55 protein-coding genes, 1 tRNA gene and 1 pseudogene (1 of these 57 running past the window's edge) are annotated in these 57,671 nt (G+C 30.1%); 40 read left to right on the forward strand and 17 right to left on the reverse strand.

Translation table 11 applies throughout. The annotated features are described in order from the left end of the window. Nucleotides 1-126: 126 nt before the first annotated feature. The 7 genes from OWK30_RS08450 (at nucleotide 127) to OWK30_RS08480 (ending at nucleotide 5,805) form a co-directional block, all read left to right on the forward strand. On the forward strand, nucleotides 127-567 hold the full coding sequence (locus OWK30_RS08450) for a metal-dependent transcriptional regulator (protein ID WP_423325505.1): 441 nt from the start codon (nucleotides 127-129) through the stop codon (nucleotides 565-567). 85 nt (nucleotides 568-652) lie between these two features. Next, complete coding sequence (locus tag OWK30_RS08455; RefSeq protein ID WP_423325507.1) at nucleotides 653-1,489, forward strand: alpha/beta hydrolase; 837 nt, start codon at nucleotides 653-655, stop codon at nucleotides 1,487-1,489. Continuing rightward, nucleotides 1,490-2,317 (forward strand): pyrroline-5-carboxylate reductase, encoded by an 828-nt coding sequence (proC, locus tag OWK30_RS08460; RefSeq protein WP_423325509.1) that lies wholly within the window; start codon nucleotides 1,490-1,492, stop codon nucleotides 2,315-2,317. It begins immediately after the preceding gene. Continuing rightward, the gene (locus OWK30_RS08465) at nucleotides 2,307-2,888 is read left to right on the forward strand and encodes a TetR/AcrR family transcriptional regulator (RefSeq protein ID WP_423325511.1); all 582 of its coding nucleotides are present in this window, start codon (nucleotides 2,307-2,309) and stop codon (nucleotides 2,886-2,888) included. The genes proC and OWK30_RS08465 overlap by 11 nt, the downstream gene beginning before the upstream one ends. Before the next feature lies 1 nt (nucleotide 2,889). Beyond that, a complete protein-coding gene (locus OWK30_RS08470) occupies nucleotides 2,890-4,476 on the forward strand; it encodes an aspartate:alanine exchanger family transporter (RefSeq protein ID WP_423325513.1) in 1,587 nt (528 codons plus the stop codon). Continuing rightward, on the forward strand, nucleotides 4,473-5,015 hold the full coding sequence (locus tag OWK30_RS08475) for a manganese efflux pump MntP (protein WP_423325515.1): 543 nt from the start codon (nucleotides 4,473-4,475) through the stop codon (nucleotides 5,013-5,015). The genes OWK30_RS08470 and OWK30_RS08475 overlap by 4 nt, the downstream gene beginning before the upstream one ends. A gap of 1 nt (nucleotide 5,016) precedes the next feature. Further along, nucleotides 5,017-5,805, forward strand: a complete 789-nt coding sequence (locus tag OWK30_RS08480) for a menaquinone biosynthetic enzyme MqnA/MqnD family protein (protein ID WP_423325517.1) — start codon at nucleotides 5,017-5,019, stop codon at nucleotides 5,803-5,805. On the opposite strand, the gene OWK30_RS08485 is transcribed toward OWK30_RS08480, so the two are convergent. Both OWK30_RS08485 and OWK30_RS08490 read right to left on the reverse strand, forming a co-directional pair. Next, the gene (locus OWK30_RS08485) at nucleotides 5,780-6,904 is read right to left on the reverse strand and encodes a mechanosensitive ion channel family protein (RefSeq protein WP_423325519.1); all 1,125 of its coding nucleotides are present in this window, start codon (nucleotides 6,902-6,904) and stop codon (nucleotides 5,780-5,782) included. The two genes, OWK30_RS08480 and OWK30_RS08485, sit on opposite strands and share 26 nt — an antisense overlap. A gap of 2 nt (nucleotides 6,905-6,906) precedes the next feature. Continuing rightward, complete coding sequence (locus tag OWK30_RS08490) at nucleotides 6,907-7,317, reverse strand: ClpXP protease specificity-enhancing factor SspB (protein WP_423325521.1); 411 nt, start codon at nucleotides 7,315-7,317, stop codon at nucleotides 6,907-6,909. A gap of 45 nt (nucleotides 7,318-7,362) precedes the next feature. Here OWK30_RS08490 and OWK30_RS08495 point away from each other — a divergent pair, with 45 nt between their 5' ends. Then, the gene (locus tag OWK30_RS08495; RefSeq protein ID WP_423325523.1) at nucleotides 7,363-8,193 is read left to right on the forward strand and encodes a mechanosensitive ion channel family protein; all 831 of its coding nucleotides are present in this window, start codon (nucleotides 7,363-7,365) and stop codon (nucleotides 8,191-8,193) included. Nucleotides 8,194-8,240: 47 nt separating this feature from the next. On the opposite strand, the gene OWK30_RS08500 is transcribed toward OWK30_RS08495, so the two are convergent. Genes OWK30_RS08500 through OWK30_RS08510 form a run of 3 tightly spaced genes read right to left on the reverse strand, consistent with a single transcriptional unit; the run spans nucleotide 8,241 to nucleotide 12,126 of the window. Next, nucleotides 8,241-9,476, reverse strand: a complete 1,236-nt coding sequence (locus tag OWK30_RS08500; protein ID WP_423325525.1) for a glycosyltransferase family 4 protein — start codon at nucleotides 9,474-9,476, stop codon at nucleotides 8,241-8,243. Further along, the gene (locus OWK30_RS08505) at nucleotides 9,473-10,741 is read right to left on the reverse strand and encodes a glycosyltransferase (protein ID WP_423325527.1); all 1,269 of its coding nucleotides are present in this window, start codon (nucleotides 10,739-10,741) and stop codon (nucleotides 9,473-9,475) included. Before OWK30_RS08505 ends, OWK30_RS08500 begins: the two co-directional genes overlap by 4 nt. Continuing rightward, nucleotides 10,738-12,126 carry a mannose-1-phosphate guanylyltransferase/mannose-6-phosphate isomerase gene (locus OWK30_RS08510; RefSeq protein ID WP_423325529.1) on the reverse strand — a complete coding sequence of 463 codons (1,389 nt, stop codon included), beginning with the start codon at nucleotides 12,124-12,126 and terminating at the stop codon, nucleotides 10,738-10,740. The genes OWK30_RS08505 and OWK30_RS08510 overlap by 4 nt, the downstream gene beginning before the upstream one ends. A gap of 216 nt (nucleotides 12,127-12,342) precedes the next feature. Between OWK30_RS08510 and OWK30_RS08515 the strand changes: the two genes are divergently transcribed. Both OWK30_RS08515 and OWK30_RS08520 read left to right on the forward strand, forming a co-directional pair. After that, a complete protein-coding gene (locus OWK30_RS08515) occupies nucleotides 12,343-13,440 on the forward strand; it encodes an aminopeptidase (protein WP_423325531.1) in 1,098 nt (365 codons plus the stop codon). Between the two features lie 237 nt (nucleotides 13,441-13,677). Then, entirely contained in the window at nucleotides 13,678-14,754 is a 1,077-nt protein-coding gene (locus OWK30_RS08520) for an iron-containing alcohol dehydrogenase family protein (RefSeq protein WP_423325533.1), read from the forward strand. Here the strand turns inward: OWK30_RS08520 and OWK30_RS08525 are convergent. Next, entirely contained in the window at nucleotides 14,731-15,336 is a 606-nt protein-coding gene (locus tag OWK30_RS08525) for a lytic transglycosylase domain-containing protein (protein WP_423325535.1), read from the reverse strand. The two genes, OWK30_RS08520 and OWK30_RS08525, sit on opposite strands and share 24 nt — an antisense overlap. Before the next feature lie 63 nt (nucleotides 15,337-15,399). Between OWK30_RS08525 and metF the strand changes: the two genes are divergently transcribed. From metF to OWK30_RS08565, 8 genes are all read left to right on the forward strand, one after another. Continuing rightward, nucleotides 15,400-16,266 carry a methylenetetrahydrofolate reductase [NAD(P)H] gene (gene metF, locus OWK30_RS08530; protein ID WP_423325537.1) on the forward strand — a complete coding sequence of 289 codons (867 nt, stop codon included), beginning with the start codon at nucleotides 15,400-15,402 and terminating at the stop codon, nucleotides 16,264-16,266. Continuing rightward, nucleotides 16,253-17,155 carry a radical SAM protein gene (locus OWK30_RS08535; protein ID WP_423325539.1) on the forward strand — a complete coding sequence of 301 codons (903 nt, stop codon included), beginning with the start codon at nucleotides 16,253-16,255 and terminating at the stop codon, nucleotides 17,153-17,155. Before metF ends, OWK30_RS08535 begins: the two co-directional genes overlap by 14 nt. Beyond that, nucleotides 17,155-18,645 (forward strand): ArnT family glycosyltransferase, encoded by a 1,491-nt coding sequence (locus OWK30_RS08540; RefSeq protein WP_423325542.1) that lies wholly within the window; start codon nucleotides 17,155-17,157, stop codon nucleotides 18,643-18,645. Before OWK30_RS08535 ends, OWK30_RS08540 begins: the two co-directional genes overlap by 1 nt. Next, nucleotides 18,633-19,274, forward strand: coding sequence for a phosphorylase family protein (locus OWK30_RS08545; protein WP_423325544.1), 642 nt, complete (start codon nucleotides 18,633-18,635; stop codon nucleotides 19,272-19,274). The genes OWK30_RS08540 and OWK30_RS08545 overlap by 13 nt, the downstream gene beginning before the upstream one ends. A gap of 166 nt (nucleotides 19,275-19,440) precedes the next feature. Beyond that, the gene (locus OWK30_RS08550) at nucleotides 19,441-20,985 is read left to right on the forward strand and encodes an acyl-CoA carboxylase subunit beta (protein WP_423325548.1); all 1,545 of its coding nucleotides are present in this window, start codon (nucleotides 19,441-19,443) and stop codon (nucleotides 20,983-20,985) included. 20 nt (nucleotides 20,986-21,005) lie between these two features. Then, nucleotides 21,006-22,526 carry an acetyl-CoA carboxylase biotin carboxylase subunit gene (gene accC, locus OWK30_RS08555; RefSeq protein ID WP_423325550.1) on the forward strand — a complete coding sequence of 507 codons (1,521 nt, stop codon included), beginning with the start codon at nucleotides 21,006-21,008 and terminating at the stop codon, nucleotides 22,524-22,526. Between the two features lie 12 nt (nucleotides 22,527-22,538). After that, on the forward strand, nucleotides 22,539-23,072 hold the full coding sequence (locus OWK30_RS08560) for a biotin/lipoyl-containing protein (protein ID WP_423325552.1): 534 nt from the start codon (nucleotides 22,539-22,541) through the stop codon (nucleotides 23,070-23,072). Nucleotides 23,073-23,116: 44 nt separating this feature from the next. Next, nucleotides 23,117-24,757 (forward strand): acyl-CoA mutase large subunit family protein, encoded by a 1,641-nt coding sequence (locus tag OWK30_RS08565; protein ID WP_423325554.1) that lies wholly within the window; start codon nucleotides 23,117-23,119, stop codon nucleotides 24,755-24,757. A gap of 25 nt (nucleotides 24,758-24,782) precedes the next feature. Here the strand turns inward: OWK30_RS08565 and OWK30_RS08570 are convergent, their stop codons facing one another. Both OWK30_RS08570 and OWK30_RS08575 read right to left on the reverse strand, forming a co-directional pair. Further along, a complete protein-coding gene (locus OWK30_RS08570; RefSeq protein WP_423325556.1) occupies nucleotides 24,783-25,769 on the reverse strand; it encodes a YhdH/YhfP family quinone oxidoreductase in 987 nt (328 codons plus the stop codon). 9 nt (nucleotides 25,770-25,778) lie between these two features. Continuing rightward, on the reverse strand, nucleotides 25,779-26,891 hold the full coding sequence (locus OWK30_RS08575; protein WP_423325558.1) for an ABC transporter substrate-binding protein: 1,113 nt from the start codon (nucleotides 26,889-26,891) through the stop codon (nucleotides 25,779-25,781). Between the two features lie 424 nt (nucleotides 26,892-27,315). Between OWK30_RS08575 and OWK30_RS08580 the strand changes: the two genes are divergently transcribed. Beyond that, on the forward strand, nucleotides 27,316-27,702 hold the full coding sequence (locus tag OWK30_RS08580) for a class II SORL domain-containing protein (RefSeq protein ID WP_423325560.1): 387 nt from the start codon (nucleotides 27,316-27,318) through the stop codon (nucleotides 27,700-27,702). A gap of 27 nt (nucleotides 27,703-27,729) precedes the next feature. Here OWK30_RS08580 and OWK30_RS08585 read toward each other — a convergent pair whose 3' ends face one another. The 8 genes from OWK30_RS08585 to OWK30_RS08620 all read right to left on the reverse strand — a co-directional run bounded on the left by OWK30_RS08585 (nucleotide 27,730) and on the right by OWK30_RS08620 (nucleotide 37,690). Further along, the gene (locus OWK30_RS08585) at nucleotides 27,730-29,076 is read right to left on the reverse strand and encodes a TrpB-like pyridoxal phosphate-dependent enzyme (RefSeq protein WP_423325562.1); all 1,347 of its coding nucleotides are present in this window, start codon (nucleotides 29,074-29,076) and stop codon (nucleotides 27,730-27,732) included. 322 nt (nucleotides 29,077-29,398) lie between these two features. Next, the gene (locus tag OWK30_RS08590) at nucleotides 29,399-29,785 is read right to left on the reverse strand and encodes a DUF3783 domain-containing protein (RefSeq protein WP_423325563.1); all 387 of its coding nucleotides are present in this window, start codon (nucleotides 29,783-29,785) and stop codon (nucleotides 29,399-29,401) included. A 3-nt stretch (nucleotides 29,786-29,788) separates the two neighbouring features. Further along, complete coding sequence (locus OWK30_RS08595) at nucleotides 29,789-30,511, reverse strand: nitrilase-related carbon-nitrogen hydrolase (protein WP_423325565.1); 723 nt, start codon at nucleotides 30,509-30,511, stop codon at nucleotides 29,789-29,791. 134 nt (nucleotides 30,512-30,645) lie between these two features. Next, on the reverse strand, nucleotides 30,646-32,547 hold the full coding sequence (locus tag OWK30_RS08600; protein WP_423325567.1) for a TRAP transporter permease: 1,902 nt from the start codon (nucleotides 32,545-32,547) through the stop codon (nucleotides 30,646-30,648). Nucleotides 32,548-32,615: 68 nt separating this feature from the next. Beyond that, complete coding sequence (locus OWK30_RS08605; protein WP_423325569.1) at nucleotides 32,616-33,626, reverse strand: TAXI family TRAP transporter solute-binding subunit; 1,011 nt, start codon at nucleotides 33,624-33,626, stop codon at nucleotides 32,616-32,618. A gap of 138 nt (nucleotides 33,627-33,764) precedes the next feature. Next, nucleotides 33,765-34,673, reverse strand: coding sequence for an ABC transporter substrate-binding protein (locus OWK30_RS08610; protein WP_423325571.1), 909 nt, complete (start codon nucleotides 34,671-34,673; stop codon nucleotides 33,765-33,767). After that, the gene (locus tag OWK30_RS08615; RefSeq protein WP_423325573.1) at nucleotides 34,654-36,027 is read right to left on the reverse strand and encodes a sigma-54-dependent transcriptional regulator; all 1,374 of its coding nucleotides are present in this window, start codon (nucleotides 36,025-36,027) and stop codon (nucleotides 34,654-34,656) included. Before OWK30_RS08615 ends, OWK30_RS08610 begins: the two co-directional genes overlap by 20 nt. Then, nucleotides 36,005-37,690 carry a sensor histidine kinase gene (locus OWK30_RS08620; protein WP_423325575.1) on the reverse strand — a complete coding sequence of 562 codons (1,686 nt, stop codon included), beginning with the start codon at nucleotides 37,688-37,690 and terminating at the stop codon, nucleotides 36,005-36,007. The genes OWK30_RS08615 and OWK30_RS08620 overlap by 23 nt, the downstream gene beginning before the upstream one ends. Before the next feature lie 214 nt (nucleotides 37,691-37,904). Here OWK30_RS08620 and OWK30_RS08625 point away from each other — a divergent pair, with 214 nt between their 5' ends. The 13 genes and pseudogenes from OWK30_RS08625 to OWK30_RS08685 all read left to right on the forward strand — a co-directional run. Beyond that, nucleotides 37,905-39,041, forward strand: a complete 1,137-nt coding sequence (locus OWK30_RS08625; protein WP_423325577.1) for a sensor histidine kinase — start codon at nucleotides 37,905-37,907, stop codon at nucleotides 39,039-39,041. Next, the gene (locus OWK30_RS08630) at nucleotides 39,022-40,356 is read left to right on the forward strand and encodes a sigma-54-dependent transcriptional regulator (RefSeq protein WP_423325579.1); all 1,335 of its coding nucleotides are present in this window, start codon (nucleotides 39,022-39,024) and stop codon (nucleotides 40,354-40,356) included. Before OWK30_RS08625 ends, OWK30_RS08630 begins: the two co-directional genes overlap by 20 nt. Nucleotides 40,357-40,636: 280 nt before the next feature. Then, nucleotides 40,637-41,533, forward strand: a complete 897-nt coding sequence (locus OWK30_RS08635; protein WP_423325581.1) for a hypothetical protein — start codon at nucleotides 40,637-40,639, stop codon at nucleotides 41,531-41,533. 16 nt (nucleotides 41,534-41,549) lie between these two features. Next, complete coding sequence (locus OWK30_RS08640; protein WP_423325583.1) at nucleotides 41,550-43,517, forward strand: heme lyase CcmF/NrfE family subunit; 1,968 nt, start codon at nucleotides 41,550-41,552, stop codon at nucleotides 43,515-43,517. Nucleotides 43,518-43,526: 9 nt separating this feature from the next. Then, the gene (locus tag OWK30_RS08645; RefSeq protein ID WP_423325585.1) at nucleotides 43,527-44,003 is read left to right on the forward strand and encodes a cytochrome c-type biogenesis protein; all 477 of its coding nucleotides are present in this window, start codon (nucleotides 43,527-43,529) and stop codon (nucleotides 44,001-44,003) included. 14 nt (nucleotides 44,004-44,017) lie between these two features. After that, a complete protein-coding gene (locus OWK30_RS08650; protein ID WP_423325587.1) occupies nucleotides 44,018-44,377 on the forward strand; it encodes a hypothetical protein in 360 nt (119 codons plus the stop codon). Then, entirely contained in the window at nucleotides 44,374-45,315 is a 942-nt protein-coding gene (locus OWK30_RS08655; protein WP_423325589.1) for a hypothetical protein, read from the forward strand. The genes OWK30_RS08650 and OWK30_RS08655 overlap by 4 nt, the downstream gene beginning before the upstream one ends. A 15-nt stretch (nucleotides 45,316-45,330) precedes the next feature. Then, nucleotides 45,331-45,852 (forward strand): hypothetical protein, encoded by a 522-nt coding sequence (locus OWK30_RS08660; protein ID WP_423325591.1) that lies wholly within the window; start codon nucleotides 45,331-45,333, stop codon nucleotides 45,850-45,852. A 13-nt stretch (nucleotides 45,853-45,865) separates the two neighbouring features. Beyond that, nucleotides 45,866-46,462: a Fe-S-containing protein gene (locus OWK30_RS08665; protein ID WP_423325593.1), complete on the forward strand. Its 597-nt coding sequence runs from the start codon at nucleotides 45,866-45,868 to the stop codon at nucleotides 46,460-46,462. A gap of 14 nt (nucleotides 46,463-46,476) precedes the next feature. Beyond that, nucleotides 46,477-47,598 (forward strand): ABC transporter permease, encoded by a 1,122-nt coding sequence (locus OWK30_RS08670; RefSeq protein WP_423325595.1) that lies wholly within the window; start codon nucleotides 46,477-46,479, stop codon nucleotides 47,596-47,598. 14 nt (nucleotides 47,599-47,612) lie between these two features. Then, entirely contained in the window at nucleotides 47,613-48,326 is a 714-nt protein-coding gene (locus tag OWK30_RS08675; protein ID WP_423325597.1) for an ABC transporter ATP-binding protein, read from the forward strand. Nucleotides 48,327-48,370: 44 nt separating this feature from the next. Further along, nucleotides 48,371-49,531: an ABC transporter permease gene (locus OWK30_RS08680; RefSeq protein ID WP_423325599.1), complete on the forward strand. Its 1,161-nt coding sequence runs from the start codon at nucleotides 48,371-48,373 to the stop codon at nucleotides 49,529-49,531. A gap of 34 nt (nucleotides 49,532-49,565) precedes the next feature. Further along, nucleotides 49,566-49,691 (forward strand): annotated as a pseudogene (locus OWK30_RS08685) (IS256 family transposase); the annotation flags it as partial. Nucleotides 49,692-49,753: 62 nt separating this feature from the next. On the opposite strand, the gene OWK30_RS08690 reads toward OWK30_RS08685, so the two are convergent. Continuing rightward, nucleotides 49,754-50,692 carry an ABC transporter ATP-binding protein gene (locus OWK30_RS08690; RefSeq protein ID WP_423325601.1) on the reverse strand — a complete coding sequence of 313 codons (939 nt, stop codon included), beginning with the start codon at nucleotides 50,690-50,692 and terminating at the stop codon, nucleotides 49,754-49,756. A gap of 135 nt (nucleotides 50,693-50,827) precedes the next feature. Between OWK30_RS08690 and OWK30_RS08695 the strand changes: the two genes are divergently transcribed. From OWK30_RS08695 to OWK30_RS08730, 8 genes are all read left to right on the forward strand, one after another. Continuing rightward, nucleotides 50,828-51,394: a hypothetical protein gene (locus OWK30_RS08695; RefSeq protein WP_423325603.1), complete on the forward strand. Its 567-nt coding sequence runs from the start codon at nucleotides 50,828-50,830 to the stop codon at nucleotides 51,392-51,394. Further along, entirely contained in the window at nucleotides 51,381-53,099 is a 1,719-nt protein-coding gene (dnaG, locus tag OWK30_RS08700) for a DNA primase (RefSeq protein WP_423325605.1), read from the forward strand. The genes OWK30_RS08695 and dnaG overlap by 14 nt, the downstream gene beginning before the upstream one ends. Continuing rightward, a complete protein-coding gene (gene rpoD, locus OWK30_RS08705; RefSeq protein ID WP_423325607.1) occupies nucleotides 53,096-54,898 on the forward strand; it encodes an RNA polymerase sigma factor RpoD in 1,803 nt (600 codons plus the stop codon). The genes dnaG and rpoD overlap by 4 nt, the downstream gene beginning before the upstream one ends. A 237-nt stretch (nucleotides 54,899-55,135) precedes the next feature. Further along, nucleotides 55,136-55,209, forward strand: a tRNA-Ile gene (locus OWK30_RS08710). A 20-nt stretch (nucleotides 55,210-55,229) separates the two neighbouring features. After that, entirely contained in the window at nucleotides 55,230-56,351 is a 1,122-nt protein-coding gene (locus tag OWK30_RS08715; protein ID WP_423325609.1) for a Nif3-like dinuclear metal center hexameric protein, read from the forward strand. Further along, on the forward strand, nucleotides 56,341-57,054 hold the full coding sequence (locus tag OWK30_RS08720; protein WP_423325611.1) for a zinc ribbon domain-containing protein: 714 nt from the start codon (nucleotides 56,341-56,343) through the stop codon (nucleotides 57,052-57,054). Before OWK30_RS08715 ends, OWK30_RS08720 begins: the two co-directional genes overlap by 11 nt. Continuing rightward, nucleotides 57,044-57,469: a ribonuclease HI family protein gene (locus OWK30_RS08725; protein ID WP_423325613.1), complete on the forward strand. Its 426-nt coding sequence runs from the start codon at nucleotides 57,044-57,046 to the stop codon at nucleotides 57,467-57,469. The genes OWK30_RS08720 and OWK30_RS08725 overlap by 11 nt, the downstream gene beginning before the upstream one ends. Beyond that, nucleotides 57,447-57,671: the beginning of a DNA-binding transcriptional response regulator gene (locus tag OWK30_RS08730; protein ID WP_423325615.1), read on the forward strand. The gene runs 975 nt beyond the window's last position; 225 of the gene's 1,200 nt are visible here — the first part of the coding sequence; its start codon is at nucleotides 57,447-57,449; its stop codon lies beyond the right edge, outside the window. Before OWK30_RS08725 ends, OWK30_RS08730 begins: the two co-directional genes overlap by 23 nt.

Genomic DNA, 57,671 nt, shown 5'->3' on the forward strand with positions numbered 1-57,671 from the left:
AGAGCATTTTTTGGCATAAAATAGTTATGTACTAAGTTTATATTGGATATTTAGAATTTAAAAAGTTTAATTTGAATATTTCTAAAAATTATATATAATTGCGGAAGCTTGCTTGTGGAGTATTTTATGTCTGAAAAACTATCTAGAAATATGGAAGACTATTTAGAAGCTATTTATATCCTTTTAAAAGAAAGTTCTGTTGCTAGAGTGAAAGATATTGCAGAAAAACTTGGTGTAAAAAAGTCTTCTGTTACTAACGCTTTAAAATTATTATCTGAAAAAGGGTTGATTAATTATGATAAGTACAGTTGCATTACTTTGACTGGCGAAGGAGTAAAATATGCAGAAGAGATTTTTCATAAACATACTATTATTACTCAATTTTTAGTGGAAGTATTATCTGTTGATAAAAAAAGAGCTGAAGAAAATGCTTGCAGGATTGAACATGTAATAGATAAAGATATTTTTGATAAATTTGAAAGATTCTTGTCTTTTTTTTTAAAGGGGGATAAAAACTGCTTAGATATAAACAAGTTTTTTATTCAAGAAAAGGAAAGGAGGATTTAGATAAGATTAAGTGCAAATTGTTAAATGGTTTGTAATTCCATGGATAATATTTTTTTTAATAATTTTTTTATATATGAAGTTTTATATGGTGAATTTAGCTGAATTAAGACCCTATAAAGATTTACAATCTGTAGATACTTATGAGCTATTGACTCTCGATATAAAAAGAGCTCAATCAGAGGGTGTTTCGGTTAAAGAGAATTTTCCAAATTTTTTACCAGGGAATAATAGAATAGGAGTTTTACTTGTACATGGATTTACTGCTTCACCATATGAAATGTCATTTTTGGCTAATTATCTACATAATAAAGGTTATAGTGTTTATTTAGCAAGAATAGCTGGACATGGAAGTAATCCTAAAAATTTAAATATATTAACATATCAAGACTGGTATGAATCTTTAAAATATGGTTATTTTGTATTAAAGAAGAATTGTCAAAAGTTAGTTGTAATTGGACAATCTATGGGTGCACTTTTGGCTATTAATGTGGCAATTTTAAATGGTGCTGATAAAGTTGTTGTGTTGTCACCAGCTTTAGGAATAAAAGATTTTGGTTTTAAATTAATTCCTATTATAAGGAAGTTTAAAGATTATATTTTGAAAGATGAGTTTGATAAAAGTTTGTCAAAATATTATTACCGTGTTAGGCCTGTTCAAGGGCTTTATCAGCTTTACTTACTTATACAACTTACTTGGAAAAATATAAATCAAGTGAATATTCCAACATATATAATTTTATCAGAGTATGATGATATTGTTGATGCCAAAAAAGTGAAGTTGTTTTATAGAAAAATAAAAACTAATGAAAAAAAGATTGATTTAATAAAGCAAAAAAGTATAAAACATGTTTTAACATTGGGTGATAATCCTTTTAGAGATGAATTATTTGGAAAAATTGAAACATGGATTAGGGAGGGTTGAGTGTTTTCTGGTAAAAAGATAGGTTTTATAGGTGCAGGTAATATGGCTACCGCATTAATTAAAGGTATATTAAAGTCGGGGCTTTTACCACCCGATGATATATTTACAAGTGATATAAATATTGAAAAACTGGAAGCCTTGAAAAAAGAATATGGAATAAATATTATTTATAAAGATAATGTAAGGCTTGTTTCAAATGTTGATATAGTTGTTTTGGCAGTAAAACCCCAAATAATTGATAGAATTTTAAAAGAAATTGACCATGCTATAGATGAATCAAAACTTATTATATCGATTGCCGCAGGAATAAGTACTGAATACATCGAGCGTATGATAGGTAAGGAACTTCGTGTTATCAGAAGTATGCCAAATACTCCTGCTTTAGTGCTTCAAGGGGCTACAGCAATATGTAGTGGGGTTCATGCTGAAGAAGAGGATATTAAATTAGCTTATGAGATTTTCCAAGCTGTAGGATTAGTGGTTATTGTGGATGAGACTCAATTAGATGCAGTTACTGGATTGTCAGGAAGTGGACCTGCCTATATTTTTATGATTATAGAAGCACTTAGTGATGCAGGTGTGAAAATGGGCTTATCTAGAGATGTTGCATTAAAGCTTTCTGCTCAAACCGTTCTTGGATCAGCCAAACTTTTATTAGAAACTGATATGCATCCAGGTAGACTTAAAGATATGGTAACATCGCCAGGGGGGACTGCAATAGCAGGATTACATACCCTTGAACAGGGCGGCTTAAGAACAACTCTTATTAATGCTGTTGAGGCTGCAACCAATAGATCTATTGAGTTAGGGAGGAAAAATGGAAAATAGTAAAGAAAATAAATTTGAAAGAATACTTAATGCTGCTATTAAAGTTATCGGTAATAAGGGGTTTCATAATGCTAAAGTAAAAGATATTGCAGAAATGGCCGATGTAGCAGATGGTACAATTTATAATTATTTTCAGAACAAAGAAGATATTTTGGTTACTATTTTTAAAATTAAGCTTGAAGAATATGTACTGAATGCAAAAAAGGAAATCATAAATATTGAAGATCCTGCTGAAAAACTAAAGGTATTGATAAAGTATCATATAAAAATAATGGCAGATAATCCAGATTTGGCTAAGGTGTTGCAAATTGAACTTAGACAACCACATATTGAGTTGCGCAGTAAAATAAGAAGAAATTTGAGGAGTTATTTCAAAGTTATAGAGGAAGTAATTGAAGAAGGAAAAGAAAAAGGTATTTTATCTAAAAATTTGAATGTTTATCTGGCAAGGGAAATGTTTTTTGGTACACTTGATGAGATTGTTTCAACTTGGGTTTTTACAGGAATGATGAGAGATTTGAATGATTTTATTGATGAATTATATACTATGCTCTTAAAAGCTTTTAGATAAAATGGACCATTTGCAAACAGTATTTTACATTTTTTTATTAATATCATTAGGATTAGTTTTAGGTAATTTACACTATAAAAATTTTAGTCTTGATATTGCTGGATTGTTAATAGTATCTCTAGTAGCTGGTCATTTTGGAATTGTTATTCCTGAAGATTTTAAATATTTTGGTCTTGCTATTTTTATTTATGCTATTGGGCTTCAGACTGGTCCTGGTTTCTTTGATTCCTTAAAAAATGAAGGTTTAAAATTGAACCTTTTATCTTTAACTTTGTTGTCTTTGTTTTTTTTCTCTATAGTATTAGTTTCATATTTATTGGGATACAATAGTTCTATTTCAGCAGGAATTTACACTGGTGTTATAACATCTGCTCCAGCGCTTGCATCTGCACTTGAAATAAAAAATGATCATACAATATCCGTTATTTTTGGTATAGTTTATCCGTTTGCTTTGGTAGCTACAGTGTTGGTATTTAGAATATTACCGATTGTTTTTAAGATTGATTTTAATAAAGAATATGAAAAATACAAGGAAGAAGTTTTTAAAGAGCATCCTCCCATTCTTACTAAAAATTTTAAAATAACTAATGAAATATTTAAAAAAGAAAAAGTTAAGAAAAGTGATTTAGAAAGGTTGACAGGTACTGTGGTGGAACGCATTGCATCACAACATGAAATAGGTGAGATTGTAGATGATTTTGTAATCCATTATGGAGATATTTTAAGGGTAACAGGAACTGTTGAACAGCTAAAAAGAATGAAAATAGTTGCAGGTGAAGAAACTGAAGCAGATGTGCAGTTTAAAGATGATATGAAGATTTATAGACTGCTTGTAAGTAACAAAGATGTGGTAGGAAAAAAAATTAATGAGTTAAAAGAACTTTATGCATTGGGTGGTAGAATTTCTAAAGTTAGAAGAGCTGGTATAGATATTTCTCCCATGCCTGAGGTAACATTAATGCTTGGTGATAAATTGTATATTGTCGGACCTGAAAAAAATAAAGATAAAATAATCAAGCTAATAGGTGACAATTTAATGGCATTTCCATCAGCAGATTTTATTCCTATTTCATTTGGAATAGTTTTAGGTATGCTTATTGGTTATATTCCTATTGGTGTTCCTTTTGTTGGGGTTTTTAGATTGAGTTTTGTTGGAGGAATTCTTCTTTGTGCTTTAATATTTGGTAGATTAGGAAGAACAGGTCCTATTGTTTGGCAATTATCACCTCATTCTAACAACCTTATGAAAGTGTTAGGACAGCTTCTTTTTGTAGCTACTGTTGGAACAAATGCAGGAAGATATTTGGTTGAATCGTTGGCAAGTTATGGTATTTACCCGGTTTTGTTTGCAACTGTTACTTTAATTATTATTATTTTTAGTTTTAGTTTTTATGTTTTAAAGATTTTGAAAATGAACGGATTGCAGTATTTAGGTTTTCTTGCAGGTACTTTAACATCCACTCCTTCTTTAGGTGTTATAAATAATATGGTAAAAAATGAATTACCATCGATCAGTTATGCAGCAGTTTATCCTTTTTCATTGATAGTTAGTTTGATTTTTGCTGAGGTTATTTTTAAATTAATATGAGCACAGTAGAAATATTTATTATTGCTGTAGCTTTAAGTATAGATGCTTTTAGTATTTCTTTTGGAATAGGATGTAAATATCATACTCCAAGGCATTATTTTAGACTTGGATGGCATTTTGGATTATTTCAGTTTATGATGCCATTAATAGGAGTTTTTGTTGGTTATAAGGTGAAAGAGTTTGTGGAAAATTTAAATCTTATTGCAGCTATTATACTGTTTGTTATTTCTTTCAAAATGGTTAAAGAAGCGATGGAAAATAAGGGAAAATTGTGCAATTACAGTGACCCAACTAAAGGAGTATCTCTTATTTCTTTATCCCTTGCCACAAGTATGGATGCTCTTGGGGTTGGTTTTACCTTTATTTTATATAAAGGTAATGTTTTTATAGCATCGCTATTAATTGGTGTTGTATGTGCTCTTTTTTCTATTCTTGGTGTATATTTGGGAAGTATATCTAAAAAGTTTTTTGGTGAAAAAATTGAGATTTTAGGTGCAGTAGTTTTATTTTTCATCGGTTTAAAATTTATTTTGGTGTGATATGCTGAATATTGGTGAAATAGAATATGCAAATGTGTATCCAATTTTTTATGAGCTTAAAAAAAATAGCTTATATAAGTTTATTAAATCCTATCCTTCTGTTCTTAATAAAGCGCTTAGGGATGGTGGAATAGATATATCATGTTGTAGTAGTATTGAGTATGCAAGGCATCCTGAAAATTATTTAATTTTAAAAAATCTATCTATTAGTAGTATTAAAGAGGTAAAAAGCGTTTGTCTTTTTAGTAACTATGAGATTAAGTATCTTGAGAATAAAAATATTTATCTTACGGATGAGTCAGGAACTAGTATAGTTCTTTTAAAAGTTTTACTAAAAAAATTTTTAAACATTAATGTAAGTTATAGCATTAATAAAAACGATTGTGATGCTTTTTTATATATAGGTGATAAAGCATTATATCGATTTTATAATTCAGAGTTTAAATATGTTTTTGACCTTGGTAAGCTTTGGTATGAGTTTACAGGATTCCCTTTTGTGTATGCGTTGTGGTTGGTTAATAGAGGAATTATAAAAGAAAAAAAAGATATTTTGAAAGATTTTTACAATAAACTAGTTTGTATTAAAGCTAATACCAAAAAAAATTTATCTACCTTAATTGATCATTATTATTTTAAGGGATTAACATCATATCAAATTATCGATTATTGGGAAACCATTAATTATGACTTAACCTTAAATCATCTAAATGGACTTAAAATTTTTTATAAATACGCTTATGAGATTGGTGAAATAAAAAAAGTTCCTAAGTTGGAGTTTTTAACTTTTTAATAGTTATTTCATTTTCAGGTGTTTTTTCAATATATACAGACATTGATGGGAATGCAAATTCTATGTTTAATTTTTCTATAATCTCCATAATCTTTAAGTTGACATTTTGTTTAATAGCAAGATAATCTGCCCATACACTTGTTTTTGTGAAACAGTAAATAAAAATATCCAATGAACTTTTGTTAAAATCAGTAAAATAAACCATTAATGGTTCATCATGTATCATAGGGTGGTTCTTAAGCATGTTTTCTATTTCACTAACAGCTTTTTCCATTTTATCTCTAGGTGTTAAGTAGGTTACACCTATAATCATTTTTATTCTTCTTCTATCTCTAAGTGACCAATTAGTTATGGGTGAAGTAGCAATAATGGAATTTGGTATAGAAACTAAGGCTTTTGCAAATGTTCTAATTCTGGTGCTTCTAAATCCAATATCTTCTACTATTCCTTCTATATCGTTACATATTATCCAGTCACCAACTTTGAAAGGTCTGTCAAGTAATATCATTAAACTACCAAAAAAGTTTGCTAATGTATCTCTGGCAGCAAGAGCTATGGCTACACCACCGATTCCCAGTCCAGTAAGTAAAGCTCCTACATTATAACCCCATTCTTGGATAATAAATATTATCCCAAAAATTACTATAGTGACTTTTGTAAATTTACTAATAAATGGTAAAAAACTATCAATTAGCTCAAGTTCTTTGTATTTAAAAAACTTTTGTATGTATTTGCTAATGATTGATTCTGATCTATAAATTGACCAAAAAATTGCAAATATTAGTAAAGAATTTATGATATGTTTTACAAGCAATTGTGAACTATCAGGAAGATTTAGATATAAAAAACCAAAGTGAAACCCAATCAATACAATAATAAGCTTGGCAGGTTCTTCTAAAGCGGCAAGTAGCAGATCATCAACTTCAGTTTTAGTTTTACCTGTTAACTTTTTCAGTCCTTTTAAAATAAATTTTGTAGCAACCTGTTTTAAAAAAAAGAAAACAAATATTATAACAAAAAATATTATAAGTTTTTTTATACTGATATTTAAAATTGTAAAACTAAAAAATTCTTTTAATGTGTCTATAAATTCATACATATTTAATCTTTAGACTTAAAATTTATTTTAATCACTTTATCGTTTTTTTCTACAAGAGGTTTTTTGATTTTATCTTGATTATCTTCAGATTTATCTTTTGCTGAAATTTTAAAACTAAATACGAATGATGGCGTGAGAGGATCATCAAAAATGGATGTTATTGCATCATAAGGTATAGTCAAGTTTTCCCACTTTCCTGAAAACCTCATAGATACATATATATTTTGATCATCCCATTGAAAATCTTTATATGAGTATGGACCGAAAACTAAAAGTAACCCTTTTTCTTTTTCCTGATCAATAAGCCCTCGCGCACCGATGATCAAATCCTTGTGTGGCATTATGTGGATGTAAAATTTGTCAACGTTATCTAAAACCTTCTCAAGTATTTCTTGCTTAAATTTATTATTCATATAAAATAGTTAGCATAATTAATTAAAAAAGAAAAGGGGAAATTTATGAATGATAAACTTCTTTTTTATAAGCAACTAATTATAAATTTTAGTATTAAAATATTGATAGGATTAATAATAATTTTCATTGGAAAGTTTTTATCAAAAAGAATTAGTATTGCAGTAAGTAAAGGGCTGAATAAAGCAAAAGCAGATGATATGGTTGTAAATTTTATTGGTGATTTAATTTACTATACACTTTTTATTGTTTCCATTGTTATTGCATTAAACACTATTGGTATCAAAACTACATCTTTGGCAGCTATTATTGGTGCTGCAACTCTTGCTGTGGGCTTATCTTTGCAAAGTAATCTTTCAAATTTTGGTTCAGGAGTTTTGATTCTATTTACAAGACCTTTTAAAGTTGGTGATTTTGTTGAAGTAGGTGGAATTCCAGGAATTGTTGAAAAAATATCTATTTTTAATACATTACTAAGAACTCCAGATAATAGAAGTATAATAATGCCAAATTCAAAGATTGTAAAAAATGAAATTATAAATTATTCTGCTAGGGATATAAGAAGGATAGATCTTACTATAAGAGTAGGATATAATGAAGATTTGAAAAAAGTGAAAGAAGTTTTGAAGAGAATACTGGATAAAGATGAGAGAATTTTAAAGGAGCCTAAGTATTTTATTGGGGTTTCAGAACTTGCAGATAGTTGTATATTTTTAGTTGTGCGCCCATGGGTTAAATCTTCTGATTATTGGCAAACAAGATGTGATTTGCTTGAAAATATAAAAAGCTATTTTGATGAAGAAAATATTAAGATACCTTATCCTCAATTAGATATTCATTATAAAAATATTGAAAAAAATAATAATCATAATGCTTAGTTTTCTCTGAAATAGTGAGAACTAGGTTAGTTTTTATTAAATAAGCACTAAAGTAAGGAGGTTAGAAGAGGATTAATTTTTTCTCTGAAAATATTGTCTAGGTTATATTCTTGTAAAGCTTTTTTTAAAAATAAACTTGTTCTATTACTTTTTGAAACCATAATTATTTTATCAGCTATTCTGTTAACATCGTCATCTAAATTGAAAAATGTAACATATTCTCCTGCAATTTCCTTAAAAGGTGGGATATTAGAGCAAACTATGGGTATTCTTAGTGTAGCTGCTTCGAGCAATGGTATTCCAAAACCTTCTTGTGTGCTTGGAAGAAAGAGAACATCAGCTAGATGGTATAAGTCTTTAATATTCAATTTATCGCTTTGTATAGATTCTCCTGATGGAAGGGTGTATTTAGCTAATAAAAGTATATTTTTTTCCATTCTTAAATCTGTTAATAGTTTGCTCAATTTTTCATAATATTCAACTGTTGATTTTTCATGTGGATCAAAAGCTCCTGTTATTAGTCCTTTAACATTTATACCTTTGTCAACGAGTGCTTTTATCACTTGAATTGTTAACTCTATATTTTTTCTTGGGTGGAGTCTTGAAGGTTGTACTAGTATCAGGTCATAGTTGAACAAATTTTCTTGATTTATAATTTTTACAGTATTTTCATCAAGCTTAAAAAAAGTTATAGGGTCAATTCCATTTTTAATTACATGTATTTTATCTTCTGAAACATTAAAAAGGGATGCAAATAACCTTTGTCTACTTTCAGATATTGTAACATAAGTTATATTTTTATTAAATTTTTTGAAAATGTTAAAAGGACTTTTATTAAAAATAGGATCATAGTTATCGTAAAAGTATAATGAATCATGACACCAACTAATAACTTTTATAATTTTTTCATTAGCTATTTCATGGATAGCTAGTGCTGCTGCCAGATTATATCTCATATTCAGTATATTGTGAACAATAAGAAAATCAAATTGCTTAATGGAATTTATGAGATAATTTTTGATATTTTCTTTTAGTTCAAATAGATATTCTTTATCACCTGATGCAGCTAAATCAAAAGATTTAGCGATTTCTTTTGAGTTAGAAGCCAGTAATGAATAGATTTCAACAGGTATGTTTCCCTCAAATGAATTACCTTTTCCAGCAATTATTTTTACGTTTATACCGTTTCTTTTAAAAAGAAGCGCCTGAAGTTTTATTACTTCTTCAACACCACCTACAATAGGTGGCCCAGAATAATGAAGAATTGCTACATTATATTTCATTTAATACACTGTTCCTCCATATCTTCTATTAAACGTATTAATTTTTTTTCCAATACTTCATAAGAGAAATATTTTTTTGCGAGTTCATAATTTTTTTCAACCATTTCTTGAAGTTTGTTTTTATTATTTAAGGTGTTTAGTACATTTTTAATAAAATCTTCTGTTACAAATCCGTCAAATTTAAAAACATCAAATCCGTAAGGCTCGATATCTGTAATAAAAATTGAATATCTGTTTACAATAATAGGTTTTTTAAAATAAATTGTTTCTAGAAAAGCATTGCCAAATCCTTCATACCCAGAGGGGTATGTTACTATATCGCAACATTGATAAACATCATTAATTGTAAAAATTGTTTTATTGTCTTTAACACATCTTTCTGTACCAATAAATTTTTCTAACTCAACAATTTCAACGCCTAAAATTTTCGCATAGTTTTTTATTCTAATGTAATAAAAATCTCCTTCATCACCTTTAGCATGAGAAATAACAAGTTTTGGATTTTTTAGATTCATAAGGTAAACAATTTCAATGGCTCTTTCAATCCACTTTCTTGGAACAATTCTTGTGGGTTGAAGTACAAATAAATCATTCTCTTCAAGTCCTGCAAGCTCCCTTATTTGAAGACATGTTTTATCATCTATTTTTTTTGCTGAATTTGAAAAATCAAAAACATTTGGTATTACTACGTTTGATATACCTTTTCTCAGACTTAATTGCTCTGATGCTAATGAATTAATTACTACATGCTTGATTGATTTTAAGTCAGGTGGAAAAGCCCTGTCAAGATAATCTTTGACTGAGTTTATTAAAAAGCGAGTTCGTTCCCAGTAAAAATCATGGTGATGAGCAATGGTGGGGAAACAGGTTTCAGCAATAAATTCAGTTAAAGCTAGTCCCAATGGGATGTTCATAGGTATAGTTAACGCATTTTCAGGTATTAAAAGATCAATGTCAAATTTTTTAACGAAATCATATAACTGTATTTTTAAATATTCTTTAATTTCTGAAACTTTTAAAGAGGTTTCATGATCTCTAACTTTTACACCAAAAAACTTTTTGTTTAGTTTTTCAATTTCTGGGTGATTAAAATGAGCTATAGGGCAAATGTATGATTTTTCAGGCTCTCTATCTAGCTCTCCTGCGAAATAAAAGCAGTTGTATCCATTTCGTTCAAGAATGTGTGCCCATTTTTCAATTTCAAGGGACACTCCATCTGTTCCTGCTATTCTTGTTGAAACAAAACCTATATTCTTTATTTTCATTTTACTCTTCCATAAATATCTTCAAATCTAATGATATCATCTTCTCCTACATATTCACCAATTTGAACTTCAATCATTTCAAATGGTATTTTCCCTGGATTTTCTATTCGGTGTTTTGTAGCTTTAGGTATGTATGTTTTTTCGTTTTCATGTAAATAAATAAATTCATTTCCAATTTGTACTTTAGCTGTTCCTTTGATACCTATCCAGTGCTCAGCTCTATGATAATGAAGTTGTAAACTGAGTTTTTGACCGGGATTTATTACGATTTTTTTGACTTTATAATTTATCCCTTCGTCGAGAACTGTATAACTCCCCCATGGTCTGTAAACAGTTTTATGAACTTCAACTTCTTCTTTTTCCTCTTTGCGAAGCAATTCTACTATATCTTTTACCTGTTGAGAATACCCTTTTTTAGCAATAAGAATAGCATCATCTGTATCAGCAATTATCAAGTCTTCTATACCAACTGTACATAGCAGCCTTTTTGATCCAATTATAAGGCTATTTTTACTATTTTTTGATACTACATTACCTTGAATAACATTCTTATTTTCATCCTTGGGCATAACTTCATATACACTGTCCCATGATCCTATATCAGACCACGTTATGTTAATTGGGATAACAACAACTTTGTTTGATTTTTCCATTATTGCATAATCTATAGATATATCAGGCATTTTATGAAAGTTTTCTATCATACTCTCAAAACTACTTGTGAAAATATCGTAAATTTTAGGTTCAAATTTTTCGATTTCTTCAATAAAGGTTTCTATCGAAAACATGAACATTCCAGAATTCCAAAAATAATTTCCTGATTCTAGATATTTTTGAGCAGTTTCTAAGTTTGGTTTTTCTACAAATTTGTTTACTTTATAACAATTACTGTCAATTTTTTCACCTTTGTTAATATATCCATATCCAGTTTCAGGTTTTGTAGGTACAATACCAAAAGTAACAATGTAACCATTTTTTGCTAATTTTTCAGCAGCTTTTACATAATCTGCGAATTCCGATGCAGGGCTAATTATATGGTCAGATGGAGATATAAAAACCGGATCATTAAGTTTACCATGGAGTTTTTCTTGAATAAATTTAATACCTAATGCAATTGCTGGTGCTGTGTTTTTACCAATGGGTTCATCTAACATATTTATTTTTTCGCCTAACTTCGATTGAACTTGGCTTTTTACAAAAAATGAATGATCTCGGTTTGTGACGATTACAATATCTTCTTTCTCAGTAAAGTATAAATTTCTTTTAATAGTTTTTTGTAGGAGTGTTTCATCATCTGTTAATTTAAGAAATTGCTTAGGAAACTTTTTTCTTGATAATGGCCACAACCTTGAACCACTTCCTCCTGCTAAAACAATAGAAAACATATTTCCCCTCCAATTAGGCTACTTTACTTAATAAGTATATTTTAAAAAAAATAATTGAAAATTTCAATAAATAAAATAAGTTAGAAAGAAGTTAATTAATTTTTTGCTTGGAAATGAAAGTTTTGCTAGATGGTGGTGTATACATAATAATGCATACATTAGAAAAGTATTACACAAAATGTAAATATAATATAAACATGTGGTTAGGAGGCAAGAATGAGCTATGAAGAGAAATTGGCAAAATTACTTTGCGATTATAGTTTAAAGGTGAAAAAGGGTGATTTAGTAGAAGTAAGAGGGGAGATAAGTGCTGAACCTTTAATTAAAGCTTGCTATGTGTATTTAATAAAATTAGGAGCTTATCCTATTGTGAAAATGAGTTTTCCAGAGCAGATGTATTATTTTTATAAATATGCTGAGAAAGAACAGTTAGAATTTATACCAGAAGTTAGTTTGACAACTGCAAAAACTATTGATGGGTTGATTGTCATTGATAGCGAAATAAACACAAAACAATTAACTAATGTTGATTCAACAAAAGTAGCTATTAACAGAAAAGCAACTAGGATTTTAAAGGATATCCTATTTGAAAGAGAAGCTAAAGGTGAATTTAAGTGGGTACTGGCTCCATATCCTACTTACTCAATGGCACAAGATGCTGAAATGTCTTTTGAAGAATATAAAAACTTTGTTTTTGGGGCTTGCAAATTAAATGAAAAAGATCCAGTACGAGTATGGGAAGAGGTAAGCAGTTTTCAAGAGAAAATTGTTGAACTGCTTACAGGAGGGAAAGAGTTAAAAATCCTTGGGAAACATACTGAGCTTATTTTAAAAGTGGATGGTAGAAAATGGATTAATTGCAATGGATCTCATAATATGCCCGATGGCGAAGTTTTTACAAGTCCTGTGGAAGATAGTGCTGAGGGAGTAATATTTTTCGATGTACCAACAACTTTTATGGGAGTAGAAGTACAAAATGTGACTCTTTATTTTGAGGGTGGAAGAGTTGTGAAGGCTACTGCAGAAAAAGGTGAAGGATTTTTAAACAAAATGTTAGATACCGATGAAGGTTCAAGATTTATAGGAGAAATAGCTTTTGGATTAAACGATAGTATTAATAAACCAACAAAGAATATACTATTTGACGAAAAAATTGGAAAAACGATTCATCTTGCAGTGGGGTCTTCTTATCCTGAAGCAGGTGGTAAAAATAAATCAGGGCTTCATTGGGATTTGATAAAAAAGATGGATAATGGTAGTGAAGTTTATCTTGATGGTGTTCTTGTATATAAGGATGGTAAATTTGTTTTTTAGGGTTGAGGATGTTTTTAATGTCTAATTTTAAAGGCAAATGTAACGTTAGAGTAGAGTCAATATAGCGATATCCTTTTAGGAAAAAAGATAGTAACTATAAGGGATTAATAGAGGTGAGTCAGAATATCGCTGATTTAAAAAAAATTGAAGGAGAAAAAAGGCTACTTGATTGGAGTTGATTATATTATTAGTTGTAATGTAAGATTTATAAATGTTTAATATTTTTTGGAGCAAATTATGAAGAATTTTAGTTTTTTTTCTCCTGTTAAGGTTATTATGAGTGAAGATCAAAAAAAAGAATTAGAAAAGATATTGAGTAGTTATAATAATATTGCTCTAATATGTGGCAGGAATGCTGCTTATAAAACTGGATTTGTTGATTTGTTAAAAAATACGGTTAGGGGATCCCTTTTTGTCTTTGATGAAGTGGAGGAGAATCCATCTATTAATACAGTTATAAAAGGTGGTAAATTTGTAAGACAAAATGGATGTGATATAATTGTAGCTTTTGGTGGTGGTAGTAGTCTTGATGCAGCAAAAGCTATTTCTTGTTTTGCTACAAATAATAGAGGATTTTATGAATTATTAAATGTAAAAAAACTTACTAATAAAACTATTCCTTTAGTTGCCATACCAACAACATGTGGGACTGGCTCGGAGGTAAACCATTATGCGATAATAACTGATTACGAAAAAAAGGATAAGATCAATTTTGCTAAAGAAGATTGTTTTCCTAAATTTGCTGTTTTAAACTACAATTATTTGAAATTTTTAAGTGATAATATGCTATTTGCGACTATTTTTGATGCTTTCACCCATGCTTTTGAAGGTTATTTATCAAAAAGAGCAAATCCTTTTAGTGATATGGTGGCTCTTCAGTGTATAAAAATTATTCTAAATAATTTAGCAAAAGAGAAAATAGATGATGATAGTTTAAAGAATTTTTTGTATGCTTCTACTCTTGCTGGAATTGTGATTTTGCATACAGGTACGACTTTGCTTCATTCTCTTGGATATTATTTAACAAATAATAAGAACATACATCATGGATTAGCAAATTATATACTTTTACCTTATTATATAAAAATGTTGGAGTATAAAAAAGTTGATAAATATTATGAACTAAAAAAAGAATTCCCAAACATTGTTGATGTACTAAGAAGTTATGATTGGTTGTATGATGCGAGTGTTGATTCAATCTTAAGTGAAGAAGAAATATCTGATATGTGTGAATATGCTTTGAATAAGAAAAATGCAGAGAATACACTTTTTAGTATGGAAAAAAGAGAGTTAATGAATTTCTTTGGATTTTAATTTTGTATATTCAATTAATATTTTTTTTACATATTGCTTTGTTTCAACAATTTCTGGTATTTTATTATTAATGATAGTACTTGGTCCTGCATTGTAGGCTGAAAGCGCTAATTCGAGTTTTTTAAAATTGGTTAGTTGTATTTTTAGGTATTTTGTTCCTGCTTCTATGTTTTCTTCAATATTAAACGGATCATTAAAATCCATTTCAAAAAAAGTAACTGGCATAATTTGCATTAATCCCATAGCACCAGTTCTTGATATTGCAAACGGGTTGTATTCCGATTCTACTTTTATTATTGCATGAATAAGCAATGAATCAACATTATATTTTTTAGAAATATGGGTTACTGTTTTTTCAATCAGTTCCATGTCTTTTATTTTTGTAGGTATGCCCGATTCAAAAATTATATGCTTAAGAAAAAGATAAACACTTATAGTACGATTTTTAATAAAAAAAGGGTTGATTAACGCCTTTGGGTTTAAAGTAGTTATAAAGCAAAAAAAGTTTAGAATAAGTATATAAAAGATAAAAATTTTAAAAATTGATTTGTAAATTCTTTCTAGCATAATTAAATATTTCATAAAAAATGGTTGAAGTCAAATGATATAATAAGTATAAAAGCTGTATTCGATTGCAGGAGGTTAATGTTGAAGATATCAGAAATACTTACAAGTAAAAATATGACATTATCTTTTGAATTTTTCCCGCCTAAAAAGGTAGAAAATGAAAAGATACTGTTTGATACTATAGATGTTTTAAAGAATTATAAACCTGATTTTGTTTCAGTAACTTATGGTGCCGGTGGTAGCACAAAAGACAAAACAGTTGATTGGACAATAAAAATATTGAAGGAATATGAATTGAATGTTATGATGCACTTGACATGTATATCATCAACTAGAAATGATATTGATTTGATTCTTGAAAAGTTGAAAACAGAGGGTGTTGAAAATATTTTAGCTTTAAGAGGTGATATCCCTAAAGATTTTCCTGTGGAAGAAGTTAGAAAGGATTTTAACTATGCATATGAGTTAGTTAGATATATACGTGGAAAGAATGGATTTTCCATAGGTGTTGCTGGTTATCCAGAAGGTCATTTAGAATCTGAAAACCTCGAAAAAGATATAGAATATCTTAAAATAAAAGTGGAAAGCGGTGCGGATTTTGTGATAACTCAATTGTTTTTTGATAACAGGTATTTTTTTGAGTTTTTAAATAGGGCGACACAAGTAGGGATAAATATTCCTATAATACCAGGAATTATGCCAGTGTTGAATCTTTCACAAGTACAGCGATTTGTTGAAATGTGTGGTGCAACAGTTCCAGAAAAATTGGTGAAAAAACTTGATGGTAAAACATTAGAGGATATGTATAAGGTTGGAATCGAATATGCAATTTTGCAGTGTAAAGAACTTATTGTAAATAATGTTAAAGGACTTCATTTTTATACTCTTAATAAATATAATGCTACAAAAGAAATTTTAGAAGGTTTAGGTTATGTTACTGAATAATTTAGATTTTTTACCAAAATATAGTTATCCACTTTATAGACCTCCTAGCGAAGCTAATTCATTAATATTTCAAGTTACAGAAGGTTGCTCATATAATCAATGTTCTTTTTGTGGGATGTATGTTACGAAAAAGTTTAAGCTGAAAAGTTTTGAAGATTTTAAAGCAGAAGTTGATATTATTCCAGATTATGTAAGAAATTCTGTTAAAAGAATATTTCTTGCTGATGGAGATGCTGTAATTTATCCCACTGAAGGGTTAATTAAAATACTTGATTATATTAATATAAATTTTCCAAATCTTGAGAGGATTAGCTCATATGCAGGACCGCAGGCAATATTATCTAAAGGAATGGATGAGTGGACTCATATATTAAAAAGAAAGTTGAATTTACTTTATTTTGGACTTGAAAGTGCTAATAATGATGTATTGGAAATAATGAATAAAGGGATGGATGCGGAAGAAGTAAAATCAAAAGTGATAAAGTTACAAGAAATAGGTTTTACTTTTTCTATTATGGTTATTCTTGGAGGAGGAGGGGTTAAATTTAGTGAAGCTCATGCATTAGATACTGCAAAATGGATAAGTGAAGTAAATCCAAAATATCTTGGTATGTTAACTCTCTTTATTCGCAGAAAGAAAAACTATTTTGAAAAAATTGAAAAGCCTATGATTAGGCACTTGATTAAAGAAGCTAGAATGATGATAGAGCATATTAACGGTAGAGGAATAATTTTTCGTTCTAATCATGTCTCAAATATGTTCATTTTAAAAGGTATTTTAAGTGAAGATAGAGAAAGTCTATTGAATTATCTTGATGATGTATATTTATATCTTGCTTCTAAGAAAATGCTTGATACTTATCCAGATTATTACAAGGAAGAATTCTAGTGAATAAATATTTTATCTTTTTTTTTACTACAATAGTAATTTTGTTTAATTTACTGATATACATTGAACAAAAACCTTTAATTCATGAAGAGCCTAGAAGAGCCATTATTGCACAAGAGATGCTTCTGAGTGGGAATTATGTTGTTCCTACTGTTTATTCAAGACCTTATGTGAAAAAACCTCCTTTACAAAATTGGCTAATAGCTATTTTAGGTTATAAAAAAAAATATGTATCGAATTTTGATGCTAGATTTCCATCTGTTTTAGCTCTTTTATTAATTGGATTTTCTCTATTAATTTTTATTATGGACAAAAAAATTGCTGTAATGGCATCGATTATAACAATGACTAATTATTTAATGCTTTATTCTTATGGTAATAAATCTGAGCCAGATTTACTATTGACCTTGTTTACTTTGCTAACGTTTTTTTTGTATATAAAGTCACCCAAAAATTTTAAATTTATTTTGATATCATCGTTTTTTAATGGTTTAGGTATTCTAGCAAAAGGGATTTCACCTTTATTTTTTTATCCTGGGATAGTAATATATTTATTGTTGTATAAAAGAAAAGAATTTTATGATTATTTTAAGTTTTTATTGATTCATTTATTGTTATCATTGTTACTACCAGCAATATGGCTTATCATGTATTATTTTAATGGAGACATTAATAATTTGATTTCTGGTTTTTCATCTCAAGCTACTGATCGTGTAAGAGGAGGGCTTGGAGAAATTATTACGCATTTTTCTTTGTTTGCTTTTAGAATTTTTTTAGCTTTTTTCCCTTGGGGTTTTTTGATAATGTTTTATAAAAAATTCTCATATAAAATTAGGGATGATATATTTAATTCATCTTTGGTTATTTTTTTTGTTTCCTTTATAATAATGGCTTTATTGCCTGGTGGAAGAGGTAGGTATTTTATGCCGGCTGTGCCATTTTTTGCAATTATTATATCATATTTATTAGTGGATGATGTAAAACTTAATCCAGAATATAAGAAAATTATAACATATATATTCAGTTTTATAATGGTAGTTTCGATTTGTTTTTTACTATATTTTGGTTTTTATCTTCAAATAGTTATTGTTTTGTCGGGATGGTTATTATTTTTATTTTATGCAAGGAATACGAAATCAGTTATTTATCTTTTATTATTTTTTAATTTGTTTTTGTTTACTATTTTCACACATACTTATGAATACTACAAAGTAAAGAACTATTATGACTATAAAGGTGCAGCAAAACAAATAGTAGAGAGATTAAATGAAGAATTGCCTTTAGTAGTAGATGTAAAAATAAATCCTATACAACTTATGTTTAATTATGAAAGGATGACTAAGGAGAAAGTCTATTCATCTGCTGTAAATAGGTTTCAAAAATATTATTTTGTAGCTGGTGAGAAGATAACAAATTGTGAATATATGTTTGATATTGACTATTCTAAAAAAAGATTTCCAAAACTTTATTTTTATAAATGTCAAAAGTAATTTTTATACCAACAAAAAATGAGTATGAATATTTATTTCCAAATTTGTCATTAAAAAATCATAAAATTTATTTTTATACAGAATATTCTGGTATTAAAATAATTGTAACAGGTATTGGGAAAGTTAATGTAACAGTTTCTGCTACACATTTCTTTTGTACTCATGATGATGTTGAAGAAGCCTATCTTGTAGGTATAGCTGGTGCTTATAAAGAATGTGAGTTAGATATAGGTGATGTTGTGAGCGTGGAGCAAGACTTCTTTGTTGACGAAGGTTTAATAGAGGACAATTGTTTAAAGATGTTAAATGAGATAGGGTTTGCAGTGTGTGAGGATAATAAAACAGTATTTAAAACAATTGATAATTTAAGACATGTAAATGCTAATACTGTATCATTACTTTCTTCTACTGATAAATTAGCAAACCTATATAAATCTAAAACTGATGCATCAATTGAGTCAATGGAAGGTGCCGCTTTTGGTCTTGTATGTAGGAAATTTAATGTAACGGCCTATCAGATAAGAAGTATATCGAATTACTGTGGTGATAGAAAAAAACAGAAGTGGAATGTTAAGCTAGCTATCAGGAATCTTAAGCATACATTATACAGTTTATTATTTGTAAAATAATTATTTCTAAAAATAACTTTAATAAAATAATTTCTTTTTATTATAAAACGATTACTGATTGCATATTGATTATATTTATTTAGTGCACAAATGTTTCTAATTTTATATTGACTAAAAATAAAAATTATGTTTTATTATTGTAACAAAAAAACTCAGGGGGAGTTTTATGGAAGATAAAATCAAACAGCTTCAAGAGTTAAATCGCCAGGCTGAGTTAGGTGGTGGTCTTGCGAGAATTGAGAAACAACATGCAAAAGGTAAATTAACAGCTCGTGAAAGAATTGATAAGTTACTTGATAAGGGGACATTTGTAGAACTTGATAAGTTTGTAGTTCACAGATGTAACTATTTTGGTATGGAAAAGAATAAAATACTTGGTGATGGTGTTGTAACAGGTTATGGTAAAATTAATGGTAGAACAGTATTTGTTTTTTCTCAGGATTTTACTGTTTTTGGTGGTTCTTTATCAGAAATGTTTGCTAAAAAAATATGTAAAGTAATGGATCTTGCAATGGAAGTGGGTGCACCTGTAATTGGGTTAAATGATTCTGGAGGTGCTAGAATTCAGGAAGGAGTCCTTTCTCTTGCAGGTTATGCTGACATATTTTTAAGAAATACTCTTGCATCAGGAGTTATCCCTCAAATTAGCGCTATTATGGGGCCTTGTGCAGGTGGTGCTGTTTATTCTCCTGCTTTAACTGACTTCATTTTTATGGTTAAAGAAACAAGTTACATGTTTATTACAGGTCCAGAGGTTGTAAAAACTGTGACTAACGAGGTTGTTACGAAGGAAGAACTTGGTGGTGCTATGACTCATAATACAAAAAGTGGTGTTGCTCACTTTGCTGTAGAGAATGATGATGAATGTTTGTTAAGGATTAGGGAGCTATTAAGCTATCTACCATCAAATAATATGGAAGATCCACCTGTTGTTCCATGCAAAGATGATCCCAATAGAATTGAGAAGTCTCTTAATGAAGTAGTACCTACTGATCCAAATAAACCATACGATATGCGTGATGTAATTTTGAAAGTTGTTGATGATGGCAATTTCTTTGAAATACATGAACATTATGCAAAAAACATAATTATTGGTTTTGCTAGATTAAACGGTAAAACTATTGGTATTTTGGCAAATCAACCAGCAGTACTTGCTGGAGCTTTAGATATAGATTCTTCTATTAAAGGTGCAAGGTTTGTTAGATTTTGTGATGCATTTAATATTCCACTCCTTACTTTTGTTGATGTTCCTGGATTTATGCCGGGAACAGCTCAGGAATATGGTGGTATTATTAAACATGGGGCAAAACTATTGTATGCTTATTGCGAAGCAACTGTACCTAAGGTGACAGTAATAACCAGAAAGGCATATGGTGGAGCATATGATGTTTTAAGTTCTAAACATGTGCGTGGTGATATGAATTTTGCATATCCTACTGCTGAAATTGCGGTTATGGGCCCTGATGGCGCAGTTCAGATTCTTTTTGCAAAGGAAGTTGCAAAAGCTGATGATCCAGATGCTATGAAAAAACGCCTTGTTGAAGAATATAGAGAGACTTTTGCCAATCCATATAGGGCTGCTGAACTAGGGTTTATTGATGAAGTTATTTTACCTGAACAAACACGTCCAAAATTAATACAAGCTTTTGAGTTGCTTGCTAATAAGAGACAGACGAATCCACCTAAAAAACATGGTAACATTCCACTTTAATAGGTGTATGGAGGAAAATTATGCCTGAGATAAAAAAAGTATTAGTTGCAAATAGAGGTGAGATAGCAATAAGAGTATTTAGAACATGTAGAAAAATGGGAATAGAAACTGTTGCCATTTATACACATGCGGATAGAAAAGCTCCCCATGTTAGATATGCTGATGAGGCTTATTGTATTACAGATAGCCCTGCAGATACAAGTTACCTTAAAATGGATCGAATAATTGATATTGCCAAAAAAACTGGAGCCGCAATCCATCCAGGATATGGGTTCTATGCTGAGAATGCAGATTTTGCAAGAGCCTGTGCTGATTCTGGAATAATATTTATAGGGCCTTCTCCAGAGCATATAGAGTTGATGGGTAGTAAAACTGGTGCAAGAAAGGCAATGATAGAAGCAGGTGTTCCTGTTGTACCAGGGACAGAGGATCCTGTAAAAGATTTAAATGAGGCTAAAAAAGTTGCAGATGAGATTGGCTATCCAATTATGTTGAAGGCTGTTCATGGTGGTGGTGGAAAAGGTATGAGGCTAGTGGAAAAGCCTGAAGATCTAGAGTCTGCTTTTAGAACTGCACAATCAGAAGCACTGAATGCTTTTGGTAGTAGTGAGGTTTACATAGAAAAATTTATTGTTCAACCTCACCATGTGGAGATTCAGGTTATAGGTGATAAACATGGAAATGCCCTTCATCTTTTTGAAAGGGAGTGTTCGATACAAAGAAGACATCAGAAAGTTATAGAAGAAGCACCTTCTCCTTTTATCAATGATGAAACAAGAGCTAAGATGTATGAAGTTGCTGTAAGAGCTGTTAAAAAACTTGGCTATTTTAGCGCAGGGACATTAGAGTTTATTGTTGGTGCAGATCAAAACTTTTATTTCCTTGAGATGAATACAAGACTTCAGGTGGAACACCCTGTAACTGAGTTGATCACAGGAGTTGACTTAGTTAATCAAATGATAAGGGTTGCTGCTGGTCAAGAGCTGATGTACAAACAGGAAGAGATTCAAAGAAGAGGTCATGCTATTGAATGTCGTATTTATGCAGAAGACCCAACTAATAATTTTGCTCCATCTCCAGGACTTATCACAGTTTATGAAGAGCCTGGTGGCCCAAATGTGAGAGTGGACAGTGGTGCATACCAGGGTTATGAAGTGCCTCTATATTATGACCCAATGATTGCTAAACTTTGTGCGGTTGGAAAAGATAGGGAATTTGCAATCAGAAATATGAGGAGAGCACTTTCTGAATATAAGATTGCTGGTATTAAAACATCAATTCCCTTTCATATTAGAGTATTAAAGAATGAAACATTTTTATCTGGAAATTATGATACAGGATTTATTGATAATAAGTTTGATATGGAGGATTTAAAAAGGAGAGAAAATGAAGATGTTACTGTACCGGTAATTGCTGCAGCTATTAAACAGCTATTATCTGAGAAGATTGCTGCTGAGCGTGCAGTTACTAGACCTGACGTTGGAGAATCTACTTGGAAACGTTCCGGTAAACTTTATAATATTTGTAACAGGCTTGCTTAGTAGGAGGATGTCATGCCAGTTAAAAGAGATTATTTTGTTAATGTAGATGGTAAAGAAGAAGAAATAAAAGTAGATTTAGAAGAAAAAGAGCCTTTTATGTATGAAGTTGAAATAGATGGTAGAAAATATAGTGTGGATTTTGCACAAATCAATGAAGTTATATATTCTTTGATAATTGATGGTAAATCTTATGCTGTTGAAATAAGTGAGAATGGAAATAATTTTGAAGTAATTGTTGATGGCGATAATTACAAAGTTGAAGTTTTAGATGAAATGAAGAGATTTATGAAGATGAGGGCTTCTGCAACAGTAGAAGGAAGACAGGTGATAGAAGCTCAGATGCCAGGTTATATTTGGAAACGCTTGAAAGATGTAGGAGATGAGGTTGAAGAGGGTGAAACTGTAATGATTCTTGTTGCTATGAAAATGGAAAATGAAATAAAATCACCAAAAAAGGGTGTAATTACGGAGATTTTTGTTGAGGCAAGTGAAGATCCGAATGAAAGTACTGTTGCAATTGGTGATAAGCTCTTTATTGTAGAGTAGAGAAAGCCGCATTAAGCGGCTTTTTCTTTTTAGCAGGAGGAGTTATGATAAAGAAATGGGAAGAAATTTATAAGAAATCTATAGAAAGATTTCCTGAAAGAAAAGAGAAGTTTCAGACGACTAGTGGTATAGAGATAAAACCGTTTTACACTCCTGAAGATATAAAAGATTTAAACTATGAAAACCAGTTAGGTTATCCAGGGATTTATCCATTTACTCGTGGTGTTCAACCTACAATGTATAGAAGTAGATTTTGGACAATGAGACAATATGCTGGATTTGCAACAGCTGAAGAGTCAAATAAGCGTTACCATTATTTGTTGCAGCAAGGAACTATGGGGCTTTCAGTTGCTTTTGATTTACCTACACAGATTGGGTATGATTCTGATGATCCGATGGCAGAAGGTGAGGTAGGAAGAGTAGGGGTTGCTATAGATTCCTTGGCTGATATGGAAATTCTATTTAATGGGATACCTCTTGATAAAGTTTCAACATCTATGACGATTAATGCTACAGCAGCTATTTTGCTTGCTTTTTATATTGCTGTTGGAGAAAAACAAGGAGTATCTTCTACTAAATTAAGCGGAACAATTCAAAATGATATATTGAAAGAATATATTGCTAGAGGAACATATATTTTTCCTCCTAAAGAGTCTATGAGAATAATTACTGATATTTTCGCTTTTTGTAAAGATCATGTGCCTAAATGGAATACAATAAGTATCAGTGGATATCACATTAGAGAAGCAGGTTCTACTGCAGTTCAGGAAGTAGCGTTTACTTTAGCTGATGGTATGGAATATGTTAAAGCTGCAATTGAAGCCGGTTTAAATGTAGATGATTTTGCTGGTAGATTGTCATTCTTTTTTAATGGACATAATAATTTTCTAGAAGAAATTGCAAAATTTAGAGCAGCTAGAAGACTGTGGGCTAAAATTATGAAAGAAAAATTTGGTGCTAAAAATCCTAGATCTTGCATGCTAAGATTTCATACCCAGACGGCAGGTAGTACTCTTACTGCTCAACAACCAGAAAATAACATAGTAAGGGTTGCGATTCAAGCTTTAGCTGCGGTTTTAGGCGGGACTCAATCACTTCATACTAACTCTTTTGATGAAGCTCTTGCTCTTCCTACAGAAAAATCTGTTAGGATTGCTTTAAGGACTCAACAAATTATTGCTTATGAAAGTGGTGTGGCAGATACTATTGATCCCCTTGCTGGGTCGTATCTAATAGAGTCTTGGACTAATGAAATTGAAGAAAAAGCTGAGAAATATATTAATAAAATTGATGAGCTTGGTGGTATGATTAGAGCTATTGAAATGGGATATGTACAAAAAGAGATTCAAAACAGTGCTTATGAGTATCAACTTATGGTTGAAAAAGGCGAGCAGATTGTAGTTGGTGTTAATAAATTTCAGATTGAGGAGGAGCCACCTAAGGATATTTTAAAAATAGATCCAGTTGTTGAAGAAAATCAGAAAAAGAAATTAAAAATTCTTAGGGAAAAAAGAGATAATTTTGCTGTTCAAAATGCATTAAAGCAACTTGAAGAAACAGCAAAATCTAATGAAAACTTGATGCCAAAAATAATTGAATGTGCAAAATGTTACGCTACTCTTGGGGAGATTATAAAATCTCTTAAAAATGTGTTTGGAGAATATAAAGAAAATATTGTGTTATAAAAGGCGCAAACATACGCGCCTTTTTTTACTTATCTAAATTTACTAAAATCCTACCTTTTATCTTACCTTTCAAAATTAAATCGATTTTTTCGTTTAAACTATCTAAAGAAACTTCTTCGTAAAATTCTTTTGGAAATTCAATATTCCATTCGTTAGCTATTTTGTTCCATATATATTCTTTGAAATCTATTGAACATTCCACTGAGTCAATACCAAGCAAATTAACACTTCTTAGTATAAAAGGGTAAACTGTTAAATCAAGTTTTGGAGATTGAGCAAGACCACATGATGTAGCGGAACATCCATATTTTAAGGCTTTAATAGCTGATGAAAGTATTGTGCCTCCAACTGTATCAACTATGCCATCCCATCTTTCTTTCAGTAATGGTTTTTTTTCATCAATAATATCATCTCTATTAATAATCTCTTTTGCACCGAGTGTTTTTAGAAAATTTTCTTCAGATAGTTTTCCGGTAGCTGCAACAGTATAAAATCCTTCCTTTGCAAGAATACTTATAGCAATTGATCCAACACCACCTGTAGCACCGGTAACAAGTATTTTACCTCCTTTATTAGTGCCAAATTTCATAAGTTTATCTACTGATAATGCTGCTGTAAATCCAGCTGTACCAAAAATCATAGCTTTTTTTAAAGTGAGGTTAGTAGGTTTTTTGACCACCCAATTAGATGGGACAGATATGTATTGAGCAAAACCACCTGGTGTATTCATACCAAGATCATAACCAGTAACAATTACTTCATCACCTTTTTTGAATTTATCAGATTTAGAATTTTCAACTACTCCAGCTGCATCTATACCTGGAGTATGAGGATAATTTCTTGTGACACCTTTATGTCCTGTAGCAGAGAGAGCATCTTTATAGTTTAGTGATGAATATTTTACTCTAATTAGGACTTCATTGTTGGGCAGATCCGAAAAAGTCCTGTTTTCAATAACTTTTTCAAAATTTTTTTCTTTCTCGTACACTACCATTGCTTTAAATGTGGACATGACATCCTCCTATTCAACTAGTAAAAACTTCCCATCTTTTACTTTTATTATTACCATAGAAGACTCATCAAGTCCACAGTGATCTTTTTTTGAGAAGTTATATACTCCAGTTACACCGATATAATTACTGATTGATTCCAGAGCATCCACTAATGGAATATTTTTTTCTTTTGACTTTTTCAATGCTTCTATTATTAAATTGAATCCATCGTATGCGTAAACTGAATGAACTGATGAGTTTTTAATTAGGTTTCCAAATTGATTATTAAAATCGATTAGAATTTTTTTTTGAGGATCTGAATTAGGTAACTGGGAAGCCACAATATATTTTGTAGCAGGAAGAATTGAGTTTTCTGCAAATTTACCTGCTAATTTTATATAATAATAGTCTGCGAGACCGTGAGACTGTATCAATAATATATTTTTGTCAAGTTGTCTTAAATTTCTTGCTATTTTTGCTCCAGCAGAACCAACAGTCCATGCTAAAATAGCTTGAGGTTTTTTCTTTAACAATTTTGACAATTGTGATGTCATATTTGCATCAGACTTGTGGAATTTTTCGATTCCTACTATTTCTAATCCTTTTGAAAGTTTTTTAATTGATTTTATTCCGTCTTGGCCAAATCCTCCGGAGTCTGCTATTATTGCTATCTTTGTTATATTGTGTTTTAGTAAATATTTTTTTATTTTCTTTATTGCAGTAGAAGTTTTTTGAGGTGATTTAAAAACGTATCTTTTTACTGGTTCAACTACAGATGTCCCTCCTACGAGAGTCATTGTTGGGATTTTTGCTTTTTGAACAAAAGGTATAATGGCAAGAGCACTTCCTGTAGTATTTGGTCCAATAATTACATCAACTTTATCTTTATTGATTAATTTTTTTGCAAATTGTATTGCAATTTTAGGTTGACTTTTTGTATCATAAACAATTAGATCTATTTTTTCATTTAAAAGATTTTTTTCATTGAAATTTTTGGTAAGTGTTTTAATAATAATTTCAGCTGGTTTACCTATATGTGAAGCAGGTCCAGATATTGCTAATAATGCACCAATTTTTATTTTAGCGAAAACTGGTGTAATAGTAAGAATAATAACTAACAAAGTTAAAGTTAATTTTTTCATAAAAACCTCCATATATAGTTAAAAAATATTTAACCACATTGTTAAGTAATACAAAACATTGTTTAATAAGTCAAGAACTTATTCATTTTGGAGTCACCCCATCTTATTTGTTTTATCTTTTTTAGAAAATATTATTTTATCACCCAATAGATATTTTCGTTGTATAAACAAGTAAAGACTTTTGAGAGGGGGATAGATTAATTACGATATTTTTTGTTCTTTGTTCTTTTTTAATTTTGTAAATGAGCTAATTACTTTATACAATAAAATATCGTTGAAGTTTTCACTTTTTCAGATGAGAATAAATTAAGACAAATTTTGTATATTTTATACTTGACAAATTTAGATTTATTCTAAATAATAATCATATAAAATCTTGTTTATATGTTATAATATTAAAAGAAACTTTTGACGGAGGTTATTTATGGCAATTGGAGAATTAGTAAAAAGCGCAGATTTTAAGAGTGAAAAACATGTACCTGTAATTGAATTACCTGAAAAAATTGAAGCTGGTAAGGACTTTGTTGTAAATGTATCTGTTGGAAAGGAAATCGCTCACCCCAATACCACAGAGCATTACATTGGTTGGATAGCACTTTACTTTAAACCTGAAAGCGGAAATGTCTATAATTTAGGTAGAGCTGAATTTACTGCTCATGGTGAATCCACAAAGGGTGCAAATCAAGGTCCAGCTTATACAGAGCCATCAGCTATTTTTAAAGTAAAATTAAACGAACCTGGTAAAATCATAGCTGTAAGTTATTGCAATATCCACGGTCTTTGGGAAAGTGAAGTAGAAATAAAATTCTAAAAAAAACCGGAGCCTGTGCTCCGGTTTTTATATTTTTGGCAAGTTTTTCAATGATTCTTTTATCATATCTTCAGGATACTCATAATCAATTAGTTTACCATCAAAATAAGCATCATATGATGCCATATCAAAAAATCCATGCCCACTTAAACAAAAAAGTAATGTTTTTTTCTCACCTGACTCCCTACATCTTAGTGCTTCTTTAACTGTAGCGGCTATGGCATGAGCGGACTCCGGGGCTGGTACTATCCCTTCTGTTTGTGCGAATAATACCCCGTATTGAAAAACTTCTAACTGTTTTACAGCTTCGGCAGAAATCAATCCTTCTTTATATAACTTACTTACAATAGGGGAATCACCGTGATACCTCAATCCTCCTGCATGGATAGCTGGAGGTTCAAAATCATGCCCCAATGTGAACATTGGCATGATTGGAGTTAGTTTAGCTACATCACCATAATCATAGGCATAAACACCTTTTGTCAATGTAGGACAGCTTGCAGGTTCTACTGCAACAGCATCCACATTTTTTCCATTAAATTTATCAGCCAAAAAAGGAAAGGTAATACCACCAAAATTAGAACCGCCACCACAAGATGCAAAAATTTTATCTGGATATTCTCCTAACATTTTAAGTTGCTTTTTAGCTTCTAATCCAATAACAGTTTGATGTAATAAAACATGATTTAAAACACTACCTAAAGCATAGTTGGTATCATTTCTTCCAGCTGCTTCTTCCACAGCCTCACTTATAGCTATACCAAGACTGCCATTAGAATCAGGATGCTTTTCCAATATTACTTTTCCACTATTCGTAAGCTCAGATGGACTTGGAATTACTTCTGCCCCAAACATTCTCATAAAAGATTTTCTATAAGGTTTTTGATAGAAACTCACCTTTACCATATAAACTCTACATTCCATATTAAGCATTTTCGTAGCAAAAGCCAATGCACTACCCCACTGTCCAGCTCCAGTTTCAGTAGTCAATCTTTTTATACCTTCTTTTTTGTTATAATAAGCTTGAGCAACAGCAGTATTTGGCTTATGACTTCCTGCTGGTGAAACACCTTCATATTTAAAGTAGATTCTTGCTGGTGTATCGAGATAATTTTCTAACCTTTCAGCTCTTATTAATGGAGTTGGTCTCCATAATGATAAGATTTCAAGAATATCATTAGGAATATCTATCCATCGTTTATCACTCATTTCTTGTTCAATAAGACTTTCAGGAAAAATAGCCTTCATTTCATCAAACGTAACAGGTTTATTAGTAAAAGGACTCAGAGGTGGATCCATTGGTGACGGCAAATCAGCTAAAATATTATACCATTGTTTAGGCAACTCTTCTGTGTCTAAATAAATCTTTTTCATCACTACCTCCAAATTCTATGGTTAAGTAATTTTTAACCCAAAAACAAAAAATATGCAATAAAATAAACACACAATTACAATAATGTCACTCAATAAGAACAATACAATAGTGTAACTTTATAACAAATAAGTGATTACTTTATGATACTCTCAATGACAACACTTAATTTTCAATTGGAAATAAGCAAAAGAAATGACATAATTCATTTGTTAGTAATAAGTTACATGTATGATGTGTATTCATTAAATGTTAATTTGTTTTGCACAATAACCTCAATTACAAAACAGTCTGCCTAAAAATAAGCTAGCTTTAGTAAAAATATTATTTATTTTTTTGTTTAATACGATGATTTTTTTCTACCTCTTCACGCTCTTTTACGAGATGGCTCAGTAAGTATTCAATGCTCCATTCAACATTATGTTCAGTTACCATACAAAAAAGAGGTTTTGGAAAACCGTATTTTTTATAAATCTCAATAAATCTTATAATCTCCTTTTGAGGCATATTATTAAAAAGAATCATTCGTTCTTTAGTAGCCTTTTTATTTTCAACATCTGGCTGAGAACGGAGTAAATCCTTTACTAACAAATTTTTATGTCCTTCAAAGACTATAATTGGTTTGTCAAATTTCTCTTTTTCACACATTTTACAAAGAGCTTCAAACTCAATTTCACCCATTCCACATACCAAAATTTTTACATTTTTCATAAACTAACACCTCATAGGAATCGTATTTCTTACTTCATCAACCAAGTTAAAATCAATTTCATCAACTATTGCGATATCTTCTCTATCCGCTGCAGTTTTTAAAACATTCCCCCAAGGGTCTATAATCATTGAATTACCACCAAAGTTTTCACTCCATGTATTGCCAACAGCATTTGATACTATAAAATAATATTGATTCTCAATAGCTCTAGCCTTACTCAAAATTTTAAGATGCTCTATTCTCTTTTTGGGCCATTCTGCGGGTAAAAAAACTATTTTTGCGCCATTCTTTCTTAATCGAAAAAATATTTCACAAAATCTCAAATCAAAGCAAATGGCACAACCTGCTGTTATATTATTTATCTCAAAAGTATAGTATCCATTACCAGGGCTAAAATATTTATCTTCACCCATTAAAGGGAAAAGATTTGTTTTGTCATATATAAAATAGATGCCATTTTTATATTTAACAAAAAATGAATTATAATAACTACTGTCTTTCTTTCTAACGATAGATCCCATAAAAATATTATTTTTATTTAAAGAATCAAGAAGTTTAATGTGTGATTCATCAAGCATTTTAATTAAATCATAGTTAAAACCAGTAGTAAAAAGCTCAGGGAGTAAAAAAATAGTATCATTGTAATTACTTGTCAAATCATTTACTTTTTGAATGTTTCTTTCAACATTTTCTTCAATTCTTAACTGAATAATACCTAGTTTCATACATTCACTCCAAACAGATAAAACAAAAATTTTTTTTATTTTCTACTTATATTAAAAGAACTATAAAAACTCCAGAAGTTTTTTTAAAAAAATAATAATTAATAAAAAATAAAGAAAAAAATAGTTCTCACTTTTCAGTGAGAACTATTAAATTTTTGAATACCAACCAATACTATAAAAAATATTACTCCAGCAATATGTAAATATTGTTTGGGGAAAAGAAGTAAAAATGCAGTAACACCAAAAAACACTCTTTCAATAATATTAAGATTTCGTAACTGAAATCCTTCAAAAAAAACTGCAAAGGCATATAGCCCTAACGTAGCAGTAATCACTGTTTCAGCAACAGCAAAGATACTTCCTTCAAAAAGTATAGGAGTATAAACAAATAGTAATGGTATGATATAAAGCCCTTTTGCAAGTTTCCAAGCTTCAAAACCTGTTTCAAGGGGCTTGCTTCCTGCAATTCCTGATGCAGAATAAGCAGCAAGACATACAGGTGGAGTTACATTTGCATCCTGGGAATACCAAAAAATCACCATATGTGCAGCAATTAAGCTGGCTCCTAGCATTGTCATAGCAGGTGCAGCAAGAACTGCCAATACTATATATGAAGCTGTAACCGGTAAGCCCATACCAAGAATTAATGATGCTAAAGCAATTAACACTATAGTTAATAATAAACTTCCACCAGATATCGCTTGGATAAGCATAGAAAATTTAATTCCCATACCAACTAGCAGAACAATACCTATCACGATCCCAGAGCAAAGTAGTATAACGCCAGTTGTAATCATATTCTTAGCACCTAGAGCCAAAGCATCGAGGATATCTTTTAATCCCATTCTTGTTTTTTTGTTAAACCAGCTGGCAATTATAATAGCAGCAATCCCTGCACATGCAGAAAAAGTAGGTGTATATCCATACATCAAAAAACCCATAAGCACTATTATTGGAATAAAGAATTGCCATCCTTCCTTTAATACTTCACTAAGTTTTGGTATGTCTTCTTTTGCCATCGGTTTCAACCCAATTTTTTTTGCACGAAGATGAACAAAAAAAGCAACTGTTAAAAAATACATAATGGCCGGGATAAAAGATACTCCAACTATTTTTAAATATGGAATTTGTGTCCACTGACTCATAATGAATGCACCAGCCCCCATAATTGGAGGCATAAGCTGTCCTCCTGTAGATGCAGCAGCTTCCACAGCAGCAGCAAATTTTGGAGAAAAACCTGTCCTCTTCATCATAGGTATGGTAATTGACCCTGTTCCAACAGTATTCGCTACAGCACTACCAGAAACGCTTCCCATCAATCCACTAGCAAACACTGCCATTTTTGCAGGTCCGCCTATTGTTCTTCCCATAATTGCTACAGCAAGCTTGATAATAAAATCTCCTGCTCCAGATTTGATTAAAAATGCTCCAAAAAGTACAAACAAAAAAACAAAAGTGGAAGAAATTGTCGCAATAGTTCCAAAGATACCATCTGGAGCAAAATACATTCTATACAATAACCTTTGAATATTTACACCAGGAAAATTCCACAGACCAGAAAAGAATTTACCAAAGTAAAGAGCATATCCTAAAAAGAAAAATGAAAGAAAAGGGATTATCAAACCTGAAGTTCTTCTTGTAATTTCCAGTAATAAAATAATAGCTATTGCGGCAGCAATTAAATCAGGTAAAATCGGCACCTCATTTCTTGCATGTAATGCATTTTCAAATAATACAAGATATAATCCCACTAAAAATGATAATATTGCAAATATAATGTCAATTGATAATGTTTTTTCAGGATTCTTTTTTGATAAGGGATATAATAAATAACCTAAAAACAAAATTAAACTATAGTGTACAGCATTTCTTTGAATTTCAGGCATAATGCCTATGGTATTTACCCATAAATGAAAAAGTGATGTCAGAATACCTACTACATAAACAACTTTTTTTAATTTGTCTCCTAGCTCTCGTTGAACCGTTATAACTTCACCACTGACATCTTCTTGTGTCTTTTTTTTATCATTAGACATAAAAGCCTCCATAATAAAACGGTGGCATAACGCCACCAAATATAATTAAAAAAACTCTTAATTTATATTTACTTTGAAATTAATACCGATGGTATCTTAATACCTTTTTCTCTATAATATTTAGCAGCCCCAGGGTGTAATGGTACAGGTAAACCATCAATTGCTTTATTAAGACTCATAGCCTTAGTAGCCTTGTGAATATTATTCAAAAATGGTAGATTTTCATATATTGTTTTCGTTATAAGATAGACAGTTTTTTCTGGTAGGTCAGGTCTCACAGCAAGAAAGTTTGGTTGAGCTATTGTCCTTACATCTTTCTTCAAACCTGGGTAGGTACCTTTCTTAATAATATATCTATTCCAAATAGGATAAACTTTTCTGATTTTTTCGAGTTGCTCGTCTGTAAATTCTAAAATAACAACTTTCTTAGCTCCAAGTTGAGCAAAAAGTTGTGTAACAGCAGATACTGGAGGTCCTGCTGGTGTATTCATACCTACAATCCTCCCATCCATCATGGCTTGTGCTGATGGGTTGTAACCAAGGTACTCAGGTATAATATCCTTACCAATTTCTATACCAAGAGCTCCAAGAATTGTCCGGCCAGATCCCTCAGTTCCACTTCCTCTTTTACCAATAGAAAACTTTTTGCCCAACCCTTTCAAATCCATAATATTTCCAGTCTTTGAATATTTCTTCAGTAATGTAAAATGTTCGACATTTAACCATAGCATTGTTATAGATCTGAAATCCTTGATTGGTTTTCCCTTATATAGTCCTTTGCCGTTATAAGCCATAGCACCAAAAAGAGCTTGGAGAATTGCAAGATCTGCTTCTTTGTTTTTGAGCATCTGAATATTTTCTCCTGAACCAGCAGAATTAATTGCTGTGGCTGTAATTTTGTACTTTTTGGCTAATTTAATACTTATTAGAGTACCAATAGCAACACCCACAGGATAATAAGTTCCACCGGTTGTTGCTGTTGCAATAATAAGGTTGTTGTCACTTGCCTTAGATTTAGAAATACCAACAGTTACAAAAAACAATACAGATAAGAAAATACTTAACAATTTTTTATACATTTACTACCTCCTGAAATTATTTAAAATTTTAATGCAATGTTCATGCCATTCAACTAACCCTAAATACAAAAGCTTTTTTAAAACAAGTTGTGTTCAGTTAATTAACAATGTGCGAATATCGAACAATCATATTTATAATTACTTAATAATTTTATCTGTCATAATCAGTAATGATAACGGTATGTTAATATTAATTTTTTTAGCAGTATTCATATTGATTACCAACATAAAGTGTTCAATAGTAGTAATCGGTATTTTTGATGCTCTTTTACCATTTAATATCTCTACAGCTTTTTTGCCAGCAAAACGCCCAACCCTATATTCATCAACAACTAATGAAAATAAAGCTCCTTTTCTTTTAACAACATTTGAATCTGCAGCAAGCGTCAATACTCCAAAACTATTAGCTAAATTAATCAATGACTTACTTATTTTTTGGGATTTATATATATATAGTACATCTAATCTTTCTTTAAAAAACTTGTCCTTTATATTTTCGGAATCGTTTAATTCAACCGTCTTAAAATTAAAAAATTTTTCCAATCTCTTTAATTCTCTTAAAGACAGTTCATATTCAAAATCATTAGTGTTTCTAATAATACCAACTTTATTGAAATTAACAATTTTTTTCAGTGTCTTTAGTTGCTGTAAAATGGGAATTTTTGCTACAACTCCCGTTAAATTATTTTCGCTGTTTTTATATGAAGCTACAATACCTGCTTCCACAGGGTCATGATGCATAACAAAAACAACGGGTGTATAAAAAAAATTTCTAGAAATTGTTTTAACCACAGGAAAACCTACTGCATAAATCAAATCAACATCTAACTTTTTAATAAACTTAATATATTCTTCTAATAAAAACTCATCTTTATTACAACTAAATGAATAAAAACGTATCTTATCATTGTTATTCAATATCTCACTTCTGAAACCATCTTCAAATAAACCATCTCGATTCCAGTCAACAAGTGCAATTTTTTCTGCTAAAAGAAAACTTTTTAATAAAAAAAATACCAAAATTACTTTATAAGCCAAGCTCTTCATATTTTTTGATTTTCCTTAATAAAGCATATCTGCTGATACCCAATAGCTTTGCAGCTTCACTCTTATTTCCTTTGGCTTTTATTAGCGCATCTATAATCAGTTCTTTTTCAAACAATAACACCTTTGTATCAAGATCTAAGTTTTTATCAGAGCTAATTCTTTCTTTTATTCTTTTTTCAGACTTTACTGAAAAAATATCTCCTGGTAAATCCTCTATATCAACAACTTCTTTCTTAGACAATATTACAAGTCTTTCTATTAAGTTTTTTAATTCTCTAACATTTCCTGGCCAATGATAATCTAAAAAAGATTGTTTTACTGCTTTAGTGAAATTATAAACTTTTTTACCAAACTTTTTCGAATAATAATTCAAAAAATGCTCTGCTAGTAAAATTATATCATTTCCTCTGTCACGTAAAGGCGGGACATAAATTGGAAAAACATTTAATCTAAAATATAAGTCTTTTCTAAAAACCCCTTCTTCAACCAATTGACCTAAATCTTTATTTGTAGCGGCGATAATCCTGACATCAACCTGAATATCATTATTTCCTCCAACTCTTCTGAATTTTTTGTTTTCTAAAAATCTCAAAAGTTTTGGTTGTAATAAGATCGGCATTTCTGCAATCTCATCCAAAAAAAGTGTACCACCATCACATAGTTCTATAAGGCCTATTTTTTTCATTTTGGCATCTGTAAAAGCCCCTTTTTCATAACCAAATAGTTCGACTTCTAATAGGTTTTCAGCAATAGTAGCACAATTGATATCGATAAATGACTCATTTGTTCGCTTACTTTTTCTATGTATATATTGGGCAACTAACTCCTTACCTGTACCACTTTCGCCATATATCAAAACATTTGAGTCAGTTTTAGCAACATTTTCTATATCATCTAATAATTTCAAAATTGACTCACTCTCACCTATTATCTTTATATCATCTGGATGACCATAAATCCTTTCACGTAAAATAGTTACTTCATTTTTTAATTTTTGCTCATCAATAGCTCTATTAATTAACATTAACATTTCATCTAAATCAAAAGGCTTTGACACAAAATCATATGCTCCTAGTTTAATGGCATTAATGGCAGATGAAACATCACCATGCGCTGTGATAACAATTGTTACAATATCTATGTTTTGAGTTTTGATGTACTTTAAAAGATCAATACCAAAACAATCAGGTAGCTTTAAATCAAGCAACAAAATATCAATATCTAAATCATTAACCCTACCTAAAAAATCTTTTCCTCTTTCAAAAGTATGAACAATATAGCCTTCATCTTCAAAAAGGTCTTTCAATGTACTTACCAATAACTTTTCATCATCAACAATTGCTATACTTTTCATTTATATAATCCTCAAAAATTAATTTTAAAGTAGTACCTTCACCTTTTTTACTCTTAATTTCATACTTTATACCATTTTTTTGCATAAGTGTATAAACAATTGATAATCCAAGACCCGTACCATCCTCTTTTAAACTAAAAAAAGGATCAAAAACATGGTCAATTTTATCCTCAGGAATACCTATCCCATTATCACTAATCTCTAAAATGTACTTTGAACCACTAATCTTACCTATAATTTTAATTTCTCCTTTATCATCTTCTATTGCTGATATAGCATTTAACAAGATATTTATTATAATATGCAAAAGATGATCGCTATCTGCCATAACATAACAGTTTTCTATATTTTTTAAGATTGTAATGTTTTTTTCTCCCATTTTTTTTCTTACGAGATTTAATGACTTTTCAATAACTTCACCTAATAAACAGCGCTCTTTATGTATTTTATCAGGTTTAGAAAATTGCAATAAATCAACAACAATTTTGTTCAATCTATCAATTTCGCTGATTACATTCAGTGCCATATTTTTAATACTTGTATCTTTAGATCTTTTATAAATTAGTTGTATTGTTGCTCTTATTCCTGCTAAAGGATTCTTTATTTCATGAGCAATTCCTGCAGCTAAAAGTCCTAGTGATGCTAATTTATTTGCCTGGATCAAATCATTTTGTCTTTTTTGGAGTTTTTTTGCCATTTTATTAATTGCTTCAGCTAGAATTTTTAACTCTTTTCCACTTCTTAACTTAATATTGTAGTCAAAATCACCATGAGAAAATTTTTCTGTACCATAAATTATTTCTTTAATAGGTTTTAAAAATTTTTGAACAAAATACAGAGCAACTATGAAGGCAATAAAACTGATAATCACAGAAAACATTAAACTTTTATTCCTAAGTTCATAAACATCATAAAATAAGACTTTTTCAGGAATTCCCAGCTTGATTACCCAGTTTAGAAAAGGAACCTCACCTTTATAGATTTTAGCTTTAGTCCCAATTAATTCGTTATTATCTAGTGTTTTGTAAATGATCTTTCCGTCAGCATTTTCTACAACTTTTGAAACCATATAACCTAAGTTTAAATTGATAAAGTATGATAACACCTTATTAGCAGGAACCTCAAAAACTAATAACCCAACAGGTAATGTATTATCTTCAAAATCATATACCCTCTTTATCATTATTAAAAACTTATCTTTTACAAAGTTCTCCTTGATATAAAAATCATAATTAAAAACTTCCCGCAAAAACGGTTTGTCTACATGTTCGTATAAATTATTATTCGTAGTAGGAACTGTTATAACTGGCTCACCATCACCCGTAAATAATGTAATTCTTTCATAATATTTGTTATTGCTTCTATATAATGCTAATTTATCTCTTACCATATTCATTCTTTGACCATATTTAAACTGTAAAAAAGAAAGTTGTATCATTGGATTATCTGCCATTTGAAAAATATCACCTTTCATTTTCTCATAAGTTGAAACTATTTGATTAGATATACCCACTATTAATTCATTTATTTGCTTTTCTGTTATTCTATTAATGGATTTAGAAGCAATATAAGACGAATAAAACGATATAAGAATTAATGGTAACATACCTAGGAAAAAATAGAAAATTATCAACTTCCATTTTAATGATAAATTTACTCTCATAACCAGATATTAGAAAAGTTAAAATAATTAGTCAATCCTACTATAACTTAATTATAATGAATTAAATACATAAAAGTAAAAAGTTTGTATATTACATGATATTTCAAAAATGAAGTGACTTAAGGTAAAAAAATTCTTGTTTTTGAATTTTTCTTTGTTTATGTTATCTTAACAATATAAATAAAGCATTATTAATAATATCTTATTTTGTACGATGATTAGTAAAATTGACATAAAAAAGCTTTATATACCTGGTGGGTATGTTTCTTTAATATTTGCTTTTATTGGTACAGCCGTTGTTAGCTATTTTCACTTTAACGTACCTAATGGTTTGAATTTGGTTCATTTCGTTCACTACTATTTCTTCTATCTTATTGTTATTTATGCAGCGGCGAAGTTTGGAATTTTAGGTGGAGTTGCTTTTTCATTATTACTTTCAGTAATCTATAATTTGGATGTTTATTTAAACCTGTTTCATCTACCTCATTATTTGATTAGGCCATTTATTGAGATACTGATGATTTATACTGTTGGTCTGTTTACTGGAGTTTTATCTCAAAAGCTCTACAATGAAAATTTAAAGCTTCAAAAGCTGACAGAGGAGCTAAAAGAATCTTTAGAACTTTTGAGGAAGAGGACAGAGGAAAAAATAAAGATGGAAAGAGAAATTGCTAAAAGTGATAGGCTAAGAGTGCTTGGGCAGTTAAGTGCAGGGATTGCTCATGAGGTTAGAAATCCTTTAGCAGCAATAAAAACTGCCACAAACATGCTTAAAAATGGTAAATATAGGGAAGATATTATAAATATTATAATTAAAGAAATTGATAGGTTAAACGAGTTTATAGAAAGGTTTTTGCAGTATGCTAAATTTAGCAAACGATATAGTGAAAAAATTTATGTTAAGGCGTTTATTGATGAATTGATGGAGTTTGTGAAGCTGATAAACAAGGATTATCGCAATGTGATAGTAAATACGGAGATACTGATCGGTGAGAATATATTTATTCGAGGAGATTTAAACTATTTAAAGCAGGCTTTTATAAATATTTTCTCAAATTCATTTGAAGAATTAAAAGGTGTCGATGAGGCACGAATAGATTTTTACGTTAGAAGTGAAAATGGTAAAATAAAGTTTATTATTAAGGATAATGGAAAAGGGTTTGAGACTGACAATATTGAAAAAATTTTTGAACCTTTTTACACAACAAAAAGTGATGGTACGGGGCTTGGATTGACGATTACATATAAAATAGTTAAGGAGCATGGTGGTGTGATTACAGCAGCTAATGAAAATGGTGCCAAAATCACAATAGAGTTAGAGGGTTTTGAAAATGAAAATTCTGTTAATTGAAGATAATATGTCACTGGCCACTTTAATGAAAATGATGCTTGAGGATGCCGGATTTGAAGTTGTTCATAAAGCTGATGGGCTTGATGGGGTTAAGGTGTTTGAAAAAGAAGAATTTGATCTGGTAATTACAGATATCAGATTGCCAGGGGTGGATGGTTACACTATATTGGAAAAAGTGAAGTCTAAGAATGCTGATATTCCTATTATAATTATAACAGCTTATGGAAACATACCAGATGCTGTTAAGGCCATTAAATCTGGAGCTTACGATTACATTACAAAACCATTTGATAATGAAGAGTTTTTAATCACAGTGGAGAAAGCTGCCAATTATAAAAGGTTAAAAGATGAAAATGTGAAGTTAAAAGAATTTTTAAAAAGCTCGTTCAATACTGAAATAATTGGTAGAAGTAGTGCCATAAAACAGGTTTTGGATTTGGTAAAAACTGTTGCCCCAACAAATGCTCCTGTATTGATTATGGGTGAAAGTGGAACAGGTAAGGAGCTGATAGCAAAAAGAATTCACTTGTTTAGCAACAGAGCTGATAAGCCTTTTGTCGCAATTAACTGTGCAGCTATCCCTGAAAATTTATTTGAAAGTGAGCTTTTTGGACATAAAAAGGGGGCTTTTACTGGAGCTCATAAGGATAAGAAGGGTAGGATTACAGAAGCAAACAACGGTACCATTTTTCTGGATGAAATCGGAGAGATGCCTCTTAATGTTCAGGCAAAGCTTTTAAGATTTTTGCAGGAAGGAGAGATAGAGCCAGTGGGGGAAACAAAAACTGTTAAGGTCAATGTAAGAGTAGTGGCAGCGACAAATAAAGATCTAAAATCCCTTGTTGATAAGGGGAGTTTTAGGGAGGATCTGTATTATAGATTGAATGTATTTCCTATAAATCTTCCAGCTTTAAGGGAGAGAAAAGAGGATATACCTGAGCTTATTGATTATTTTAAGGTAAAGTATGGATTTAAGAATATTAAAATTACTGATGAAGCGTTAAAAAAGCTCAGAAATTATGAATGGCCAGGAAATATTAGAGAACTTGAAAATCTTATATACAGACTATGTATAATGGCACAGGATGGAGTTATTACCGAAGATCTTTTACCTTCTGAAATTAGCGAAAATATCATAAAGTGTTTTGATTTAAACTTGCCAGAAGATAAGCTTGATTTACATGAACTAGAGAAGTCAATTATTATGAAAGTCCTAGATAAATTCAAGGGAAATAAGAGCAAAGCAGCTGATTATTTATGTGTTCCAAGACATGTTCTTTTGTATAGACTTGAAAAGTTTAATATACAAAATTAAATTTTAAAGTGATCTTAATACTATCGAGGTTTATTTTTAAGTGCAACTCAAACGCAAGAAAATTTGAAAGTGTTTCAAGATACACGTGTTAATTTTTCATGACATTAATAAAAATATTGTTTGAAAATATCTTGTAGAATATTCTACAATAACGATCCTTGGTATATAGAATATTCTACACAACTCTTCTGCACTTTCTAAAAATATCCTTAATTATCAAATAATCATAATTTTGGCATAAAGGTTGTATAAAGTAATAAAAAACTTATTGGAGGTTTAGATGAAAATAACAGAAGGCTTATTTAGAAAAATGTTGATCTTGATATTTGTTTTGAGCAGCGTAAGTGCATTTGCAAAATCTATGTCGATGAAACAGTTATACTATTCAATATGGCCAGAATATGACAAACCTTCAGTTTTGGTTATTTATTCTGGAACATTCATCAATGATACTGGCAACCCTTTCAATGGTGAGCTTACTTATTATGCTCCAAAGGGTGCAAAGATTAACATGGTATGTGAAACGGAAAACGGGATGCTCTGTCTGAGATATATTGTGGAAGACATGGGTGATTATATAAAAATTACGTGGAGACCTTCAAGGGTTGTTAATCCAGGAGAAGAATTTCCTGTGATGTTTGAATATTATATTGATTATTTGAACCTCAAGGAGAGCAACAGAAGTTTTAATCATGTGTTTAGAGCTGCTTTTCCAATTAAAAATATGACAGTTGAAGTTAAACAACCTATTGAATCTACTCAATTTGAAATGACACCAAAGCCACAGTGGAATCAAGTGGATGGGGATTTTACAAATTATTATTTGAATCTAAAAGATGTTAAGGAAAATGAAAAGATTGCTTTTAAAATTAGCTACGTAAGAAATACTGCTGAGCCTTCAATTAAAAATAAAAATTTTAACAACCAAAATGGGGCTAATGCAGCAAAAATCTCAGCTGATAAGATGATTATGCTTTTGATAATCGTTTTTGGTGTAATTTTAGCACTTGTAGTTGCTTATATGTTAAAAGGAGATTCTTCTAAAAATTCTTCAAAACCAAAACACAAAAATAAGAGCATAAAAGAGGAAAAGAGAAAACTTAGAAAACTATTTTTAGATGGAAAGATAAGTGAGGAGACATATAAAGAGTTGTTAAAAGAGATAGAAGGTAATTAGGTTGCTGGAGGATAAAATGACTTTTATTGGTAATGGTTCATTGGTTTTGGCTTTAATATTGTGTGTATATACTTTTATATGCTTTGTCCTTGGGATTGAAAATAAAAACTCAAAGCTTTTGCTTAGTGGTAGAGGTGCAGCCATGTCGGTTGCTTTTTTGACTTCTGTTGCTTCAATAATATTTATTTACTTTTTAATGACAGGCAATTTTCAAGTAAAATATGTTTATCAATACACAAGCAAAGATCTTCCTATTTTTTATAAATTTGCGGCGTTTTGGGCGGGAAATGCAGGTTCTTTATTACTTTGGACACTGCTTCTCTCAATTTATACAGCCGTAGTTTCCTTTTCTTTGAGGAAAGTTTTTAACAAATATGTGGCTTATGCAGTAATTGTGTTGGTGATGATTAATATATATTTCCTGGGTATATCTACCTTTGTGACAAATCCATTTGAGTTGTTACCTGTAAAGCCGGATGATGGAAGTGGTTTAAATCCTTTATTACAGAACCCTGGTATGGTTTTTCATCCATTAACGTTGTATCTGGGGTATGTTGGCTTTACTGTACCATTTGCTTTTGCTATGTCAGCACTAATTACAAAGAAGGTTGATGACTGGTGGATAAAAACAACTAGAAGATGGACTGTTTGGGCCTGGTTGTTTTTAAGTCTTGGCAATTTATTTGGAGCTCAGTGGGCTTATGTTGAGCTTGGCTGGGGTGGATATTGGGCATGGGATCCTGTTGAAAACTCTTCTTTTATGCCATGGTTGACTGCTACTGCTTTTGTACACTCTATAATCATTCAAGAAAGAAAAAATATGCTGAAAGTATGGAATATGTTTTTAATCGTAGCCACATATCTTCTGACAATATTTGGTACATTCTTGACAAGAAGCGGAGTTTATGCATCTATTCACTCTTTTTCTGATTCATCTTTAGGTATAATTTTTCTTGGATACATTATAGTGGTTGGTTTGTTTTCCGTAGGGTTAATTTTCAGTCGGTTAAAACTTTTAAAAGAGCAACGTTCATTTGAATCTTATATTTCTAAAGAGAGTAGTTTTCTATTTAACAATCTTCTACTGGTGGGTGGTGCATTTGCGGTATTTTGGGGGACAAACTTTCCTATCATATCAGAGGCCATTCGTGGTGTGAAGGTTGCTGTGAGTGTGCCTTGGTACAATCAGGTTATGAGTCCTATACTTTTGGGTGTCATTTTACTCGTTGGTATTTGTCCATTGATAGCATGGCATAAATCTTCTTTTGAAAATTTTGAGAATAATTTTCTGATTCCCACAATGATCAGTCTAATTTTCGCTGCTTTAGGATATTACTTCCTTTTTTCTAAAAAGCTATACGCTACAATAGGATTTACCATATCATTTTTTGCACTTATTACCACTTTGCAAGAATTTATAAAAGGGATTAGAGTTAGGAGAAGGGTGGTCAATGAAGGATACTTTATTTCACTGTGGCGTTTGATTTCTAAAAATAGAAGAAGATACGGAGGTTACATCGTTCATATTGGTACAATTTTGATTGCTGTGGGAATAATTGGTTCAAATGCGTATGTGGTTGAAAAAGAGGTGAGAGTAAAAATAGGTGATAAAATTACCGTTAAAGATTACATTTTGCAGTTCAATGGACTTGATATGGTAAAAGAAGGTGATAATAGCGTTGTTTTTGCCAAGCTGAGTGTTGAAAAAAACGGTAAAAGGATAGGGGTTGTAAAGCCTGAGAAAATATTTTATGAATCATGGGATCAACCCTCCACCGAAGTTGCTATTTATTCTACTTTACTGGAAGACCTTTATGTTGTGTTGGAAGGATGGATAGAAAATGGCAGGTTTGTTGACTTAAAAATTAATATTAATCCATTGATTGTTTGGATCTGGATTGGTGGCTATATCTTGATTATTGGTTCTATTATAGCCCTTTGGCCAGGTAAGGGTAGTAAGTTAAATCCAAAATATATAATGTGAGAGTGTGATATGAAAAAAGTACACATATTTATTATTTTATATCTGGTTTTCAGTAATCAGTTAGTGTTTGCAGCAGATAGAGGGTTTGATTATGCCCTTTATAAAAGGATTGAGGCAAATCTTATGTGTACCGATGGATGTGGAATGTATTTGAAAGCCTGTTCGAATAATACAGCAGAAGAGATGAGAAAGATGATAATAAAACTTTTAATGGAAGGAAAGAGTGAAAAAGAGATTTATGCATACATGATAAATGTTTATGGCGAGGAAGTAATGGCTGCTCCTCCTGTGAGTAGCTCATTTAATATTTTAGCATGGATTATTCCATTTATAGGATTGTTAGGTGGAGTACTGATAATATACATTGCGCTTGATAGATGGGTTTTTAATAGACAGGTGAGAAAGGAGCCTGATGTAGAAATAGATGAAATTACTAAAGCTGAATATGAGTTTATTCTTGATGAAGAAATAAAGAAGCATTTTTAAACTGGGGGTGTCAAATGATTTATTTTATAGCATTTATTATTTTTTCAATACCTTTGCTATTAGTTATTAAGCCAATTATTTTGAACGAAACACTAATTTTTTTAAATATGGAAGATGAAGAAGGGACAATGACCATAGAAGAAAAGAAAAAGTCAGTTTTTAACACCTTAGCAGAGATTGAATTTGATTATCAAATGAATAAGTTGTCTGAGAGAGATTATAAGAGATTGAGTGATCATTATAGGAAGAAAGCAGTTTTGATTTTAAAAGAAGAAGAGTTATTGTTTGATAATGATGATATAAACTTAATGATTACATCAATTGATGATGAAATAGAAAAATATAAAAAAGAAAAAATAAGGAAGCAACAATGAGATATATTAAAGGAGTGTATATTTTTCTATTTTTAATTTTTGTGACATTAAATGGTTATACTTATAAAATTACTAATGTAGATAGAAGTGTAAAATTAAATGCTTTACATCTGTACCTTACGCCTGTTTCTCAGGATAGTATTTCGATAACTTACCGGTTCATTGTGAATTATTATGGGGATAAGTCAGAAACGAAAGAAATTGTTGTGTCTATTCCAGAAAACAGCGGTCATTTTGAATTTTTGGAGGGGGTTAATAAACAGGATGTAAAAATTACAGACAGTGAGATGGTGATCAAAACAACATTAAAGTCAGGGGAAAATAATATTGTTATCAGGATGTTGAAACTTTTAGATTTGCCACATTTTAACTATAAATTAAGGCTAAATTATTATTCAGAAAATATATACATCGTGACTCCACCTGAAGGTATTTCGGTTAAAGGTGAAAATTTATATGAAGGAAAAGTTATAAAAGTTCAAAACAGTAAAATTAAATATTACTATTATCCCAAGTTGTATCCTAATATGGAAGTTAGCTTTTTTGTTAGTTTGCAGAAAGAAGCATCAACCTCTAAAATAGCGAATTCTTATCACCCTAAGTTTCACAGTGCTGCTCATATTCGTTTTTGGAGACAATCTCCATTTAGAGGAATAAACCCTCACCTTTTTTTAATGATTATTGTCACATTGCCAATTTTTTTGATTGTTTATGTAACTTATACGAAAAGAAAAAGAGCATCAATGGAGGATGAAGATTTTAAAGAATTATTAATGAAGTTAAACATGAGAAAACAATCACTGTTGGAAGAGATTGTAAAACTTGATAGAGAGTTTGAGAATGGACAACTTGATGAGAAAACCTATCGTAACATGAGAAATAAGGCAAAAGAAAGACTGGCTCAGATAAAAATGAAAATGGAGAAATTAAAAATTTAAAGGTTTTAAAAGAGGATGTTTAAGAAAGATTTTTTTAGCATGCAAAAACTTGGTATAGAGGATGTGCTGTTTATAAGCGCTATTGCTTTGTTTATCGTTATTTCTTTTTTCAAAGTTAATGATTTTTTGCTTGTGAACAGAGTTCCAAGGTATTTTTCAAATATGAAATTAAAGAATCTTATTTTCGGTGACGATGCATTAAAAAAAATTTCACTACTATTTGGAAACCATGACTTTCAGAAAAATGCATATATAGCAGAGTATGAGGGTGAAAACACTAAAGTGACTGTAATCTGTGCAGAGTTTGAAAGTAGAGATCAATTATTTGATTTTGCTAAAAGGTTAATCTCAAGACTTCATATAGGATGGGGCAATTTAAATGATACAGGTGAAATAAGATGGGTAAAGCGGGAGATGTTTTATGGTAAAAGTTTATATTTTTACATATTTACCAAAAAAAATAAGATTTTTTTGTTGACCTCAAATAGACCCATTGGTTCAGGCGGTCTCAACGAGAGCTATCAGATATTTGAATAAAACGAGGTGTGTTATGAAAAACAGAGATGAATTAAAAGAGAAGTTGATGAATGATGAGGTAAGATATAGAGGACCGAATAAAATTATAATATTTATGTTTGTATTCATAGCAATAGTTGGTATTGGTGCCTTTGTTATTAATGCTAAAAAGGACTCTGTGCCTATAAAAAGATATTCAGGTGGAAATTATAATATTGGCAAGTCAATGAACTATAAAGGTAAAGAGATAAATATGACAGATATTTCAAATAACGTAGAAAATGGTAAAGTGATTTTAGATTTGAGTCAGGTTATCAAACATAGAATCGTTTACACTGAGTATCAAAATAAAAAGCTGAAGAAAACCGTTCCTTTGGCTGTATTCATTACACCATCTGGCAGAATTGTTGTTGTAATTTCGATGTGTGAACCTTGCCGTTCTCAGCGTTTTAGGATTAGAGATAACATTCTTGTATGTGAAACATGTGGTACAAGGTGGTTTTTGAATGATTTAAGAGGAATTTCTGGTGGTTGTGTAAACTATCCTCCAGAGGAAATCCCATACAAGGTTGATAATGGGAAAGTTTATATTGATGAAAATATTGTGAAGAACTGGACTTTAAGAATTTAAATTGGAGTTATTTGATGAGGAATGATCATATAGCTGTCAGAAATTTGGTTAATAAAAAATATAAGACAGTTTATCTGATTCTAGGGATATCATTTTCAATTGCTATTATAGTTTGCCTGTTTCTTTTAAATCGCTCAATGGAAAAAATGCTGGCAGATAGCTATGATGCAATTGGTTCTAATATGGTTGTTACTTTGAAAAAAAATGTTGTAGGAAAAGATGCTTTGACAGTAGATGACATCATTAAAATCAATTCCGTTGAATATCGTCAAAATATTGCTGTGATTGCTCCTAAATTGATAGAGAAGGTTAAGATAAGAAACAATGATGTGATAGCTGTGGGGGTTGATTTTCCTGCTGAGTTGAATTTGAAAAAAAAATGGTGGAAATTTAAGGGATCAAAACCTTACAGGAGTGATGATTTGCTTCTAGGTAGCAAGGTAGCTAAAAAATTATCTGTGAATATTGGAAACAAATTGGAAATCTTGGGTAAAAAATTTACCGTCAGAGCAATTTTAAAGAAAACAGGGACAGATGATGATAATGTGATTTTTGTAAACTTGCTTACATTGCAGGAACTCTTGCATAAAGAAGGGGTGTTGTCTTTGATAGAGGTTTCGGCATACTGTTATACCTGTCCAATTGAAAGTATATCTGCTCAAATTAGACAGAAGCTACCTTACGCCAATGTAAAAATCATTTCCAGTATTTTGGAACAGAGAAAACAAACGGTTGAGAAATTTGAAGTATTTTCCAAAGTTATTACTGCATTTACTTTTATTACAATGATTACCTTTGTGTCTGTGGTCATGTTCTCCTCTATAATGGAAAGATTAAAAGAGATAGGAATTTTCAGAACCATCGGATTTAGAAAATCTGATGTTGCCGAGATATTTTTCACAGAGTCAATTATTGTTGGGTTTATAGGTGGTACTATTGGATATCTACTTGGTTTTTTACTGGCAAAAATTGCTGATCTAAAGTTGTTTACGGAGTTTAATCTGAATGTTGATTTTAGCTTTATACTATTTGGCATAGTAGTAATAATCTCTGTTTTTATTGCAATTATATCTACTTTGATACCTGCAATTAAGGCTGCTAATACTGATCCAATAAAAACGTTAAATTTTGTGTAACGAAGGAGTTGAATATGAGTTTTATTAAAGGTAAAGAGCTTGTGAAAATTTACAAAGGATTTGACTATGAGTTTACTGCTTTGAAAAGTGTTAGTTTTGAAATCGATGAGGGTGATTTTGTTGCTGTGGTTGGTCCGTCAGGTTCAGGTAAAAGCACATTGCTCAGTATAATTGGTTCTCTAAATCCTCCTTTTTCAGGTGTGCTAAAGATAGATAATATTGATATTTATAAACTTTCAAATGAGAAAAGAGCTGATTTCAGATCACATTATCTTGGTTTTGTATTTCAGCAATACAATCTGATATCGTATCTGACAGCAATTGAAAATGTCATGTTGCCTCTTTCTATCAAGAAAATCTCTCATGCAAAACAAAAAGAAATGGCACTTGCGGCTCTTGAAAAAGTTGGTTTGAGAGAAAAGGCTGATAGGATGCCTTCTGAGCTTTCTGGTGGTGAGCAACAGCGTGTTGCTATTGCCAGGGCAATAGTTCATGAGCCACCTTTGATTTTAGCGGATGAGCCGACTGGTAATTTGGATACAAAAAATAGTGGTGAGATAATGAAACTATTTACTAGTTTAAACAGTGAGGGTCTGACTATTATATTTGTTACTCATAATATTGAAAATTTGAGATTTGCAAAAAAGGTAATTTATATGAGGGACGGGAAAATTGAGAAAATTGAAAATTCAGATAACGTAGAAGTAGGCTTTTGTATAGTATCATGATGCTAGCATTATAAATATGTGAAAATCTTAGAAAGAGGTGTTTTGTGAGTTTGATTGAAATAATTTTCAGAATGTGGACAAAGCAGAAAACAAGATTATTATTTTTAATCTTTGCTGTGGTAATACCAGCTTCTATTATTATCACACTTTACTGGATTATTAATATTGTAAAAGATGATATTGAAACATACATAGAGAATACCGGTGTTGACATAGTTGTTAAACCTCAAGAAGATATTACATTGAATTATAATGGGTATAGTCTAGCTGGTGATAATGGCAAAATAAAATATTTTTCATTAGAATCTGTCAAAAAAGTCAATGACTCTAAGTATAAATCAAAATTTTTAGCTGTTTTACCTGAACTTACATTTAATCTTGTTTACAATGGCAAGGTGATTAAAATATATGGGATTCAATTAGATAATATAACAAAAATGCGTTTATCATTATCAGGAAGACTGCCTATGTCTATTGAAGAAGTGGTTGTTGGTAATAATATAGCTTCTGAACAATTTATTAATGTTGGGAAAAAAATTTTACTTGGTGGCGAAGAATTCCTGGTTTCTGGTATTTTAAATCCTTATGGAAATACTTATGATAATGCAATTATAATGGACTTGAAAAAGGCTAATTTATTATTAAACCGTTATAGCAGTATAAATAAAATTTTGATTAAGATGCCTTATTCTGCGTTTGAAAAAGGGATATATAATGAAGTTATAGATGAGTTAAAATCTTTATTCGGTAAAAATTTTGATGTATTCCTTGTTAATGATGATAATATCATAAAGCTTAACAGCATAAGAAATGTTATTTTCTTTTTGCATTTAGTATCTGTAATTATAATTATTTTTAGTCTACTATCGATTTCAAATTATATGATGAATTCTGTAAAACTCAGGACTAAAGAAATAGGGATTTTGAGATCAATTGGCTACAAGTCACGCCACATAATATGTTTGATTTTAGTGGAAATTATTTTTATTTGTGTGCTGGGTGTTGTTATTAGTTTTGGACTAAGTTCTTTATTAACATTTGTTATAGTTAAATATTTTGTAGGTGCTAATTTCCGTTTTGTATTTGATATAAAAGAGATAATGTTTTTTATGTTGGGGATTTTTTCTGTAAGTATGATTTCTGGTTTGTTGCCGGCTAAAAAAGCAGCAGAAACTGATCCTGTAAATGCACTAAACTTTTTTTAGTTCATGTTTAAATCTTTTTTAAAAATTCTTATACACTACCGAGAAGCTTGGAGAAATAGAGAGAGAAGTACATTGTTCAATCAATGATGACAGTAAAAATGGTTATTATTCACGCAATTTTGATACTCTTTTTGGAAAAATAGAAGGTGTAAAAATACCGATAGTGTCAATTTTCATGGAAAATGAGAAAAATTTTTTGAAAAATAAGTTTTTTAGAGGTGGCTAATTATCTAGAGGATAAAAACACTTCAAGTTATCTTTAAAAACGGGTTTTTGTTTTGAACAGTTTTCTCTTTTTCTGTCACATCTCTTATAAAATATGCATGCATTATCGTATAATTTGCTGTTTTGTTCAATTGTTCCAGGGATTGAGTATAAATATTCTTCTTTATGCTCAATATTTGGGACGCTTTTTTTGAGCGCATAAGTATATGGGTGTTTTATTTTATTTTGCTGTAGATTTTTTTTTGTAATAAGTTCCATTGTTTCCCCAGAGTATAATATTAGTATTTTATCTGATATCATTTCTAAAAGAGATAAATCATGAGATATAAAGATTATTGTTAAACCTTTATCTTTTTTCAATTTCAAAAGCAAACGTATGATTTTTGTTTGAGTGGTTACATCAAGAGCTGTAGTAGGTTCATCTGCAATCAATACTTCTGGGTCACTTGAAAGCGCCAAGGCAATCATTACCCTTTGATTCATTCCTCCACTCAAATTAAAAGGGTAACTTTTAAGCCTTTTCTCAGGCAAATCGATCTCGACTTCTCTTAATAAATTTATGGCAATATTACGTGCAGTTTTTTCATTACATTTTTTATGAATTTTTATAGTTTCAATCAACTGTTCACCAATCGTTAATACAGGATTTAGTGATGCTGTTGGATTTTGAAATATCATGGAGATTTTTTTTCCTCTAATTTCTCTAAAATCCTTGGCAGTTTTTAATTCTTTGTTTTTAAATAATATTTTTCCACCTTTCTTTTTTAAAGGAGATTTAATTAATCCAAGTAGAGTTTTTGCAAGGACAGATTTACCTGATCCTGATTCACCTGCAATACCAAATAATTCTCCTTTGTTTACACATAGAGATATATTTTTTAAAATATGAATATTTGTTTTTTCTAACTGAACATGTAGGTTTTCAATTTTTAACATGTAAAAATATTAATTGAAAAATTAGTTATTGTCTATAAAATATTACTATGAGGTCATATATAGATACTCTATAAATGATGGATAAACTATTACTTTAAATTCTTGTTTGATAATGTTTGGATTGACTATAAAATCATGAAATTAAGCTGTCTGATTTTAGGGGATTTTTTGTTTGGGGAAACTCTTTATGAAGATTATTTAGGCTTTCTCAAGAATCATTTTGAAATATATTATAATTGTGATTTAAAATTTCCTGATTTAATAATAGGTTGGGGTAGTGGATGTTTTACTTTACTTGAAAATATTAACAAATTAAATGATAAGGTGTTAATGTTAATTTCTCCGTATCTTGATTTTGATATGTTTTTTAAATGGATATATAATGATAATAATTGGAGAAAAAAGTATTTGTTTTTATCTGGTATTGATAATGAAAGGTATTTGAAAGTTGATATTGATTATTCTTTTTTATTGGGTAAAAAATTATTTTTATCAGAAATGAATTTATATAATAATAAAACTTATATTATTTATGGTAATGAAAATAAATTAGTACCCATAGAATATGGGTTAAAGCTTGGTTTATTATTGAATGGAACATCATTTCATCTCATTGAAGATGCAGGTTTTTCACCATTTTATGATAAGTGTGATGAATTTAGAAAAATTGTAGAAGAGTTTGTAATAAATGAAAATTTCTGAAAACAGTATTTCCATTATTTTGGAGCAGGTAAATATTTTAGATATTATATCTGAATATGTAGAGTTGAAAAAAACTGGGAAAAACTACAGAGGATTGTGTCCTTTTCATACTGAGAAAACACCCTCGTTTTATGTGTCTGAAGATAAAGGTGTTTTTCATTGTTTTGGTTGTGGTGTTTCTGGAAATGCTATTAGTTTTGTAATGAAATATCATGGTTATGATTTTATTGATGCAATAAAGTATTTAGGTGATAAATATGGTATCAATATTGAAATGGGAGTAGTAAAACCTATTATAAACGATTTATATTCTCTTCATCAGGAAATTAGTTTATTTGCGAAGAAAGAAATCTTACTTTCAAAAGATGATCGCATTAAGAAATTTCTCAAACAAAGGAAATTAAGTCTAGACTTGATTGATGAGTTTGATATAGGTTTTATCGGTGATATTAATTTTGAATCTATATTAAAAAAGTACGATAGAGAAGTAATTTTAAAATCTGGGCTTTTTTACGAAAAAAATGGTTCTTATTTTTTTAAATTAAAAAATCGTATACTTTTTACGATTCACAGTCTTACTGATAAAGTTATTGCTTTTTCTGGTAGAGTGTTGGATGGCAGTTTGCCAAAATATATTAACTCACCAGAAACAGATATTTTTTCAAAAAGAAAAATATTATACAACTTAAATAGAGCAAAACATTATATAAAGGGTGAAGTGAGGAAAATTTATGTTGTTGAAGGATACTTTGATGTAATTAGAATGTGGGAATTTGGTTTTAAAAATTGTGTTTCAACTATGGGAACTTCGCTTACTGAAGATCATGCTGCAATTTTGAAGCGTTATGCTGATGAGGTTGTTTTATTGTTTGACGGTGATGAAGCAGGAAGGAAAGCAGCTATAAGATCTCTCGATGTTTTTTTGAAAAATAGTTTTGTTCCTAATGTATTATTTTTACCTAATGGTGAGGATCCTGATACATTTTTATTGAAAAACGGTAAGGATGCTTTTATCAATTTTGAAAGATCTAAAAAAGATTTATTTAAGTTATTTATAAAAAATGCTTCGAAAAGGTGCAGGGATAATTATAATCTAAAATCTAAATATTTATCTGACCTTTCTAGGAAATTAGCATTAATTAATGACAATTATTTAAAAGAGATGTACTTAAAAGAAATTTCCAGTATATTTTATGTTGACTACGATTCTTTAAAAAAAGGGGTTGATTTTTCTCTTGCAAAGAAAATCTTAAATAAAAGTGAAAGAAAAGTAAAATATATATGTGAGTATGATTTTATATCATCTTTATTTAGTTTACCTGAAGATATTTTGTTTGAACTTATTACTGATATTGATGAGAATTATTTTTTTGATGAGAAAATGAAAAAAGTTTTTAGAAAAATAGTTGAATTTTTAAATAAAAATGTTAATATTTGCGTCCTTGTGGATGACCCAGAAGTTGGTGATTTTCTATCTGAATTATTGTTAAAAGAGCGAAGCTATAAAGATGATTATTATAGCGCTCTTTTAAACAAGTATAAAATATGTATAAATTATTTAAAAAGAATAAAAAAAGAGAAACAAAAATTGCTTAAAATGTCAAAAGATAATCATAAAAAAATTGAAATTATCAATGAGATTAATGATATAATAGAAAAACAAAAAGAATATGAGAAGAGATTACTGGAGGTTCAGTTTTTATGAGTAAAAAAATTAAAATTCCTGAAGTAAAACAATTGATTGCGTTAGGGAAAGAGAAAGGTTTTTTAACCGTTGATGAAATAAATGAAACACTTCCACAACAAATTTTAACCCCTGAATTTTTAGATGAGATTTTTATGTTACTTGCTCAGCTTAAAATAGATGTGATTGATACTAAGAATAAAAAAGGGACAATTATTACTGATATTGATTTAGAAGAAGAAGAGGATGAACTAGAATTTACCGAAGGGATTGAATTAGATAAAACAGAAGAAGGGGTAGCGGTAGATGATCCAGTTAGACTTTATTTGAGAGAAATGGGGAATATTCCATTATTAAGTAGAGAAGAAGAAGTTGAAGTTGCAAAGAGAATAGAAGAAGGTCAAAAGAAAGTTATAAGAAGCGTATTATTATTCCCTTCAACGGCTACAAAAATTATGGAAATTGCTGAGAATATTAAAGATGGTACAATGAAATTGAAAGATATTATTGATATAGATGAAGATCTGGATTATGACGAAGATTTTGATTTTGATGATATGGATGAGGAAGAATTACAAATATTAAAAAATGAAAAAGAAAAACAAATTAAAGAAGACTTTATAAGTGTTCTTACTGATATCGCAGAAAGGCTTAGGCAAAACATAAAACTTACGAAGAAATTGAAGTCTGATAGTGTTACGATTGATAATATCTTGAGCATTAAGGATCAAATTAATAAAACAGTAGATGAGATTACTGAAAAGTTTATTGAAATTAAAGTCAATTATAAAAAAATAATGCAAATAGCTAATGAAATTAAGGAAATTTATGATGATATAAACTATTGTGAAAAAGATATTATGAAATTTTTAAATATAATAGGAATTAAAGATATTGAGGATGTATCATTAATAAGTGAAGAAAATGTAATTAAAAAGATTGGAGATTCTCCATTCAATATAAGAGATAAGAAGAAATTAGAAGAAAAATTTGGAGAACTGAAAAATAAATTGGATGGCTATTATAAGAAGCTTGGTTTTACTAAGAATGAATTAGAAGTTATTTATAATAGTTTGTTGGAAGGGGAGTATGAAGCAGAAAAAGCCAAATCAGAATTAATTGAAGCAAATTTAAGATTGGTTGTAAGTATTGCTAAGAAATATACAAACAGAGGTCTGCAGTTTCTAGACCTAATTCAGGAAGGTAATATTGGGTTGATGAAAGCTGTTGAAAAGTTTGAGTACAGGAGAGGATATAAGTTTTCAACTTATGCTACTTGGTGGATCAGGCAATCTATTACAAGAGCTATAGCTGATCAAGCAAGAACAATTCGTATACCAGTACATATGATTGAAACTATAAATAAAATGATTAGAACAATTAGACAACTTCAGGTAGAATTAGGAAAGGAGCCAACTCCTGATGAAATTGCTGAGAAAATGGATATTCCTGTAGAAAAGGTTAAAAAAGTATTAAAAATTGCAAAAGAGCCAGTTTCTCTTGAAACCCCTATTGGTGAAGATGAAGATAGTAGTCTTGGTGATTTTATTGAAGATCAATCAGCTAAAAACCCTCTCGATGAAGTGGTTTATCAAAAGTTGAAAGAGCATACGAGAACAATACTAGATACTTTAACCCCAAGAGAGGCAAGTGTTTTAAGGCTTAGATTTGGGATAGACTGTGATTCTGATCATACACTTGAAGAGGTTGGAAGAAGATTTAATGTTACAAGAGAAAGAATTAGGCAGATTGAAGCTAAGGCGCTGAGGAAGCTTAGACATCCAACTAGAAGTAGAATACTAAAAACATTTTTAGAGTAATAAAAACTGGAGTCACCTCATTTTTTATTACTAGTCTAATTTACGCATATATTTCAAATAGTTACATGTTATTGTTTATGGAAAAACATTTTCTTTATCCTCGCAAAACAACCGGTTTTGCTCCGATGCAATTTTCCATAAACAACTTCAAACAAGTTTTTACAAAAAATGGGGTGATTTCATTAATAAAAGCGGTTGACAAAGAAAAAAAAATTACTATTATACACTACGCTTCATGGGCCAATAGCTCAGTTGGCTAGAGCCACCGGCTCATAACCGGTAGGTCCCAGGTTCGATTCCTGGTTGGCCCATTTTTTTTCTTGAGTGATGAATGGAGATTAAAACTAAAAATATCATAGATTTCTTTGAAAGAGAGTTTAGTTCTAAAAATAGAGAATATGAATGGGATTCTAATGGAATACAATTATTAGTACATGATAAGAAGATTTCAAAGATAGTATTTGCATTAGATCCCACAGATGATTCGATAGATTATGCCATAAAAATGGGGTGTGAGTTATTAGTAACTCATCACCCCTTTTTTTTTCGTCCTATTAAGCATATAGATTTTTCAACTGTGATTGGTAATAAAATTGTAAAATGTATAAGAAATGAATTAAATCTATTGAGTTATCACACAGTGTTAGACAGAGCTGATTATAGTTTGAATGATTTTATTGCTGATAAGCTAGGAGCTGAAGTTATTTCTGGATTTACAGATTTTAGGCAAGAGTCATATTACAAATTCGTAGTTTATGTTCCTAAAGGTTATGAAACTAAGATAATTGATGCAATAGATGTTGCAGGTGGTGGTAAAATTGGAAACTATTCTAAATGTACGTTTTATGCAGAAGGTACAGGTACATTTCTACCAGGTGAAAATACAAATCCTTTTTTAGGAAAAGTAGGTGAACTTGAAGAAGTGAATGAATATAAGCTTGAAACAATTGTAAAAGGAAAATATTTACAAAAGTTAATCAATAATGTTTTATCTGTTCATCCTTATGAAGAAGTAGCTTATGATGTTTATAAACTAGAAATGGGTGAAGAGTATTCTTTGGGGAGAATTTGTAGGTTTAAGAGTGAGATTACGTTAGATGAATTTTTTAATATGTTATCTGAAAAATTGAATATTGAAAATATTAGATATAATTACATGTTTGGCAATAAAAAGTTTGATAAGTTTGCAATTGTTACTGGTAGTGGTGCTTCATTATGGAAGGATTGTATTAAACATGGAGTAACTGTATTACTGACTGGTGATATGAAATACCATGATGCTTTGGATGCTAGTGAACATGGTGTTACAATTGTTGATATTGGACATTTTGAAAGTGAAATGCTTTTTATGAAACATATTGCTGATATTATAGCAAGTAGGTTTTCAATAGAGACGTTGTATTATGAAAATAAATGTAAAATAAAAAATTGGAGGCGCAATAATGCTAGATGAATTGGTTAATTTAATTGAGTTACAAAAGATTGACAACAGAATAGCAGAAATTGAAACTTCGTTAGCGAATATTCCTGCATATTTAAGAGAAAGTATGGAACATTTTGAAACATTAGAAGAAAAGTTTTTGGAAGCAAAAAATGAGTATGAAAAGAATTTAAGAGAAAAAGAACTTGTTGAAAAAGAATATAATGAAAATAAAACTCTTTTAGAAAAAGCACAGAAAAAATTATCTACTGTGAAGAATAGTAAAGAGTATGAGGCTGTTTTAAAAGAACTAGATATTTTAAAGAAAAATGTGAATGAGGGTGAATTAAAACTAGTAGAATTAAATGAAAAAATTGAAGAGTATGAGAAAAACATTGAAGAAATGACTAAAAAATATGAAGAATCTAAGAGAAAAGTTGAAGATGATAAAAAGAAGAGAGATGAAGAGAATTCTGAACTAATTAAAGAACTTAAAGATCTTGAACTCAAAAGAGAAGAACAGGTTAAAAAAATAAAAAAGCCAATCTTGTCAAAATACGAAAGAATTAGAAAAGCAAGAAATAACCTTGCAATTGTAAGAATAATAGATGAAACATGCACTGGATGCTATATGAAAGTGCCACCTCAACTTTTTGTTGAAGTTAAGAAGAATGTTCATATTCAACAGTGTCCAAATTGCCAAAGATTCTTATACTTTAAAGAAGATGCAGATTAAAAAAGCAATACTAAATGTTTATTCAGATGGTGCGTCAAGTGGTAATCCTGGCCCTTCAGGGATTGGCTATGTTATAGAGGATGCTGAAGGTAATATTATTTTTAAATATTCTGAATTTATTGGAAATACAACAAACAACGTAGCTGAATATACAGCTTTATTGAAAGCCATAGAAAAAACTATAGAATTAACTCCAAAAAAAGTTAGGTTTTATTCAGATTCAGAGCTTTTGGTAAAACAGTTGAAGGGTGAATATAAAGTAAAAAGTAAGAATTTGATAGGTTTGTATCAAGCTGTAGTATCTAAACTATCTCTTTTAAATTATGATATCGTTCATATCAAAAGAGATAATAATAAGCTGGCGGATAATTTGGCAAAGAGTGCTATAAAGAATGGAATCCGTAGTTTTACTTAGTAAAAATAAAGAAAATTTAAGATTACTGTCGTCTATTTGTAAAGAATATAACTATCTTTATTTTTATATTGATTCTGTGAAAGATGCAAAAAAGTTTCTGTTAAATGAAAAGATCACAGTAGTTGTTTTGGAATCAGGTTTTATTTCAAGCCCTATTGCATTTTTACAAACATTAAGAAATTTTGGTTGTAATGCTTCTTTT

The organism is Deferribacter abyssi (assembly GCF_049472655.1).
In the GTDB taxonomy this organism is placed as follows: Bacteria; Chrysiogenota; Deferribacteres; order Deferribacterales; family Deferribacteraceae; genus Deferribacter; species Deferribacter abyssi.

What these genes read in the sequence shown, in the direction of transcription:
- OWK30_RS08450 (WP_423325505.1), top strand. Translation starts at nt 127, where the DNA reads ATGTCTGAAAAACTATCTAGAAATATGGAAGACTATTTAGAAGCTATT.
- OWK30_RS08455 (WP_423325507.1), top strand. Translation starts at nt 653, where the DNA reads ATGGTGAATTTAGCTGAATTAAGACCCTATAAAGATTTACAATCTGTA.
- OWK30_RS08465 (WP_423325511.1), top strand. Translation starts at nt 2,307, where the DNA reads ATGGAAAATAGTAAAGAAAATAAATTTGAAAGAATACTTAATGCTGCT.
- OWK30_RS08470 (WP_423325513.1), top strand. Translation starts at nt 2,890, where the DNA reads ATGGACCATTTGCAAACAGTATTTTACATTTTTTTATTAATATCATTA.
- OWK30_RS08475 (WP_423325515.1), top strand. Translation starts at nt 4,473, where the DNA reads ATGAGCACAGTAGAAATATTTATTATTGCTGTAGCTTTAAGTATAGAT.
- OWK30_RS08480 (WP_423325517.1), top strand. Translation starts at nt 5,017, where the DNA reads ATGCTGAATATTGGTGAAATAGAATATGCAAATGTGTATCCAATTTTT.
- OWK30_RS08485 (WP_423325519.1), bottom strand. Translation starts at nt 6,904, where the DNA reads ATGTATGAATTTATAGACACATTAAAAGAATTTTTTAGTTTTACAATT.
- OWK30_RS08490 (WP_423325521.1), bottom strand. Translation starts at nt 7,317, where the DNA reads ATGAATAATAAATTTAAGCAAGAAATACTTGAGAAGGTTTTAGATAAC.
- OWK30_RS08495 (WP_423325523.1), top strand. Translation starts at nt 7,363, where the DNA reads ATGAATGATAAACTTCTTTTTTATAAGCAACTAATTATAAATTTTAGT.
- OWK30_RS08500 (WP_423325525.1), bottom strand. Translation starts at nt 9,476, where the DNA reads ATGAAATATAATGTAGCAATTCTTCATTATTCTGGGCCACCTATTGTA.
- OWK30_RS08505 (WP_423325527.1), bottom strand. Translation starts at nt 10,741, where the DNA reads ATGAAAATAAAGAATATAGGTTTTGTTTCAACAAGAATAGCAGGAACA.
- OWK30_RS08510 (WP_423325529.1), bottom strand. Translation starts at nt 12,126, where the DNA reads ATGTTTTCTATTGTTTTAGCAGGAGGAAGTGGTTCAAGGTTGTGGCCA.
- OWK30_RS08515 (WP_423325531.1), top strand. Translation starts at nt 12,343, where the DNA reads ATGAGCTATGAAGAGAAATTGGCAAAATTACTTTGCGATTATAGTTTA.
- OWK30_RS08520 (WP_423325533.1), top strand. Translation starts at nt 13,678, where the DNA reads ATGAAGAATTTTAGTTTTTTTTCTCCTGTTAAGGTTATTATGAGTGAA.
- OWK30_RS08525 (WP_423325535.1), bottom strand. Translation starts at nt 15,336, where the DNA reads ATGAAATATTTAATTATGCTAGAAAGAATTTACAAATCAATTTTTAAA.
- metF (WP_423325537.1), top strand. Translation starts at nt 15,400, where the DNA reads ATGTTGAAGATATCAGAAATACTTACAAGTAAAAATATGACATTATCT.
- OWK30_RS08535 (WP_423325539.1), top strand. Translation starts at nt 16,253, where the DNA reads ATGTTACTGAATAATTTAGATTTTTTACCAAAATATAGTTATCCACTT.
- OWK30_RS08545 (WP_423325544.1), top strand. Translation starts at nt 18,633, where the DNA reads ATGTCAAAAGTAATTTTTATACCAACAAAAAATGAGTATGAATATTTA.
- OWK30_RS08550 (WP_423325548.1), top strand. Translation starts at nt 19,441, where the DNA reads ATGGAAGATAAAATCAAACAGCTTCAAGAGTTAAATCGCCAGGCTGAG.
- accC (WP_423325550.1), top strand. Translation starts at nt 21,006, where the DNA reads ATGCCTGAGATAAAAAAAGTATTAGTTGCAAATAGAGGTGAGATAGCA.
- OWK30_RS08560 (WP_423325552.1), top strand. Translation starts at nt 22,539, where the DNA reads ATGCCAGTTAAAAGAGATTATTTTGTTAATGTAGATGGTAAAGAAGAA.
- OWK30_RS08565 (WP_423325554.1), top strand. Translation starts at nt 23,117, where the DNA reads ATGATAAAGAAATGGGAAGAAATTTATAAGAAATCTATAGAAAGATTT.
- OWK30_RS08570 (WP_423325556.1), bottom strand. Translation starts at nt 25,769, where the DNA reads ATGTCCACATTTAAAGCAATGGTAGTGTACGAGAAAGAAAAAAATTTT.
- OWK30_RS08575 (WP_423325558.1), bottom strand. Translation starts at nt 26,891, where the DNA reads ATGAAAAAATTAACTTTAACTTTGTTAGTTATTATTCTTACTATTACA.
- OWK30_RS08580 (WP_423325560.1), top strand. Translation starts at nt 27,316, where the DNA reads ATGGCAATTGGAGAATTAGTAAAAAGCGCAGATTTTAAGAGTGAAAAA.
- OWK30_RS08585 (WP_423325562.1), bottom strand. Translation starts at nt 29,076, where the DNA reads ATGAAAAAGATTTATTTAGACACAGAAGAGTTGCCTAAACAATGGTAT.
- OWK30_RS08590 (WP_423325563.1), bottom strand. Translation starts at nt 29,785, where the DNA reads ATGAAAAATGTAAAAATTTTGGTATGTGGAATGGGTGAAATTGAGTTT.
- OWK30_RS08595 (WP_423325565.1), bottom strand. Translation starts at nt 30,511, where the DNA reads ATGAAACTAGGTATTATTCAGTTAAGAATTGAAGAAAATGTTGAAAGA.
- OWK30_RS08600 (WP_423325567.1), bottom strand. Translation starts at nt 32,547, where the DNA reads ATGTCTAATGATAAAAAAAAGACACAAGAAGATGTCAGTGGTGAAGTT.
- OWK30_RS08605 (WP_423325569.1), bottom strand. Translation starts at nt 33,626, where the DNA reads ATGTATAAAAAATTGTTAAGTATTTTCTTATCTGTATTGTTTTTTGTA.
- OWK30_RS08610 (WP_423325571.1), bottom strand. Translation starts at nt 34,673, where the DNA reads ATGAAGAGCTTGGCTTATAAAGTAATTTTGGTATTTTTTTTATTAAAA.
- OWK30_RS08615 (WP_423325573.1), bottom strand. Translation starts at nt 36,027, where the DNA reads ATGAAAAGTATAGCAATTGTTGATGATGAAAAGTTATTGGTAAGTACA.
- OWK30_RS08620 (WP_423325575.1), bottom strand. Translation starts at nt 37,690, where the DNA reads ATGAGAGTAAATTTATCATTAAAATGGAAGTTGATAATTTTCTATTTT.
- OWK30_RS08625 (WP_423325577.1), top strand. Translation starts at nt 37,905, where the DNA reads ATGATTAGTAAAATTGACATAAAAAAGCTTTATATACCTGGTGGGTAT.
- OWK30_RS08630 (WP_423325579.1), top strand. Translation starts at nt 39,022, where the DNA reads ATGAAAATTCTGTTAATTGAAGATAATATGTCACTGGCCACTTTAATG.
- OWK30_RS08635 (WP_423325581.1), top strand. Translation starts at nt 40,637, where the DNA reads ATGAAAATAACAGAAGGCTTATTTAGAAAAATGTTGATCTTGATATTT.
- OWK30_RS08640 (WP_423325583.1), top strand. Translation starts at nt 41,550, where the DNA reads ATGACTTTTATTGGTAATGGTTCATTGGTTTTGGCTTTAATATTGTGT.
- OWK30_RS08645 (WP_423325585.1), top strand. Translation starts at nt 43,527, where the DNA reads ATGAAAAAAGTACACATATTTATTATTTTATATCTGGTTTTCAGTAAT.
- OWK30_RS08650 (WP_423325587.1), top strand. Translation starts at nt 44,018, where the DNA reads ATGATTTATTTTATAGCATTTATTATTTTTTCAATACCTTTGCTATTA.
- OWK30_RS08655 (WP_423325589.1), top strand. Translation starts at nt 44,374, where the DNA reads ATGAGATATATTAAAGGAGTGTATATTTTTCTATTTTTAATTTTTGTG.
- OWK30_RS08660 (WP_423325591.1), top strand. Translation starts at nt 45,331, where the DNA reads ATGTTTAAGAAAGATTTTTTTAGCATGCAAAAACTTGGTATAGAGGAT.
- OWK30_RS08665 (WP_423325593.1), top strand. Translation starts at nt 45,866, where the DNA reads ATGAAAAACAGAGATGAATTAAAAGAGAAGTTGATGAATGATGAGGTA.
- OWK30_RS08670 (WP_423325595.1), top strand. Translation starts at nt 46,477, where the DNA reads ATGAGGAATGATCATATAGCTGTCAGAAATTTGGTTAATAAAAAATAT.
- OWK30_RS08675 (WP_423325597.1), top strand. Translation starts at nt 47,613, where the DNA reads ATGAGTTTTATTAAAGGTAAAGAGCTTGTGAAAATTTACAAAGGATTT.
- OWK30_RS08690 (WP_423325601.1), bottom strand. Translation starts at nt 50,692, where the DNA reads ATGTTAAAAATTGAAAACCTACATGTTCAGTTAGAAAAAACAAATATT.
- OWK30_RS08695 (WP_423325603.1), top strand. Translation starts at nt 50,828, where the DNA reads ATGAAATTAAGCTGTCTGATTTTAGGGGATTTTTTGTTTGGGGAAACT.
- dnaG (WP_423325605.1), top strand. Translation starts at nt 51,381, where the DNA reads ATGAAAATTTCTGAAAACAGTATTTCCATTATTTTGGAGCAGGTAAAT.
- rpoD (WP_423325607.1), top strand. Translation starts at nt 53,096, where the DNA reads ATGAGTAAAAAAATTAAAATTCCTGAAGTAAAACAATTGATTGCGTTA.
- OWK30_RS08715 (WP_423325609.1), top strand. Translation starts at nt 55,230, where the DNA reads ATGGAGATTAAAACTAAAAATATCATAGATTTCTTTGAAAGAGAGTTT.
- OWK30_RS08720 (WP_423325611.1), top strand. Translation starts at nt 56,341, where the DNA reads ATGCTAGATGAATTGGTTAATTTAATTGAGTTACAAAAGATTGACAAC.
- OWK30_RS08725 (WP_423325613.1), top strand. Translation starts at nt 57,044, where the DNA reads ATGCAGATTAAAAAAGCAATACTAAATGTTTATTCAGATGGTGCGTCA.